This window comes from Agrobacterium sp. LEGMi-208b, assembly GCF_059511785.1.
The window spans coordinates 1,091,016-1,148,686 of record NZ_CM183446.1; the positions used below are offsets into that span (position 1 = coordinate 1,091,016).

The window sequence follows — 57,671 nt, forward strand, 5'->3', positions numbered from 1 at the left end:
AATCAATGCTTTGATCTTTTCCATGCGCGGGACCAAGCGAGTGGCCCCGCGCATGGTTTGAAAGCCGGACCGGACCCTTTTATTTCAGGGTCTCCGCCAGTTGCAGCAATATCTCCTTCACGGCAAGCGCAGGCTCGGAGAGCGGCGTATTGTCCGATACGCAGAAGGACAGCGTTTCCTCGATCATCGGACTGGCGATCTGCCGGACGACGATTTCCTCATTGGATTCCGCCACGATACGGTCGGCGATGGCCTTGGGCGTTATGGTCGCGCCGAGCCCGGCATCCACGCCGCGTGCGATGGTCCTGACCGATTCCAGCTCCGCCATGACGATCAGATCCTTGCGGCTGCGGGTGAAGGCGAGATTGATGGCGCGGCGCACGAAATTATAGGTCGGCGGCAGAAGGAAGGGCAAAAACGCCAGATCGGCGACCGTGATCGGCGCATCGCCTGGTTCCACACCGAAGCTGCGATGCACGACCAGCACGAATTCCTCCCGCAATAGTGGCGTGAACTTGACGCCCCGGATCGGCCCGGTGCCGTGGATCAAACCCATTTCCAGACGACCGTTCATGATCATCTGGCTATAGGGCTGGCTGACGCTTTCCGTGATGTGCAGCAGAATGCCGGGATGAAGCCGCTTTGTTTCCTCCATCAGACGCAACGAAAGCGTGGCGGCGCTGCTGAAAGGCGCAAGGCCCACCGATACCTTGCCGGAAAGCACGGCGCCCGCTTCCAGCGCCTCCGCCTGCGCCTGCTCCATCTGCCGCAAAATGACCTGCGCGTGCCGGTACACGACCTTGCCGGCATCGGTCATGACGACACCCTGCTGGCTTCGGGTCAGCAGTTTCTGGCGGAAATGCTCCTCGATGCTCGCCAGCTGCTGGCTGAGCGCCGGCTGGGCAATATGCAGCACATCGGCCGCTCTTGTGATGCTACCCATGTCGACAATCGTGATAAACGATTTCAGGCGCCTGATATCCATCTGCTGTTGATCATCCCATTACTGCTTGCAGGAATAAGATGCTCAATTTGCAGACAAAGTCCATCTTCCATTTCCCTGCCGTCCCCGTCAGCGCGCCGACCGAGAGAACCCCACAAGGCGGCCAATCAGGCCGCCCTCAGAGAACCCCGATGGGCACCCATTCGCTGGCCGAGCTCGAACTGGCCGAGCAACCGGTTCAGCGCGTCAACCTCCGTCGCCAGCGTGTGGCTTGCGGCGGTCATCTCCTCGACCATCGCGGCATTTTTCTGCGTGTCCTGATCCATCTGGTTGACGGCGACGTTGATCTGCTGAAGGCCGGACGACTGTTCCTGCGCGGATTCCACGATCGCGGCGACATGCTGGTTGATCTCCTGCACTTCCGCGACAATGACGTCGAGCGCCTTGCCGGTATCTCCGACGAGATGCACGCCCTCTTCGACCTGCTGGTTCGACTTGGTGATCAGCGACTTGATTTCCTTCGCCGCAGCGGCGGAGCGTTGGGCAAGTTCACGCACCTCCTGCGCCACCACGGCAAAACCCTTGCCCGCCTCGCCGGCACGCGCTGCTTCCACACCGGCATTGAGCGCCAGCAAATTCGTCTGGAAGGCGATCTCGTCGATCACGCCGATGATGCTGGAAATCTCGTTCGACGATTTCTCGATCCGCTCCATCGCCAGCACGGCCTGACGCACGACCTCGCCCGACCGTTCCGCCCCGATGCGTGTGCGGGAAACGAGCCGGCCCGCCTCATGTGCGCGGTTCGCAGCGTCCTTTACCGTTGTCGTAATCTCCTCGAGGGCCGCGGCGGTTTCTTCAACGGCCGCCGCCTGCTGCTCGGTTCGCCGCGCCAGATCATCGGACGCCGCCTTGATTTCATTGGCGCCAGCGTCGATGCCGGAGGCATTTTCCGATACCCGCAGAAGCGCATCCTGCAATTTTCAGGCCGAGCCGTTAAAATCGCTCCGCACCGCGTCGAGCTGCTCGACGAAGGGATCGTCGATCCGACAGGACACATCGCCGTCGGCAAGCTTCGCCAGAGCATAAGCCAGGCTGTCGACGGCGAAGCGGATGTTGCCCGCCTCATCGGCAGCCTTGCGTTCCCGGGCCGCACGTTCTTCTTCACCAAGCGTGCGGTTGGTTTCGGCCTGCTGCTCCAGCGAGGCCTTTTGCCGATTGTTTTCGCGCAGAACATCAAGCGAGCGCGCAAGATCGCCGATTTCGTCCCTTGTCCCGATATCCTTCAGTGTCAGCTGAAGATTTCCCTGTGCAATCTGTGCGGTCTCATCGATGATATTGGCGATGCGCCCGATGAACCGCCGCGCAATGAACCATCCCGCCAGCGCCAGCAGCACGGTGGCCGTGACGATCGTGACCGCAGCGTCACGCATCATGGCATGCAGCTGCGCAAACACCGTTTCTTCCGGCACCGAGATGATTGCGTACCATTTCATGTCCTGGGTAAGCATGACGGGCAAGGCGATGGCAAAGGACGCCGTTCCGTCCGGTGCAGCGATCTCGCGCTCCGCACCGGGATTGGCAATCAGCTGGTCCCAGCCAGCGGTCTGCGCACCGCCATCCGCAAGGCTTTTCCCCATGATCGCCGCATCCGGATGGCTGATGATCTTGCCGCCGCCGCTGACCAGACTGACGAAACCCGTTCCCATGGGCCGCACGGTCGAAAGCGCCTTGCTCGTTTCATCGAGCGACAGGTCGAGGCCGGCAACCCCCACAGGCTTGCCATCGACCATAACCGGCTTGGCAATCGAGGTAATCAGAACCTCCTTGCCGTCGATTGCGTAAGGATAGGGTTCCACGACCACCGTTTTCTTCAGGGTGAAGGGCAATTGATAATAATCGCCCGGGCCTGCAGTGGCATAGTCGGTCAATGCGGTATTGCCTATTTTACCTCCGCTGCGCACCCAATAGGGTATATACCGACCGGTCGCATCATGCCCTTCCCTGTTGGCGAAATCCGCATCCTTGCCGTCAAACGCATTTGGCTCCCATCCCGTCCAGAGACCCAGGATATCGGGGTTATTTGCCAGCATGTGGTGAATGATCCGATCCGCCTTACCCCGGTCGGCATCACCTGACTGTTTCATCGATTCCAGAACCGATGCAAGGCTGTTGACGATATGAATGGTGCCGCCGATATTCTTTTCGGTCACCAGAGCTTCAGTATGGGCGATCTGCCGCATACGCTCGAGACTGTTGGCCCTCGTATCCTCAAGCGACCGATAAAACAGCACGGCCGAGGCCGCGATCGTAGCAAAGACACCGCATGCGGCGACCGCAAAAATATTCCGCCCTGTTGTCGATTTAAAAAGCATGCCCCATCCCCCAAAAACTGTGCCGCGACGGTAGCGAGAGTTACGGGTGCGTGCGCAACTGTTGGCGACCTGGCTGGAGGATAAGATTATGAAGCTATGTTTAAAAATTACTTTCTATTTTATCTTTTAATCGGCATAGAAAACATCAATACTTTATAAGGTTGTAATATTAGAGTATATACAAACTATTGCGCGATTTTTTCTTTTCCTGCGCAGATATTTGCTCTCCGCGCAGGGCTCTGCTTGATGCGGGCGCACGCGATTGCGCCCTACCGAAGCCGGGAACTATTGCGGTAACCGCAAAGCGCTCCAGAAGCCACGCAACTGTCCGGTCAATTCCTGATAGAGACCGTAGCGTCGCCGATAGTGCGAGACTTGCGCAGCATCCGGCCGGTAAGCATTTGCGACCCTTGTCATCGCCGCAACCGCCTCCTCATAATCAGGATAAAGCCCAATCGCCACAGCCGCACCAATGGCTGCCCCGAGCGCGCCCGTCTCGCGGGCCTCTGCGACGCGCAGCGGAATTTCCAGAACGTCCGCCATGATCTGCGGCCAATGCTGGCTGCGGGAACCGCCGCCGGACATCACGGCGCTTTCAACCGGCAGTCCGGCTTCGCGCAGGACACCGATATGGCGGCGATGTTCGAAACACACGCCTTCAAACAGGGCGCGCAACATATGGCCTTCGCCATGCCACCCTGCCAAACCGTAAAAGCCGCCACGGAATTCCGCACCCAGTCGCGAGCCGAAAATGAACGGATGAAAGAACGGATCGTCAGCGCGCGGCGTGACGGAGCCGACCAATTCATTGCAGCGCTCGAAGGCGTGGTCGCCATGGTCACCGCGAACACGGTGCACGTACCATTCCAGATTGGCGGCGGAAGTGGCGCTGGATTCGATATTGACATAGCGATCACGGCCAAAGGTCGTGACCATGAAGACATCGGGACTGATGACCGGCTTATCCGCGAAAACCTGATTGATGCTCCAGGTGCCGGCGATGATGGAGGCTTCCCCGGCATTGATGACGCCCGACCCCATGGCGCTGGAGACCACATCGAAGAAACCACCAATGACGGGCGTGCCTTCGGGCAGCCCCGTCATAGCAGCAGCCTCGCCCGTGACATGGCCGACAATGTCAGCCGATTCCACGCGACGAGGAAAAAACGCGAACGCGTCCTCAAGATCGTAAAGCGACAGAAGCGCACGGTCGAGCCGCGCTTCCGGCAAGGCAAGCAGCCCCGCGCCGCTGAGATCGGAAATATCATTGGCAAGGCACCCCGTCAGGCGGAAATTGACGAAATCCTTGCAGAACAGAACCGTACCCGTCTGGGCATAGAGATCGGGTGCATGTCGCTTCACCCAAGCCAGAAGGCTGGGTGTTTGCGCAGGCCATGGCCGCTGCAGGCAACGGGCCTGCAATTGTGCTCCGCTTTTCCGGTCAAGCTCGGCCGACACATCGGCAGCGCGGCTGTCGAGCGACTGGATGCCGATCAGGGGCTGCCGGTCCCTGTCCAGAAGGTAAAGGCCATTGCCGTGGCCGGCACAGCCCACCGCCAGGATGCTGCGGGGATCGACGGACGATTTCACCAGAAGCTGGCGGATCGCCTCGCAGCCGTTCCGCCACAATTCCTCGAGATCGCGCTCGACATAGCCGGGCTGCGGAAATGTCGACTGTCCGTCGATGGCGTGTTGCGCAACCTGCCGGCCTGCCGTGTCGAACAACACCGCCTTGATGACCGTGTTGCCGACATCGAGACCCAATATGTGATTTTTATCAGCCACGATTATAGATATCCCATGCTTCCTCACCACCCGCACCCTGATGGATGATGGCCATCAACGCCGCAACGACGGCCCTGGGATTGTCGTGCTGGTAGATATTGCGCCCGTAAACCATTCCGTCCGCACCCTCGGCCACCAGAGCCGCCGATTTCGCCAGCACATTGCGCAAGTCCTCACGTCCCCCGCCCCGCACCAGCACCGGGCACCGCGCCGCTTCGATCACCCTGTGAAAATCACGCGGATCGCTGGTCGGATCAGCCTTGATGATATCGGCTCCCATTTCCGAGGCAAGGCGTACCAGCGTGACGATCTTTTCGGCATCGCCATCCACCTGATAACCGCCGCGCACATCGTTGGGCAGCATCACCAGCGGCTCGATCATCAGCGGCATGCCGAAACGATGGCAATCTGCCCGCACACGGCTGATGTTTTCGACGCATTGACGAAACAGGTCCGGCTCGTCCGGCAGCATGAACAGGTTCACGACGACGCAGGCGGCATCCATTTCCAACGCACCGATGATCGGATCATGATGGTTCTGGAGCTGCGACCACATGGTTCTGTGGCGCGTGGAATTATAGGGATTGCCCATATCGATACGCATGACGAGAGCCGGCTTGTCGCGCTCCGGCCTCTGCTGCAGCAGATCCGCCTGCCCATAGGCCATCTGGATGGCATCGGGACCAGCCTCGACCAGCCTGTCCACGGTCTGCGCCATATCCTCCAGCCCGACGAGGAAGCTCGGCTCGTTGCAAACCCCGTGATCAATGGCCACATCCAGGCAGCCGCCATTACGGAACAGCCGGTTCATGCGCGCCTTTTTCGAAATTCGCATCATCATGCATTCTCCTTGCATCTGTGTTGAAGCATTGCCGGCGTGACCCCGTAAAAAGTCGCCAGCTCATGGATAAGCCGCTGCCGTTCCGCCGCCGCCTGGGCGGGCGGCCAGCCCAGTTCGCGGGCCGCAACGGCGAGGATCGCGTCGATCAGATCGGCATCGATGAAGCCGGTGATGGCGAGCGTCGTGCGCCGCAGGACGAGATCGGTCAGGTGTCGCACGTGTTCGAAGCGGATCAGCCAGATCACCTCCGCGGCCGTTATCAGCGATTTTTCTGAAAGCGGCGCATCATCCGCACGGTCCCGGCAAAAGCCCATCAGATCGAAGGCGCGGGAACCGTAAGCCAGAGCCAGATGCTCCGCCCGGTCTCCGGCAATCGAAAACTCTTCCATCAGCAAGGCGGGCAGGCTACCAGCGCCAATGGGAAAATTCCTGCCGCCGCCAATTGCGCGGTCCATGGTGCCGGTCAGCCGTTTGCGTCCGAGAAAGGCCAAAACCTCGTCGGTCACCTGTTCGCCAAAAGCTCTGAAGGTGGTCCACTTGCCGCCGATCATACAGAGTTGCGGCGGATCACCCGCAACGCGGTGGATGAAATGGCTGCGGGATATTCTTCCGGTGAAGGCGGCATCGCTGCGCGGCAACGGGCGGATGCCGCTGAAACTGAAGACGATGTCGGAATGGGCGATGGCAATCTGCGGAAAGACCTGGCGGATCGCGTCCAGAATATAATCCCGTTCCTCGGGCTCGCAGCGCACCCGCTCGGGGCGATCCACCTTGATATCGGTGGAGCCCGCGAGAACCCGGCCGAGATAGGGAAAGAGGATACAGACGCGATTATCGTCATTCTCGAAGAAGATCATATGGCCGTTCAGGGCCTTCAAAAGTGCCTCGTTGGCGATGATCAGATGTGAACCCTTGGTTCCGGAGACAGTTGGTTTTACTGTCTCCGCCACCGGGGCAACGGTCAGCGCGCCAATCGTCTCGTCGATCCAGGCGCCGGTCGCATTGACAATGATCCTTGGGCGCACGGCGAAGGTTTCATCCTTGTCCTCCAGCCGAAGACGATATTCATCGTCAAAACGGACAAGCTCCGCATAATTGAGCGCAATGCTTTGCGGCGCATCGGCGCGGGTGTCGATCAGAAGCTCCAGCGCAAGCCGTTCGGGCTGGCTGATCCACGCATCGTAGTAGGTGGCGGAATATCTGATGTCCGGCGTCAGATCCGGCCAATGCTGCAGGGTCGCCGGTGCGCCGCGAAATGTATGACGGGGCAGGATGCGGTTTTTGCGGGTGACGAAATCATAGAGCATCAGACCCGCCTTGATGGCGAGAGCGCCCCGGCTTGCGGGTTTTCCGCCGGAGCCGGCAAAGGTTGCCGCCGCATTGAACAGGCCACTGAAAGTCGAAAAGATCGGGATCGTGGTCGGCAGCGGATGAACCATATGCGGCGCGAGCCTCAAAAGTGCATCCCGCTCCCGCAAAGACTCTGCCACGAGGCCGAATTCACCATTTTCGAGATAACGCAGGCCGCCATGGATCATGCGCGAAGGTGCGGCGCTGCAACCGGAGGAGAAATCGTTGCGCTCGACCAGCAGCACCCGCAGCCCCTGCAAGGCGAGATCGCGATAGGCGGCAATTCCGTTGATGCCGCCGCCGATAACGACGGCATCAAAATCACCATCGAGCCGGATGCGGCGCAGAGCGTCCTCGCGAAAACTGGGCATAGAAATACCGTTCGCTGGCGGATGACCAGCGTCCCAATGTTGTTGACCGTTTAAAGCGACGTGAGAGACGGGACGAAAATTATGCGCTGTTCGCCTGAAATCCCGTCCCAGCTACATAATCAGGTATCGAGCCCCACAAGATGCTCCGCGACACCGGCACTGATGAGCGCCAGCTCACTCTCCGTGAGGCGAAGACGCGCCGCTGCGGCGTTTTCAACCGCCTGAGCGGGATCGCGTGCGCCGCACAGCGAAAATGTTATGCCCGGCTGGGCAATCGTCCAGGCAATCACCACCTGCGCGACCGAGGCCCCGTGGGCGGCCGCCACCGGTTCCAGCACGCCCATCAACCGCGCGATTTTCTGACGGTTCGCCTGGCTGAAGCGCGGGTTGCCGTGGCGCTGGTCGTCTTCTGCAAAGACCCGCTCAGGCCCGACCTTGCCCGACAGGAGACCGAGCGCCAACGATGAATAGCTGAGAACCGAGACGGCATTCTCCCGGCAAAGCGGCAGCAGCGTCGTCTCGATATCCCGCTTCACCATGGAATATTCTTCCTGAATGGCATCCAGCGCACCGGTGGCGATATAGGCCTCGAGATCGCCGGGCGAGACGTTGCTTGCTCCGATGGAACGGATCTTCCCCTCCTCCTTCAACCGCACCAAGGCCCCGACCGTTTCGGCAATCGGCGTCGTGGCATCCTGCCAATGGGTCACGTAGTGATCGATATAGTCGGTTCCGAGCCGCTTCAGGCTTTCTTCGACCTCGTAACGAATGGAAGCGGCGCCGAGATAACGATGAACCGGTTTGCCATCCTGATGGAAGAAATAGGCACCCTCATTCACATGCCAGACGAGCCCGCACTTGCTGACCAGCACCACCTTATCGCGCCTGCCGGCTATCGACTTGCCGACGATGGTTTCCGCAAGCCCCATGCCATAGGCGGGCGCGGTGTCGATGAGGGAAATACCCGCATCGATGGAGGCCTGAATGGCGGCGATGGATTGCCGTTCGTCTGTGCCGCCCCACATCCAGCCGCCAATGGCCCAGGTGCCAAGCCCCACCACTGAAGCGTTGATGTCGCTGCCGCCGATTGTCCGGGTCAATATTGCATTATCCGTCACGAGGTTTCCCCTCCTTCATGATCCAGTAAATAGCCGGCTATCGCCTCATCCACGACGAGCGAGGTCAGATAGCGACCGGCAAGCGTGGCCGCTACAGGTCCGGCCTTGATGGCGCCTGCCGCCACACCGATGATATTCGGGCACCGGGCAAGTTGCCCGGGGTCCAGCGCCACCACGCGCGAGTTGAGATCGATGCGTGCCAGCTGCCCGTCCGCCATGGTGAGATGGGCGAGAAACTCGCCGGCAATGCCCGCATCCACCAGCGCCTGCCCGCCACGGGCCGCATCCGGCAGAAGATCGTAGTAGCCGGAACCGGGTGCCTCCACGGAGCCGATGCCGACCAGCGCCACCTGCGCCTGCCGCGCCAGATCGAACACCTCGCGGATCGATGCGACATTCATCAGGAGGTCACGCTGTTCCTCATCCTCGGCAAACAGCGGCGCATGCACGAGCGACGCGCTGCCGCCGAGTTTCTCCGCCAGTTGCGTGGCGAGATGATTGACATCCGTGTAGTGCTTGCCCTGCACGCCGCCGGTCAGCGGCACCACCCGCACATCGAAACGGCGCTCCGTCTCCAGGTTATCGACAACAGCACTCACCGCCTTGCCGCCGGTAATCGCAATCACATCGCCGTCACGGATCGTCTCCAGCAAATGGTTGGCGGCCACCCGACCCACCATCTGCAAGGCGGTTTCCGGATTATCGGAGACCGTTGGCGTCACCACCGACTGCCTGAGGCCGAAACGGCGGGTGATCTCGTTTTCGAGGTCCACGAGCCGCTGATAGGGGCTGGCGATGGTGATCTTCACCATGCCCGCCTTGCGGCCGGCCGCAATCATGCGGTTCACCTTGGTATGGGAAAGATTGAGCCGTTCGGCGATTTCCGACTGCTTCACACCCTCGATGAAATGCAGCACCAGGACGGAATACATCTGCCTCTGTTGATCGAAATCGTCCTTGATATCCAGCATAGTCGTCTTTCTCCAATTACCCTCGGGCGAGCGAAGGGCGCTCAACGGCGGCGCCTGACCAGATAGTGGTCGAACAGGACCGCGGTCAGCAATATGCTGCCCCTGATGATGTCCTGCCAGTAGACAGACACATTGAGCAAGGCAAGCGAACTGGAAACCACCGACAAAAGGATCGCCCCAAGGATCGCACCCAGAATGGTGCCCGAGCCGCCCGAAAGGCTCGCGCCGCCGATGACCGCCGCTGCAATCACGTTGAGTTCCATGCCGACACCAAAACTTGGCTGGGCGGAACCGAAACGGGCCATATAGATAACGCCTGCAACACCGCACAGCATCGAGCAGAGCGTGGTGGTGGCAAACACCACCCGGCCGACGCGGATGCCGGAATAAGCCGCGGCCTTCGGATTGCTGCCGGTATAGAACACCTTGCGGAAGGCTGTCGTGCGTCGCAGCAGCAGATCGAAAGCGACAACCACCACCGCGAAGATGATCAGCACCAGCGGAATGCCGCCAAGCGCGCCCTGACCGATGAACTTGAATTCCGGCGGCAGGGAATAGAGCCCAAGCGGCCGCCCGCCCGTTGCCAGCAGGCATACGCCGCGCGCAATCACCATGACGCCGAGCGATACGATGAAATGATGCAGGCCTATGACGGTGGTCAGGAATCCCATGGCCATGCCGATCAACGTCGTGAGGCAGATTGCGAGGCCCGCCGCCACCCAGGGGTCGACGCCGTTGAGGAAGAGCCAGCCGGCCGCCACCATCGCAAGCGCCGTGACGGAGCCGACCGAAAGATCGATGCCGCCGGAGATCAGCAGGATCGTCATGCCCACCACGACGATGCTTTCGATGGCGAAGACCATGGCCATGGCCCGCAGATTGTCCACGGTCAGGAAATACGGCGATATGAACGACATCACCGCAAAAAGCGCGAGGATGATAACGATCAGCCCGGTTTCCCGCGCCTTGAGCGCCGGCTCCCACCAGGCCGCGCGGCGAACCGCCGTCTCGGCAAGGCTTGAAGGTGTTTCCGATGTTGCCATTTTCCCGCTCCCTCAGGCCCTTTCCGGGCTATGCACAATATTGATCGATGCGAGCTGCATGATCTTTTCCTCCGTCATGTCGTCGCCCTCGACCTCACCCGTGATCCGCCCCTCGCGCACGACCAGCACGCGGTCGCTGACGCCGATGAGTTCCGGCAATTCCGAGGAGATGACGACCACGCCGACCCCTTCACGCGCCAGTTCCCGTATCTGGCGGTGGATTTCCGCTTTGGCGCCCACATCCACCCCGCGAGTCGGCTCATCCAGAAAGATGACCTCCGGCTCCACCGACAGCATCTTGGCCAGCGCCACCTTCTGCTGGTTGCCGCCGCTCAAGGTCGAGACGGCATCACCAACGCTGTTTGCCCGCAATTTCAGCCGGTGCCCGAGTTCGTCGGCGCGCTTCATCTCCTTGCGCCGCTCGATGAAGCCCATGCCGTTCGATATCCTGCCGATATCGAGTGCGGAAACATTGGAAGCGATGGACATGTTGAGGAACAATCCCTCGCCCTTGCGATCCTCGGAGAGATAGACCAGCCCCTCGCGGATGCTATCCCGATAGTCTTTGAGCTTCAGCGGCCGGCCACGCAGCGTAACCTCGCCTCTCGGTTTTCCCTCCAGCCGGCAGACGGCCCGCGCAATCTCGCTGCGGCCCGCGCCGATCAGCCCGGCGAGCCCAAGAATTTCGCCTCGGCGCAGGTCGAAATCGACATCGAAAACGCGCCTTCCTTCATTCAGGCCTCGAACCGAGAGAATGACGTCGTCCGATTTTTCATCGTCCGAAAGCTTTGGCGGATAGAGCTTGTCGAGAACCCGTCCGACCATGCTGTTGACGACTTCCTCCGGGGAAATATCGGCAATATTCTCCGTCCTGATATGGCAGCCGTCGCGCATGACGGTGATGCGGTCGCAATGCTCGAAAATCTCCGCCATACGGTGAGAAATATAGATGATGGCGATGCCGCGCGCCGCCAGCCGGTGCATGATCTTGAAAAGCGTCTGCGCCTCGGTCTCGGTAAGTGCCGCCGTCGGCTCGTCGAGGATCAGGATACGGCAATCGAGCGTCAGTGCCTTGGCGATCTCGACGATCTGCTGCTGCGAAATCGACAGGTCGCCGGCCCTTCGGGCGGGATCTATATCGCCGATCTCCCGCAGCACCTTTGCCGCCCGCTTTTCCAGATCGCGATAATTCATGAACCAGGAACGGCTTTGGCCGGTCTGCGACATGAACATGTTTTCGGCGACCGAAATCTCCGGGCAGAGCGCGATCTCCTGATGCACGAAACCGATGCCGAGCCGGTTCGCCGCATTGGGCGAGGATATCTTGACCGCTTTGCCGTCCAGCACGATTTCCCCGCCATCCGGCTGCAGGATGCCGTCGATGATATGCATCAGCGTCGACTTGCCGGCACCGTTTTCACCCGCCAGCGCGTGGATTTCGCCGCGTCGCAGCTCCAGCGCCGCATTGCGCAGCGCCCGCACGGGGCCGAACGCCTTGTGAATATTCGTCATGCTGAGGATGACCTCACCCATCACGCCCTCCCGAACCTGCTTCCCCTTGTGGCCGGCGAGGCGCAAACCTCGCCGGGTCCAGAGCGACGCGTCAGCGCCCCTTCATATAGTCGTTGAGATCGAAGGAAGCGGCGTTCGCCTTGGTGATGACAGCAAAACCATTGTCCATCGAAGGAACCTGCATCGGGTTGAAGCCGGAAACCTTGTAGTCGTTGAACGGGTCGATCAGATCCGAATGGGCGCCGAGAAACGTGTTCATGAAGCCCATGAAGCCCTGAACCCCCTGATTGGGATTGATGGACATGTAGATATTGCCCTGCTTGATATGCTCCAGCGTGGCCGGGGTGATATCCGCATGCAGGATCAGGACCTTCTTCTTCGCCTCAAGGACCGCAGCCGTCGCGCCTTCGGCCGAACCGGCTTCGGGAATCCACAGGGCACCCAGATTGGGATTGGCCTGCAACAATGCGCCGACCGCCTGGTAGGCAAGGTTCGAATCCTGATTGGTCGCCTGACGGCCGACCAGCTTCATCTGCGGATAGGTGCGCCCCATATAGTCGATGAGGGCCGTGACGCGCAGATCGTGGTTGCTCTGTCCCGGATTTTCCAGAACGGCATATTCACCTTTTTCGCCGAGTTTCTTGACGATTTCGTCAGCCGCGAATTTCGCCTCGGCAACATTGTCAGAGGTGATATAGGCGGTGCGCTTCGACTTCGGAGAATCCGCCGCAAAAGTCGTCACCGAAACGCCGGAGCCGATCGCCTTGTTGATCGGCTCGATAAAGGGATCGGCCTGCATCGGGTGCAGCAGAATGCCTTTCGGCTTCTTCACCAGTTCCTGCTCGAAAGATGCGATCTGCTTGGTGATGTCATATTCCGGGGTGCCGGTGAAAACGGCCTCGCAGCCGAGCGCCTTTGCGGCCTGCTTGAACCCCTCGAAGACCGGCACCCAATAGGGGTGGCTGGAAACCATGACGTTCATCACATAGGTCTCACCCGGCTCGCAGGCAAACTTGCCCGCAGCAACGGCCTGTGAACCGGCACCAGCGGAAATCGCCACGGCTAAAACACCCGCGGCAACGGTCGATTTCAGAAAAGCCAACATATTCCCCTCCCAAGGACAATGACTTAGTCCGCAATAAATTTTATTGGATGTAATTTATTGCATGACAACTGGGATAGCCGGAAACCGAACAGCCGTCAATGCCTTTGAATTTTATTTTATAACGTGAAATTTATTGCGATCTATTCGGAGAAGAAGGGATCTCAGGTGGGACCTGGCCGAGAAGCGGCGGGGTGAACAGCGCCTAATCGGCATCCAGCAAATAAAGGATGAATTTGTGGAGGACATAAGCGCCGGCAATGGCGGGGACGAAATAGATGAAGGGATGGACTATCGCCATATCGAACGCACCTTTTCGAGATCGGGCTAAGTCGTTGCCAGCTGAATGAAGCGAATGGCATCACCGACAGTGGAAAGACTGTCTGCGGCGGCATCGGGAATTTCGATGCCAAATTCCTCTTCGATCTCCATGACGATCTGAACGACCTCAAGCGAATCCGCATTCAGATCTTCGGAAAAATTCGCCGTATCGATTATTTTATCATCCGCTATTCCGAGTTGCTCGCCGATGATTTTTGTCACCCGGTTTCTTATCTCGGATATTGCGGTATCTGTCGTGACCGAAAAACTCACCATCTCGACTCCGAGTTCCTGTCTTCCCTGCTGACGTCATCCGACATCCACCGATAAAAGACGAAAATTCCCATTGCGAGGACAACAAGGGATATGAGGCTACCCAGGTTCGACATTGCTCTCTCATTTCTACCCCCCGATAAAATCTAAGCTTCGAAAGGCATGACAGGCAATGAGGATTTTGTAATTTATTGTTGCATAACCGGCATTTAGATCGCCCTTTATCTCAGAACTTTTCCGGTTTTTGGGGAATTGTATCCGGCTCGCAGGCCGCACCGCAGTGGCATGGATAGCCATGCTTCATCCGGCCATAAGCGAAATATTGGGGACGGCTTGATGGTGGCAAGTCACGCAGGCGCTGGATCGCATGTTCGGGAAAACATTTTCGGCAGACCCGCCAAATCCAAAAGCCAAAATGTAAAAAGGCCCTGCGATATCTCGCAAGGCCTTGATACTAAAAATTCGGATGGTGGGCGTGACAGGGATTGAACCTGTGACCCCTACGATGTCAACGTAGTGCTCTCCCGCTGAGCTACACGCCCTCCGTGGCGGCGGATAGACCACAAAACCGGTTCATGCGTCAACTGCTTTTTTTCGGTTTTGTGAAGGTTTTTTGAGAGGCCTTACGCCACAAGGAGTTTGTTGACCTCATCCACCAGATCGCGCAGATGGAACGGCTTGGAAAGCACCTTGGCGTCCTTCGGAGCCTTCGAATCGGCGTTCAATGCAACGGCGGCAAAGCCGGTGATGAACATCACCTTGAGGTCGGGATCGAGTTCGGTCGCGCGCCGCGCAAGTTCGATGCCATCCATTTCGGGCATAACAATATCGGTCAGCAGCAGCGAAAATGGTTCTTCGCGAAGCCGGTCATAGGCGCTTGCGCCATTATCGAAGGAAGAAACCTTGTAACCGGCTTTTTCCAGCGCCTTAACGAGGAAGCGGCGCATATCGTTGTCGTCTTCAGCGAGAAGAATTTTCTGATTCATCATAAGTGACCGTAACTGCTCAATGTTTGGAATACCCTAGCCCGATTATAGGATTTTCACGGTAAATATCCTGTGAACGTGTGAATCGGTATAGCGCTGCTTGGGCGATAGTATGGACTTGCCGCACCGTAACTGGCAACATGAACATCCCGATTGTTTGCGACATGGTAAATGGCACTGAATGGACTGGGTAACGGGTGAATATGAGCTGTTTGAAGTAACGGAACCTGCCGTTCAAACCCTGCCATTCGTCTATAATTCCCCCCATAGCGGCCGCTGCTACCCCATTTCCTTCCTGGAATCGGCGCGACTCGATTCGCATGAGATTCGCCGCTCGGAAGATCACTTCGTCGACGAGCTGTTCGCGGCAGCACCGGAGATCGGCGCGCCGCTTCTGAAAGCGAATTTTCCGCGCGCCTATCTGGACGTCAATCGCGAGCCCTACGAACTCGATCCCCGCATGTTCGAAGGCACGCTTCCGCCTTATGCCAATATCGGCTCCATGCGGGTCGCCGGCGGTCTCGGAACCGTGCCGCGCATCGTCGCCGAGAATATGGATATCTACGCCCACCGCCTGCCGGTCGACGAGGCGCTTTCGCGGATTGAGACGATCTACAAGCCCTATCATGCCTGCCTGCGCCGCCTTTTATCCCGCACCCACGCCAATTTCGGAATGGCGGTGCTGATCGATTGCCATTCCATGCCGGGCAATATCCGCGTTGCCGGCTCGAATCTGCGGCCGGATGTGATTATCGGTGATCGCTATGGCACCAGCGCATCCCAGGAAGTCTCCCGCGCCGCCCTGCATTTTCTTGAGGAACTGGGTTTCATCGCGGTCTGCAACAAACCCTATGCCGGCGGCTTCATCACCGAACATTATGGCCGGCCCATCCGCTCTCTCCATGCGCTGCAGATCGAAGTCAACCGGGCGCTTTACGTGGATGAAAAGACGCTTTTGAAAAAAGCCGATTTTCCCGCCATTCAGGCATCGCTTGAAATCTTCATGCGCCAGCTCGGCGCCTTCGTTTCCGAATACGCGATAGAAACGTCGCTCGCTGCCGAATAACGGCTCGAATTACCCGCTCTTTCAACCTTTACCCAAGATCATCTGGCGGCCCGCCGGACAAAAAAAACCGCGCCTTGGCGCGGTCAAGTCTAGGGAGGAAACACCCAAGGAGGGTATTTACAGTCAAAGACTGTAGGATCACGCTACGCAGTAACTGCACAATTGTCAATCATTTTATTTTATGCATATTTTTTAGGCTTATGCCGAAAATATGGAAACGCCGACCCCCTTATCCGTATGAGTGGACGGCGGATGTGATTCCGGTCTATGCATTGCGCCACAGAATTCAGACCCAATATTCAGGCAATGAGGTTTCGCATGCTGCCCGACCGGGATTTCTTCTTCAAACTTGCCGATGCCGCCAGCGCAGAAACGCTTCCCCGCTTCCGCACGGGCATTGCCGTCACCAACAAACAGGATGGTGGCTACGATCCGGTGACGGAAGGCGATCAGGCAGCGGAAACCGCCATTCGCGCGCTTATCGAAGAACGTTTTCCAGAGCATGGCATTCTGGGCGAAGAACACGGCAATATCGGCCTCGACCGTGACCATATCTGGGTCATAGACCCGATTGACGGCACCCGCGCCTTCATTTCCGGCGTGCCGGTCTGGGGCACGCTGATCGGCTTCCAGTCGGCCGGCCGGGCCACTATGGGCATCATGGACCAGCCCTTCACCAAGGAGCGCTATTTCGCCGATGGCGAAGCAGCCTGGTATTTCGGGCCGGATGGCGAGCGGAAAATACGCACGCGCGACTGTGCTTCGTTATCAGATGCCTTGATGTTCACCACCAGCCCCCACATCTTCACTGCGGAAGAAAAGCCCTGTTACGAAAAAGTGCAGGATCAGGTCCGCCTTTTCCGCTACGGCGTGGATTGTTACGCCTATTGCCTGCTTGCCGCCGGCCATGTCGATCTGGTGATTGAATCCGGCCTGAAGCCCTATGATGTCGGCGCGTTGATCCCCGTGATCGAACAGGCCGGCGGCATCATGACCACCTGGGATGGCGGACGTCCGGAAAATGGCGGCCGCATCCTCGCGGCCGGCTCAAAGGCGGTACACGAACAGGCACTCGCCATTCTCTCGAAGCTCTAAGGCAGCCCGCTTGAGCGGCCATCACTCCGGCGCGAAAAAAGCGTCGATGGCCGCCAGCGCCTGTTTGCGGAAAACATCACGCTCATGCAACAATTCATGGCGCGCACCGGTGATCGGAAGAAGCTGTGCCGCCCGGAAATTGCGTGAGAGTTCTTCCTGCGCCTTATAGGGCGTGATGGTATCCAGCATCGGCGCCAGAATGAGGGTCGGAATGGTGATATCAGTCAGATGGTCCTGACGGACTACCCGCCCCATGGTCTTCAGCGCCTCATAGACCCAGCGCGCCGTCGGCGCACCGATGAAAAGTTCAGGAAATTGCCTGTGCAGCGAGAGATTTCTTGCAAAACGCTTGGCATCCGAGGTGAGCGGATTGCCGTCGAAATCCCGCTCCCGCTGATCCTTGCCGAGCTGAACCCGTCCAAGGCCAATGAGGCTTAGCGCCGTGGCCACCAGCCGGATGACGGATGAGGGGACGGATTGCTGGCTGTCCAGCTCGATGAAGGGCGAACAAAGCGCCAGACGGTCGATCCGGTTCGACAGGCCGGGGGCGGCGGCAAGGGCTGCAAGCGCGCCGGTGGAATGCGCGATCATGAAGAATGGCAGCCGCGTATCCGGCAATACCACCTGCTCGAGAAAAAGGCTGATATCACGCTGATAATCGGAAAACCGCCGCACATGCCCGGCACCCGGTTTTTTCAGCAGTCTTTCGGAACCGCCCTGCCCGCGCGTATCGAAGGTCGCAACCCAGAAACCCATGGCGGTAAGGTCACCGACCGTTTCGAAATATTTCTCGATACATTCGTTCCTGCCATGCAGCAGAACCACCGTTCCGCGGGCCACCTGGCGGCTGGAACGGAAGATAGCGTATCGAAGCTGTTTGCCGCGATCGCCGGTAAAATATCCGACGGTATGGTTGCCGGGAACCGGGTTGTCTTCGCTGGCGCGCAATGTGGCTTCGATCATCGGTCTTTTCCGGCTTTTCTGCCTTTTCGGGATAGGTCGGCGGCGCGGGAAGGTCAAAGAAAAAATTGCCGGAACCGTCGGTTAAAGCAGTCGCGGTTCCGGCGAATAAGACAGAAGAAGAAGGGACGTTATTGCTTCTGCCCACGGAGAATGTCTCCGATGACCGATGTTTTATGGCTCGCAAACTGAACGATGCCGGAACCTGACGTTCAGCCATGGTTCATGTTGCTTTCGCCTTTTCGCGCCCCTTGACGCGGCGGCAAGCCATTCCCATCTCATTCATGCGGTCGCCAGAACGGGACCGCGCAATATGTCCGGCCGTCGCCAGAACGGGATGCCGGGCTTAACCGCAAACAGTCGCTTCTTAAGGAGGACACCATGCGTCACGTTGATTTTTCCCCCCTCTATCGTTCCACCGTCGGCTTCGACCGTCTTTTTTCGATGCTCGACGGCCTCGGCCAGCCCGAACAGGCCCAGTCCTATCCGCCCTACAATATCGAACGAACAGGTGAAAACACCTATCGGATCACCATGGCCGTTGCCGGTTTCGATGAAACCGAACTCAGCATCGAATCCCGCGCCAATGCGCTGACGGTGAAGGCCGAGAAGGCCACGGACGAAAAAACGACCGAAGGCGAATTCCTGTATCGCGGTATCGCCACGCGCGCCTTTGAACGCCGCTTCCAGCTTGCCGACCACGTCGAAGTCCAGACCGCTTCGCTGAAGAACGGCCTGCTTCACATCGATCTCGTCCGCAATATTCCGGAAGCCATGAAGCCGCGCCGCATTGCGATCTCGTCCGACAGTGCCGAAGCGCCGAAGACCATCGAAGCCCAGATTGCGCCGGCACAGGTCAACTAAACTTTTCTCACATGCAAAACGAACGGCCCCCTTTAGGGGCCGTTTTTATTTGAGGACGTGCGTGCGTCAGCGTGTCGAAACCGCCGCGCCTTCTGCGGCGGCCGTTTCCGCTGTTGCTGCCTTTTCATGGGCCTTGCGGGCGTAACGCTGGGCCAGAACCGCACAGACCATCAGCTGAATCTGATGGAAAAGCATGATCGGCAGGACGATTGCGCCGATGCTCTGGCCGGCGAAGATGGCGCCCGCCATGGGCACGCCGCTCGCGAGGCTTTTTTTCGAGCCGCAGAAAGTGATGGTGATTTCATCGGCCTTGTCGAAACCCAGCAAGCGGCTGCCGAACATCGTCACGCACAGAACGAGCGCCAGCAGCAGGATATTGATGACGATGACCACGCCGATATCCCTGAGCGAAAACGTGTGCCAGATGCCTTCGATGACCGCATCGGAAAAAGCGAGATAGACGACCATCAGGATGGAACCGCGATCGACCGGGGCCAGCAATTTCTTGCGCGCCCTGATCCAGTCGCCGATCCACGGCTGCAGCACCTGACCGACGATGAAGGGCAGAAGCAGCTGCAGGAAGATCTGCAGGAAAGCATCCAGCGAAAATCCACCGCCATGGCCGCCCACCGTAAACAGCAGGCCAACCAGCAGCGGGGTCAGGAACATGCCGAAAATATTCGATGCGGAGGCCGAACAGATCGCAGCCGGCACATTTCCGCCCGCCATCGAGGTGAAGGCTATGGAGGACTGCACGGTGGATGGCAACACGCAGAGAAACAACACACCCATATAAAGCGGGGCAGGCAGAATATTCTCGGGAATGAAACCAATCGCCACGCCGAGCACAGGGAACAGGCCGAAGGTGACGAGAAGAATCGCCAGATGCAGGCGCCAGTGCAGAATACCGGCAATCACCACATCCCGCGAAAGCCGCGCGCCGTGCAGGAAGAACAGCAAAGCGATCGCGAGCTTCGTCGCAAGCCCGAAATACTCCGCCGGCTCACCGCTGATCGGCAAAATGGAGGCCAAAATCACGGTGGCCACCAGCATCATGGTGAAGCGATCAGGTAGGAAACGGGTCATGGGAGGTCTTTCCGGCATCGGTTTTGCTTGAAACGCGCGCTACTATCGCTCATCATGATTTCGGATGCAAAGATTAACAGTTATCATGATTTGAGATAATGCTGAACCTTCAACATCTTGCCAGCTTCGTGATGCTTCAGCAGACCGGCAGCTTCACGCTGGCCGCCGAACGGCTGGGCATTGGCCAATCCACTGTCAGCCAGCATATTCAAAGGCTTGAGGCAGCCCTTGGCCGTCGGCTGATCGCACGCAGCACCCATCAGGTAAAACTGACCGGTGAGGGCGAGGCGCTTTTGGGCTACGCCCGCAACATGCTGGACATCGACAGCAAGGTTTCATCGCTCTTCAGCGAAAACCGTCTGCGTGGCCGACTGCGGCTCGGCGTGTCGGAAGATTTCGTCGCCAGCCGGCTGACGGCCATTCTGGAGGAATTCATTCGCCTCTATCCCCTGGTGGACCTGGAACTGACCGTTTCGCTGAGCGGCGTGCTTTACCAGATGCAGGATAATGGCGAGCTGGACGTGGTGCTGGCCAAACGCCGTCTTGGCGACAAGCTCGGCCATTTCCTCTACCGCGAACCGCTCGTCTGGCTGGCGCGCGACCCCGAACGCATGCTCAATCAGCCAGATGCCCTGCCGCTGATTGCCTTTCCGCCGCCGAGCATTACCAGAAAGGCGGCGCAGGAAGCACTGGATCGGGCCAGTCTCGCATGGCGGATCGTCTGCACCTGCGGCAGCCTGAGTGGACTTACCGCTGCGGCAAGGGCGGGCATGGGCATTCTGGTGCAACCCCGCAGCATGGCACCGGCCGGCCTGAAGGAGATTGCCGCCGGCGTGCTGCCGGCGCTCGAGGATGTGGAATTCGTGCTTCAGCCAAGCAAAGGTACGGATACGAAGCTGGTGCGCGCGCTTTCCGATCTCGTATCGAGCAAGAGCATCGCACCCGGCAGCTTCGTATAGATTTCCCTGCGCATTGTCCGGACGTAAAACCGCTACGCAGTTTTACTGGCAATGCTCCAGTTTTCCCGCTTCGAGAGGCAGCGTCCGACACTGTCGCGCCAGCCGGCGATGGCGCTCTTCCGCTCGCCCTCTTCCATCTCCGGGCTGAAGCGGCGGTCGCGCCGCCAATGGTCGGCAAAGGCCTTGCGGTCCGGCCAGATGCCGGCGCGGGAAGCCGCAAGCCAGGCCGCACCGAGAATGGTCGTTTCCAGAAAGACCGGCCGGTCGACCGGTGCCGCGAGAATGTCCGCCAGTCGCTGCATGGTCCAATCGGAAGCGACCATGCCGCCATCCACCCTCAGCACCGTCTTGCCATTGTCACCCGCCCAGTCCTTGCGCATGGCATCCAGAAGATCGAAGGTCTGGTAGGCGACGCTTTCCAGCGCCGCGCGCGCGAATTCCGCAGGGCCGGTGCCGCGCGTCAGGCCGAAGATCGCGCCGCGCGCCTCGGCATCCCAATAGGGGGCGCCAAGACCGGTAAAGGCCGGCACGAGATAAACACGCTGCCTTGGATCGGCCTTTTCGGCAAGCGCGCTGACTTCGGACGCAACCGAGATGAAACCAAGCTCGTCACGCAGCCATTGCACGGCGGCGCCGGCAATGAAGATCGAGCCTTCGAGCGCATAGGTCGTCACGCCATCGAGACGATAAGCAATTGTCGTCAGCAGCCGGTTGGTGGAGGCCACCCGGTCGGTGCCGGTGTTGAGCAGGGCAAAACAACCGGTGCCATAAGTGGATTTCATCATGCCCGGCTCGAAGCAGGCATTGCCGATCACCGCCGCCTGCTGGTCGCCGGCCACGCCAAGGATCGGAATTTCCGCGCCCAGCAGCGATTTGTCCGTCACGCCGAAATCGGCGGCGCAATCCAGCACTTCCGGCAACATGGCGCGGGGAATGTCGAGGATCGACAGGAGTTCGTCATCCCAGGCGTTGTCTTCGATATTGTAGATCAGCGTTCGCGAGGCATTGGTGGCATCGGTCACATGGCGACGGCCGCCGGTGAGGCGGTAGATCAGGAAACTGTCGACGGTGCCGAAGCAGATGTCTCCCTTCACGGCTTTTTCGCGAAGGCCGCTGACGCTATCGAGAAGCCATTTCAGCTTCGTGCCGGAAAAATAGGGATCGAGCAGCAGTCCGGTCTTTTTCGAAAAAAGCGGCTCGAGCCCCCTTCTTTTCAAATCCTCGCAAACCGGCGCGGCGCGGCGATCCTGCCAGACAACGGCGCGGTGCACCGCCTCGCCCGTGTTGCGGTCCCACAACACAGTCGTTTCGCGCTGGTTGGTAATGCCGATGGCCTCGATATCGGAAGCGGCGATGCCGGCATCGGCAAGTGCCAGCCGGATGGTTTCGAGCACGCTTTTCCAGATATCCTCGGCATCATGTTCGACCCAGCCGGAGGCCGGGAAATGTTGCGGAAATTCTCGCTGACCGACACCGATAACCCGCATGTCGCGATCAAAGACCATCGACCGTGTCGACGTCGTTCCCTGATCGATCGCCAGAATATAACCGCCCATCATGCCACTCCCTTTCAGACGCAATGACGGGGCGGCAAAGCCGCCCCGATTTATGATTTCACGCAGACATCACTTCTGCCAGCTTTTGACCAGTTCGTCGTAATTGACGGTGACCGGCTTTTCCTTTTCGTTGGCAATCTTCAGCTGCGGCGCCAGATTGCCCTTCGAAACGGCATCCTTGTTCCAGTAGTCGATATCGTGCTCTTCCGCCAGTTTCGGGCCGATATCGCCCTGAACGCCGGCGCGTTCCAGACGGCTCATGACCTTTTCCTGCTCGGCGCAAAGGGAGTCCATCGCGGCTTGCGCGGTTTTTGCACCCGATGAAGCATCGCCGATCGCCTGCCACCACAGCTGCGCCAGCTTCGGATAATCAGGAACGTTGGTGCCGGTCGGCGACCATTGCACGCGGGCCGGTGAACGATAGAACTCGATGAGACCGCCGAGTTTGGACGCCCGATCCGTGAAGCTCTTGTGATGGATGGTGGTGTCACGAATGAAGGTCAGGCCCACATGGCTCTTCTTCACATCCACGGTCTTGGAGGTCACGAACTGTGCGTAGAGCCAGGCGGCCTTGGCACGGTCGTCGGGGGTGGATTTCATCAACGTCCACGAACCCACATCCTGATAACCGAGCTTCATGCCGTCCTTCCAGTAGACGCCGTGTGGCGAAGGTGCGACGCGCCATTTCGGCGAACCGTCCTCGTTCACGACCGGCAGGCCGGGCTTGGCCATATCGGCGGTAAATGCCGTGTACCAGAAGATCTGTTGGGCGATATTGCCCTGCGCCGGCACTGGACCGGATTCGGAGAAGGTCATGCCCTGCGCTTCCGGCGGCGCATATTTCTTCAGCCATTCGAGATATTTCTCGATGGAATAGACCGAAGCCGGGCCGTTGGTATCGCCGCCGCGCGCCACGCAGGAGCCGACCGGCTGCGACTTGTCGTTGACCTTGATGCCCCATTCATCGACCGGCAGACCGTTCGGCAGGCCCTTGTCGCCGTTGCCGGCCATGGAGAGCCAGGCATCGGTGAAGCGCCAGCCGAGCGACGGATCCTTCTTGCCGTAGTCCATATGGCCGAAGACCTTCTTGCCGTCGACATCGCGACCGGTGAAGAACTCGGCAATATCCTCATAGGCCGACCAGTTGACCGGCACGCCGAGGTCATAACCGTATTTCGCCTTGAAATCGGCCTTGTTCTTTTCGTTGTTGAACCAGTCGTAACGGAACCAGTAGAGGTTCGCGAACTGCTGGTCGGGAAGCTGGTAGAGCTTCTTGTCCGGCGCGGTTGTAAAGGCGCTGCCGATGAAGTCCTTGAGATCGAGGCCGGGATTGGTGACGTCCTTGCCCTCATTGGCCATGAAGTCGGTCAGATTGCGCACCTGCTGGTAGCGCCAATGCGTGCCGATAAGGTCGCTGTCGTTGACCCAGCCGTCATAAAGGTTCTGGCCGGTCTGCATCTGGGTCTGGATTTTTTCGACGACGTCACCTTCCTGGATCAGGTCGTGCGTGACCTTGATGCCGGTAATGGCGGTGAAGGCCGGAGCCAGAACCTTGGATTCATACTCATGGGTCGTCAGAGATTCGGAAACGACCTTGATTTCCATGCCCGCGAAGGGTTTCGCGGCATCGACAAACCATTGCAGCTCCTTTTCCTGATCGCCACGCGAAAGCGACGAGAGATCGCCGATTTCCTTGTCCAGAAACTGCTTTGCTTCCTCCATTCCGGCGAAAGCGGAACCCGTCATTGCCAGCAGCATGGCCGCCGTCGTCGTCATCAGATGCCGTCGCATATCAGTCCTCCCAGGGGTTTGCGATTGCATGAAGTCTGCGGGTGCGGTTTTCCTCCGCCGCACCATTTTCCTGCTCTAGACAAAACGGAAAACGCCGATGGCGTAGACCAAGGATAGAGCGAGAGCCCACCACAGGTTCGGGCCAACCAGCCCGAGCCATGCGAGATGAATGAAGGCGCTGCCGAGCAGCGAGATGAACAGTCGGTCACCCCGCGTGGTCTCGAAGCGCAGAAGGCCGAGGCGGGGATTGCCGCCGGGCGACAGATATTCCCAGAACCACATGCCGATAAGCAGCAGCGCGATGGCGCCGAAAAAGGCCGCCGTCTGCCAGGTCCACGCCATCCATGAAAAATCGGGCATGTGCATCATGGTCAAACCCTCCCCAGCGCGAAGCCCTTGGCGATGTAATTGCGTACGAACCAGATCACCAGCGCACCGGGGATCAAGGTCAGCACGCCGGCGGCGGCAAGCAGGCCCCAGTCCATGCCGGCGGCCGAAACGGTGCGCGTCATCGTCGCGGCAATCGGCTTGGCGTCCGTGGTCGTCAGCGTGCGGGCGATCAGAAGTTCGACCCATGAGAACATGAAGCTGAAGAAGCAGGCGACTCCGATGCCGGAAGCGATGAGCGGCATGAAGATCTTCACGAAGAATTTCGGGAAGGAATAGCCGTCAATATAGGCGGTTTCGTCGATTTCCTTCGGTACGCCGGACATGAAGCCCTCGAGAATCCACACCGCCAGCGGCACGTTGAACAGGCAATGCGCCAGCGCCACCGCGATATGCGTGTCAATCAGCCCGAAAGCCGAATAAAGCTGGAAGAAGGGCAGCGCGAAGACGGCGGGCGGGGCCATGCGGTTGGTCAGCAGCCAGAAGAACAGGTGCTTGTCGCCCAGAAAGCGATAACGGGAGAAGGCATAGGCCGCCGGCAGCGCTGCCGCCACCGAGATCACCATGTTCATGACGACATAGATGATCGAATTGATATAACCGGAATACCAGGATGAATCGGTGAAGATGGTCCGGTAATTCTGCAACGTCGGCTGATGCGGATAAAGCGTCATGGATGACACGATTTCCGTGTTCGTCTTGAAGCTCATATTGACGAGCCAGTAGATCGGCACCAGCAGCAGCAGGATATAGATCGTCGGCACCAGCCAGGAAAAACGCGACGGCCCGTGATGGCGGCGCCGCGCATTGACGGCAAGGCCGGATCGTCCCGCCGCCCCGGCTCTCACCGGCGAATTGCGGATACCGTTGCGTTCCACGCTTGTGGTGACATCAGAGGCGCTCATGTCTCAAGTCTCCGCGTCGTGGCTGGTCATGACGGTGTAGAACACCCAGGACAGCAGCAGGATGATAAGGAAGTAGATCAGCGACATGGCCGCCGCCGGCCCGAGGTCGAACTGGCCGAGCGCCATCTTCACGAGATCGATGGACAGGAAGGTGGTGGAATTGCCCGGGCCGCCGCCGGTGACGACGAAAGGCTCGGTGTAGATCATGAAACTATCCATGAAGCGCAGCAGGAAAGCGATCAGCAGCACCCGCTTCATTTTCGGCAGCTGGATGTAACGGAACACCGCAAACCGCGACGCGCCATCGATCCTGGCTGCCTGATAATAGGCATCCGGAATGGAGACGAGGCTGGCATAGCACAGGAGCACCACGAGGCTCGTCCAGTGCCAGACATCCATGATGACGACGGTGATCCACGCATCGACCGGATCATTGACATAGTTGTAGTCGAGCCCGAGCTGATTGGCGTAATAACCGAGCAGGCCGATATCGCTGCGGCCGAAAACCTGCCAGATGGTGCCGACGACGTTCCACGGCACCAGCAGCGGCAACGCCATGGTGACGAGGCAGATCGGCACGCCAATGCCGGATTTCGGCATCTTGAGCGCGATGAAGATGCCGAGCGGAATTTCAATCGCCAGAATGATACCGGAAAACAGCAGGTTGCGCCCCAGCGCATCCCAGAAACGGTCCGAGGCGAGAATTTCCTCGAACCATTGTGTTCCCGCCCAGAAGAACTGGTTATTGCCGAACGTATCCTGCACCGAATAATTCACGACGGTCATCAGCGGAATGACGGCGGAAAAGGCGACCAGCACCAGCACCGGCAGCACCATGAACCATGCCTTGTTGTTCCAGCTCTTTTCCATGGTCAGGCCCCCATCTTTACACGCCATGAATCCGCGAAAACGCCGATGGCGGCCGGATCGAAGCGAACACCCGCTTCCGCCGGGATTTCCTCGTCTTCGGCAACGACGATCGCGAGTTTCTGGCCGGCGAACCGGGCACGCACGATCTTCTGCCGGCCGATATCCTCGACCTTGTCGACCGTGATGGGCATGCCGCCCCGTTCCAGCCGCACAAATTCCGGGCGGATGCCGATCTCGATGCGTTGCGCTCCGTCAACCTTTGGCGCACCGGCCAGCGGCACGCCAAGGCCGCCGACCATTGCGGTCGCGCCATCGATACTGGCGGGCAAAACATTCATGCCCGGCGAGCCAATGAAATAACCGACGAATGTATGCCCCGGTCGCTCGAAAAGCTCGGCAGGCGTGCCGATCTGGACGATCTGCCCGTCATACATGACCACAACCTTGTCAGCGAAGGTCAGCGCTTCCGTTTGGTCATGGGTGACATAAACCATGGTGAAACCGGACTGGCGGTGCAGGCGCTTCAGCTGCGAGCGCAGCACCCATTTCATATGCGGATCGATCACCGTCAGCGGCTCGTCGAAGAGGATGGCGTTGACATCGGACCGCACCAGCCCGCGCGCCAGCGAGATCTTCTGCTTCTGATCCGCCGTCAGACCCCGCGCATGGCGTTTGGCCATGCCGGAAAGATCGGTCATTTCGAGGATTTCCCGCACCCGACGGTCCACCTCGGCTTCCGGCACATGCCGGTTGCGCAGCGGAAAGGCCAGATTGTCGTAAACCGTCATCGTGTCGTAGACGACCGGGAACTGGAATACCTGCGCGATATTGCGGTCTTCCGTGGCGAAATCGGTCACGTCGGTTCCGTCGAAGGCAATGCGACCTTCGGACGGCCGCAGCAGCCCGGAAATGATGTTGAGCAATGTGGTCTTGCCACAGCCGGAAGGGCCGAGCAGCGCATAGGCGCCGCCATCTTCCCATTCATGATGGACTTCCTTCAGCGCATAGTCGCCGGCGGCCTGCGCCTTTGCGTTATAGGCGTGTCGGATGTGATCGAGCGTGATGCGTGCCATGACCGATCTCCCTCAAGCCGCTTCGCCGATGGCGCGGCCATTCGCGTCAAAGGCCATCAGGTGTTTTGTATCGAGAAACAGCTCTATGTCCCTGTCCGGCTCGATGTCATGAATGCCATGCGCCAGCATGACCCAGCGCCGGCCGGAAAATTCCACATGCACGAAGCTTTCCGATCCGGCGATTTCCGAAATCAGCGTCCGCGCCCGGATCGACTGCCGGGCCTCACCCTTCGCATGCGGGAAAAGATGATGCGGCTGGAAGGCGATGGTCACAGGTCCATCCGGCACGGCGGCAAGATGCGCCGGCACCGCAATCACCGCCTGGTCGGCACGGGTGAATGCGCCGCCCGCCTTGATGACCTCGATGGTGTTGAGCGGCGGGTCTGCAAAAATTTCCGCGGTGACGATATCCACCGGACGCCGGTAAACCTCGATGGTGCGGCTGAACTGCGTTACCCTGCCCTCGTTGAGCGTTGCGGTATTGCCGCCTAAAAGCAGCGCCTCTGATGGTTCGGTGGTGGCATAAACGAAGATCGCACCTGACTCGGCGAAGATGCGCGGCAGTTCCTCGCGCAATTCCTCGCGCAGCTTGTAATCGAGATTGGCGAGCGGCTCATCGAGCAGCACCAGATTGGCGTTCTTGACGATGGCGCGGGCAAGCGCCGTGCGCTGCTGCTGGCCGCCCGAAAGATTGAGCGGCGTACGGTCGAGATAGGGCGTCAGCTTCAAAAGCTCGGCGGCCTTCCTCACTTCCCGGTCGATGGTCGACTGATCCTTGCCGGCAACCCGCATGGGCGAAGCGATGTTTTCGTAAACGCTCAGCGCCGGATAGTTGATGAACTGCTGATAGACCATGGCGACGTTACGCTTCTGCACCGGAAAACCCGTCACATCTTCGCCATTGAAAAAGATCGAGCCGGCGCTCGGCTTGTCCAGCCCGGCCATCAGCCGCATCAGCGTCGTCTTGCCCGAAAGTGTCGGTCCAAGCAGGACGTTCAGGCTTCCGCGCTGCAACGTCAGATCGGTCGGGTGAATATGATATTCGCCGCCAACCATCTTCGACACGTTTCGCAATTCAAGCATGGTGATCCAAAGCCTCCTCCGCTTTTATCCGGATCGTCAGATTGCCCTTAAGCGTCCACCTGCAATGTCTCCGATATAGTCCTCCAACGCACGCACCTCTTCCGGGGTTAAAAAAAGCCCCTGCTTGGTGCGGCGCCACAGAATATCCTCCGCCGTCAGCGCCCATTCCCGCGCCATCAGCCAGCGAACCTCCGCCTCGTAGAGCGTACCGCCGAAATACCGCCCCAGCGCCGCCGCATCCGTCGCATTGCCGATCAGCGCCGCCGCATCCGTTCCGTAGCAGCGCACAAGCCGCTTCGCATGACGCTCTTCGAGAAAGGGGTAACGCGACCGCAGCGCCGAAACTTCCGCGGTGTAGGCCTCGGCACCGAAATTTCCACCCGGCAAATGTGAGCCCGCCGTCCATGGCGCACCCTTTTCACCCAGCGCATCGCCGATTTTTTCAAGAGCATGTTCGGCAAGCCGCCGATAGGTGGTGAGCTTGCCGCCGAAAATATTGAGAAGCGGCGCTTCGCCTTCCGCCCCCTCGGTTTTCAGCACATAATCGCGGGTCGCTTCCTGCGCTTTTGACGCCCCGTCATCGAACAGCGGGCGCACGCCGGAATAGGTCCAGACGATATCGGCCGGCTCCACCGGTTCAGCGAAATATTCGCTCGCCGCATTGCAAAGATAGCTGATCTCCTCGTCGCTGATCTTAACAGCCCGGGGGTCGGCGGTATAGTCGCGATCCGTCGTGCCGATCAGCGTAAAGTCCTGTTCATAGGGAATGGCGAAGATGATCCGGCCGTCGGGATTCTGGAAAAAATAGGCACGCGGATCGGAAAATTTCTTCCGCACGATGATGTGGCTGCCCTGCACGAGGCGGACATTGTGGACATTGTTTTTGCCGAATGCCGAAGACAGCACCTTGTCCACCCAGGGACCTGCAGCATTCACCAGCATGCGCGCCCGGTAGGTCTTGGCGTCTCCGTCCGCATTTCTCGTTTCGACCCGCCAGAAAGCGCCTTCGCGCCGGGCCGAAACCACCTGCGTGCGGTTGAGGATAAGCGCGCCGCGATCAGCGGCATCGCGGGCATTCAGCACCACAAGGCGGGCATCGTCCACCCAGCCATCCGAATATTCGAAAGCGCGGGCAAAAATCGGCTTCAGCGGTTTCCCGGCGGGATCGCGGCGCAGATCGAGCGAACGGGTCGCGGGCAGAAGCTTGCGGCCGCCGAGATGGTCATAGAGAAATAGTCCGAGGCGCACGAGCCAGGCCGGGCGCACGCCACCCTTCTGGAACGGCAGTACGAAGCGCATGGGCCAGATGATGTGCGGCGCCATGGCCCACAGCACCTCACGTTCCATCAGCGCTTCGCGCACCAGACGAAATTCATAATGTTCGAGATAACGCAAACCGCCATGGATGAGCTTGGTGGCGGCAGACGAGGTGCCGGAGGCGAAATCGTTCATTTCCGCAAGCGCGACGGAATAGCCTCTGCCGACGGCGTCGCGCGCAATGCCGCAACCATTGATCCCGCCGCCGATCACGAAAATATCGTGAATTGCCTCGTCAGACATACATCCTCCCGCGCTTTCATCGATGCTCTCCTCATCGATATATTGAAAGCACGATCATCTAATTCGAAGATAAAACGAATGTCAAACGAAATTCCGGCTTCCCCTGATCAGGCGTCGCGGGCCTCGGTTTCGATCAACCGGACATCATGATCGGCACAGATGCTGCGGATAGAATCAACCGGACAATGATCGGTAATGAAAGTGTGCACCTGCGAAAGATGGCCGATGCGCACCGGAGCCGTGCGTTCGAATTTGAGCGAATCCGAAACCAGAATGACGTGACGGGCATTGGAGATAATCGCCTGCGCGACCTTGACCTCACGAAAGTCGAAATCCAGCAAAGCGCCATCCTCATCGATGGCCGAAACGCCGATGACGGCAAAATCCACCTTGAACTGACGGATGAAATCCACCGCCGCCTCACCAACGATACCGCCATCGGAACCGCGCACGACACCACCGGCAATCACCACCTCGATACCGGGGAAAACCCTCAACCTGTTGGCAACATTGATGTTGTTGGTGATGACCATCAACTCGTGATGGTCCGCCAGCGCTTCACCCACCGCCTCGGTGGTCGTGCCGATATTGATGAAAAGTGACGAGTTGTTGGGGATGAGCGCGGCAGCGGCCGCACCGATCGCCTGTTTTTCGGAGGAAGCAATGGCGCGGCGAGCCTCGTATTTGACGTTTTCATTACCGCTTGGAAAAAGCGCGCCGCCGTGGATGCGGGTCAGGACCCGCGTGTCGCAGAGGTCGTTCAAATCCTTGCGGATCGTCTGGGGAGTGACCGAGAACCGTGCCGCCAGCTCATCGACCAGCACCCGGCCGTTCGCTTTCGCCAGCGCAACGATTTCATCCTGACGCGGTGTGAGCAGCATTTCACCCTCCCTCCTCTTTCAATTTTTTCGTTTTATTGAAGAGCGAACGAAAAACCAATGTCAAGGGACGGTTTTGCCGTAGCGATAGCGGCGGGATGAAAACAGGCAAATGCAATTCCTCCGGCCGGGTGGGAACCGCGTGAAGCCTTTGGCAATATTATTTAGCCGGCTTTCTGAATCATCAGGCCGGTGGCTGACATCGCCGAGGATGCGGCACCAAATGCGTCGCCGATGCCGATGAGCACGGGTTCATTGACACCCAGCCTCTCTATTGCCGCGGCCAGTTGCATGAGCGAACCGCACCAGCGCTGTTCGCTTGAGCGACTGACAGAAATCATGATGGCAACCGGCGTCAAGGCGGGCATGCCATGGGCAAGCAGGGACGATTCGATCTCGGCTGCGGTGCGTCCACCCATGTAGAAAACCGTGGTCACGGAAGGGTCGGACAGCGATTTCCAGTCTATATTCTCCGGCAACTTTCCCTGTCGGGAGTGGCCGGTGACAAAACGAACCGACTGGGCATGGTCGCGATGGGTCAAGGAAACACCCAAACGCGAGGCCATGGCGCTTGCGGCAGTGATGCCGGGCACGATTTCGACCGGGATATTTTCGGCCTCCAGCGCCGCTAGCTCCTCACCGGCGCGCCCGAAAATCATCGGATCGCCGGATTTCAGCCGCACCACCCGTTTGCCGGCCTTGGCGAGGCGGATCATCATCTCGTTGATGTCTTCCTGCCTGCAGCTTTCCCGGCCGCCGCGCTTGCCAACCAGCATGCGCTTCGCCTCACGCCGCGCCAGTTCCAGTACCTCGGCTGAAACGAGATCGTCGAACAGGATGACATCGGCGGCCTGCAAAGCGCGCACTGCCTTCAGCGTCAGAAGCTCGGCATCGCCCGGCCCGGCACCCACAAGCGTCACGAGTCCACGTCCCAACCCTGCCCGCGCAGCCTGTGTTCCGATATCCGCAAGCAGCCGTTTTTCGCTGTCTTCATCCAGCCTTTCGGTAAACGCCCGATCGACGAATTTTTCCCAGAATGAGCGTCGCGCCGCGCCGGGGGCAAGCCGCAGATTGACGCGCTCACGGATCGTCTGGGCAAGCGCGCCCCAGTCCTTCAGCGAAAGCGGCAGCAAGGTCTCGATGCGGCGGCGGATGGCCTGCGCCAGAATGGGCGCTGCGCCATCGGTGGAAATCGACACGACCACCGGCGAGCGATTGACGATGGAGCCGAACTGGAACTGGCAGAATTCCGGCTTGTCGATGACATTGACGGGAACACCTGCTGTCCGCGCCGCATGGTAAAATCTTTCGGCTTCCTCATCGGTTTCGCAATCGGCCAGCGCCAACTCCGCGCCTTCGAAAATATCCGGGGCCCACGAACGGTCATGCCATGTCAACATCGGGTTTCTTGCAACAAGCGCCGTAAAGCTTTCCGAAAGCTCGCTTCTTTCGGAATAAAGATGAAGTTCCGCCCCGCAGGCCAGCAGCAGTTCAGCCTTCCAGGCGGCGCCATCCGATCCGCCTGCCAGCACCACGCGCTTGCCCTCAAGCCCCCAGAAGACCGGCAATTTGGCGAGCTTCTCCATGCGGGCCGGTTCATTCCGCTGCGGTTTTAAGGCATCCATCGATGATCCCCCTGATTTCGGCGCGGCAGGAGCCGCAATTGGTTCCGGCATTCAACGCCTTGCCGATAGCTTCGACGCTGTGGCAGCCATCGCGGATGGCCGCCGTGATCTGGTTCACCCCGACATTAAAGCAAGAGCAGACGGTGGCGCCGGGATCGGCCCGGCCGGCACCGGGACGCCCCGCGACCAGCGCAAAACGCATGCGCAAATCCTCGTGACGTTCCGAAAGCTGCGATATCGCCCAGCTGCGGGCGACAGCCACGGGCTGATTGGCGACGAACAGCGCTGCGAGCAGGGTTTCACCGTCGAAAAAGGCCAGGCGCAGGTCACCCGTCTGCCGGTCGCTGTAACCCAGCGGCTCGATCCTGACATCGATACCGAAGACCTGCCGCGCCCAGAGTGTCCAGTCCTCCGGCTCCTCGTCGAAGGCGAGCTCCATGCGATAACCGCCATCCGCTTTGGCCGTGGCCCAATAGGCACAATCCGGCGCATTTGGCCGGGTGCGGCAGATGGCGAAACCATAGGTCTTCGCTTCGAAACGCCTTGCCCTTACGCCCATGTTTTTCGAAGCGGGCTGGCCGGAATGCGGATCCGTGACCGGCGCAATCACGACATCGATACGCGCCCGCGCGGCGAAGTGGTCGTTCCAGTGCATCGGCGCGAAGACCGAACCGCGCGCCTGCCTTTCGCTGACCAGTGCCCGCAGCAGAACCTTGCCATGGGGACTTTCCAGCTCCACCAGATCGGCGCTGCCGATTCCCAGCGCCTGCGCATCACGCGGGTGAAGCTCGGCGAAGGGTTCAGCGATATGGGCGGTGAGACGCGCACTTTTACCGGTGCGGGTCATGGTGTGCCATTGATCGCGGATGCGGCCGGTATTCAGCGTCAGCGGATAGTCCGCCGATGTCCTACCGGTCTCCGGCAAGGCAGTGGCGATGAAGCGCGCCTTGCCATCGGCATGGTAAAACCGCCCATCCGCGAAAAAGCGGGTAACGGCGGCATCGCCGGGGCTGGTTTTTGGCCATTGAAAGGGTGCCATCGCATCATAGGAATTCCGTTCGATGCCGCTGATATCGAAATCGCGGCTGCCCGCATTCTCAAAGCCGGACAGGGCCGCATGTTCGGCAAAAATCTCCGATGCCTGGCCAAAAGCGAAGGCCGCATCGAAGCCCATGCGCCGGCCCACTTCCGCCATTTGCCACCAGTCGGCCTTCGCGTCACCCGGAGCATCGAGAAAACCGCGCTGGCGCGAAATCCGCCGTTCGGAATTGGTGACCGTGCCATCCTTTTCCCCCCAGCCGAGCGACGGCAGGAGAACATGGGCATGGCGGGCCGTATCGGTAGAAGCCATGACATCGGACACCACCACGAAAGGACAGGCCTTGATGGCCGCCTCGACGGCACCGGCATCCGGCATGGAAACCACCGGGTTGGTCGCCATGATCCACAGCGCCTTGATGCGACCGTCAGCCACCGCCCGGAACATATCCACTGCCTTCAGGCCGGGCTTTTCCGCAATGGCGGGTGAGGCCCAAAAGCGCTGCACGCGGTCGCGGTCCCCGGCATTTTCGATAGCCATATGGGCGGCCAGCATGTTGGCAAGACCGCCAACCTCGCGCCCGCCCATGGCGTTCGGCTGGCCGGTCAGCGAAAACGGCCCCATGCCCGACCGGCCGATGCGGCCAGTTGCAAGGTGGCAATTGATGATCGCGTTGACCTTGTCCGTACCGCTTTGCGACTGGTTGACACCCTGGCTGTAGCAGGTGACGGTTTTTTCGGTGCGTTCGAACAATTCGTAAAAGGAAACCAGTTCGGCGATGGTCAGGCCGCTGGCCTCGGCGATTTCCTGCAGGCTGTATTCAGTTGCTGCCTGCATCGCAGCATCAAAACCGACCGTATGGTTTTCCACATAACCCTTATCGATTGCAGGACTATCGGAAAGATGCGCCAGCAAGCCGGCAAACAACGCCACATCTCCATCCGGCCGGATGGCGAGGTGCATATCGGCAATATCGGCGCTCATCGTCCGGCGCGGATCGATGACGACGACTTTCATGTCCGGCCGTGCGGCCTTTGCCGCCGCAAGCCTTTGGTAGAGAACCGGATGGCACCAGGCGAGATTGGAACCGGTGAGGATCACCAGATCGGCAAGCTCCATATCCTCATAGGTGCCCGGCACCGTATCGGCCCCGAAGGCGCGGCGATGGCCGGCGACGGATGACGACATGCAGAGCCTTGAATTGGTATCGATATTGGCCGAGCCGATGAAACCCTTCATCAGCTTGTTGGCGAGGTAATAATCCTCCGTCAGCAATTGGCCGGAGACGTAAAAGGCGACCGAATCCGGGCCGTGTTCGGCAATAGCTTGAGAGAAACGGGAAGCGACAAGATCGAGCGCTTCGTCCCATGCCGCCCGTCTGCCGCCAATTTCGGGGTGGAGCAGGCGGCCGTCGAGGTCGATGGTTTCGGCCAGCGCCGAGCCCTTGGAACACAGCCGGCCGAAATTGGCGGGGTGATCCTGATCGCCCCTGACGGAAACGACACCATTGTCATTGACGGTGGCGATGACGCCGCAGCCGACGCCACAATAGGGACAGGTGGTTTTTGTTTCAACGGGCATGGGTTTGCCCTCTCAGTGGGTGGGGGTTACCCTGCCTCGGCGCGTGGCGCTTACCCCCCTCTGTCCTGCCGGACATCTCCCCCTCAAGGGGGGAGATCAATTGCGGCACAGACACCAATTCACGGCTTGCAACGCGGCCCGCGGCTATAAGGCGGGGAGCCATCCGCTGGTCGATCTCCCCCCTTGAGGGGGAGATGTCCGGCAGGACAGAGGGGGGTACCATCGCCGCCATCGCAATTCACTCCGCCGCAATCATCAGCGTTTCAAGCGCTATCGAAAGCCGCCCATCCAGATTCCGCACCGGAATGGTCCGCACCTCCCCTTCATCCGCCCCCAGCGCCTTGCCGGTTTCCAGCGAAATCACCCAATTGTGCAAGGGACATGTCACCGACGTCCCATGCACGATGCCTTGGCTCAACGGCCCACCCTTGTGCGGGCAATGGTCCTCAATCGCGAAGACACTATTTTCCGCCGTGCGGAACACGGCGATCTTGCCCATCGGCGTTTTGACGCAACGTGCGCCCCGCAGCGGAATGTCGGCGATATCGCCAATATCGATCCAGTTGCTGTCCATCGTTCTCACTCCGCTGCCTCGCTGAAACCGATTGCCGCCATGGGCCTGAATTCGTGCTTGTCGTGACCGGACACACGTTCCGACCAGGGATCGACCTGCGCGAATTTCTGGCTGAAGACGAAGCGGCCGAAATAGGCCCTGCGCTTTTCGGCATCGTCCATGATCTGGCGGCGGATTTCGTCGTAGCCGATGCGCTTGGCCCATTTGTAAATGCGCTCGAGGTAACGCGCCTGTTCGCGATACATCTGCGTCAGTGCCACGATATGCTCCAGCGCCTCGTCTTCGGTCTTGACGAGACCCAGCACTTCCGTGCCCTTGATATCGAGACCGGCGGCGCCGGCAAAATGGATCTCAAAACCGGAATCGACACAGATGACGCCGATATCCTTACAGGTTGCCTCCGCGCAGTTGCGCGGACAGCCGGAAACGGCAAGCTTCAGCTTGGCCGGCGTCCATGAGCCCCACATGAATTTTTCGATGCGGATGCCAAGCCCGGTGGAATCCTGCGTGCCGAAGCGGCACCATTGCTGGCCCACGCAGGTTTTCACCGTGCGCAAGCCCTTGGCATAGGCCTGACCCGAGATGAAGCCCGCCTTGCCGAGATCGGCCCAGACGGCCGGCAAATCCTCCTTCTCGATGCCGAGAAGGTCGATGCGCTGGCCGCCTGTCACCTTGACCATCGGGATTTCGAACTTGTCGACCACATCGGCAATCGCCCTCAGTTCGGACGAGGAGGTGACGCCGCCCCACATGCGCGGCACGACGGAATAGGTGCCATCCTTCTGGATATTGGCGTGGACACGCTCGTTGATATAACGCGACTGATAATCATCGGCATATTCATCCGGCCAGTCGCAGACGAGATAATAATTGAGCGCCGGCCGGCATTTGGCGCAGCCGCAGGAGGTCTTCCATTCCAGCTCCTGCATCACGGCGGGGATGGTTTTCAGACCCTTGGCCTTGATCAGACGGCGCACATCGTCATGGCCGAGATCGGTGCATTTGCACATGGGCTGCACCGCGGCGGGATTATAGCTGTCGCCAAGAGTTATTGTCATCAGCTGTTCGACAAGGCCGGTGCAATTGCCGCAGGAGGCGGAAGCCTTGGTGTGGGCACGCACATCGTCGAGCGAGGTCAGCCCCTTGGTGGTGATGGCCGTGGTGATCTTGCCCTTGCAAACGCCGTTGCAGCCGCAGATTTCCGCATCATCCGGCAAGGCTGCAACGGCCGCCATAGGGTCCAGCGGAGACCCTCCCTGATAGGCCTGGCCGAAGATCAGGGTTTCGCGCATGGCGGAAATATCGGTCGATTTCTTCATCAGGTCGAAGAACCACGATCCATCCGCCGTCTCGCCGTACAGCACCGCGCCGATGATGCGGTTTTCCTTGAGGATCAGGCGCTTGTAGACACCGGCCGTGGCATCGCGCAGCACGATTTCCTCGCGGTCGTCACCTTCGGCAAAATCGCCGGCGGAAAACAGATTGATGCCGGTGACCTTCAATTTCGTATTGGTGACGGAGCCGTGATATTCGGCCGAACCGCCACACAACCGGTCGGCCAGAACCCGTGCCGATTCATAAAGCGGCGCAACGAGGCCGTAGCACATGCCGCGATGTTCGGCGCATTCGCCGAGCGCGTAGATCGACGCGTCCGACGTCATCATGCCGTCATCCACGACGATACCGCGATTGACGGCAATGCCGGCTTGCCTGGCAAGGCCCGAGGCGGGTCGAATACCGACCGCCATCACCACCATATCGCCCTTGATGACCCGGCCGTCTTCCAGCTCGATGCCTTCGACCTTGTCTTCACCCATAATGCATTTGGTGTTGGCCTTGGTGATGATGTCGATGCCGCGCTCGTTGAGCGCTTTTTCGAGAAGATAGGCCGCTGCCGGATCGAGCTGGCGCTCCATGATCGTCGGCATCAGGTGGATGACGGTGACATCCATGCCCTGACGCTTGAGACCATAGGCCGCTTCCAGCCCGAGAAGACCGGCGCCGATGACGATGGCGCGGCCCTTGCCCTCGGCGATCTCGAGCATCTTGGTCACGTCGTCGAGATCGCGATAGGCGAGCACACCCGGCAATTGATGGCCGGGAACCGGGATGATGAAGGGCGAGGAACCGGTAGCGATCACCAGCTTGTCGTAGGAAACCGTGATGCCGTTTTCGCTGGTGACGGTCTTTTTGTCCCGGTCGATGCCGGTGACCTTCGCGCCCTTGTGCAAGGTGACATTGTTGGCAGCGTACCATTCGTCATTATGGATGACGATATCCTCATAGCTCTTTTCGCCTGAGAGCACCGGCGAAAGCATGATGCGGTCGTAATTGACACGCGGTTCGGCGTTGAAAATGGTGACGTCGTAAAGGCCGGGGGCGGTTTCGAACAGGTTTTCCAGCATGCGCCCCGGCGCCATGCCATTGCCGATGATGACGAGTTTTTGCGTCATGATGATTACTCCGCGGCTTCGACGAAGCGGTGACGTTCGTAAAGGAACTTCAGCACGGCCTCGCGGCATTTGAGGTAGGTCTTGTCGGATGCAAGCTCGATGCGGTTGCGCGGGCGGGCCAGCGGCACATCGAGCACCTCGCCGATATGGGCGGCGGGACCGTTGGTCATCATCACGATACGGTCGGAAAGCAACACCGCTTCATCGACATCATGGGTGATCATCACCATGGTGTTGCCGAGCCGGGCGTGGATTTCCATCACGGCGTCCTGGAGGTGAGCGCGGGTCAGCGCGTCGAGCGCCCCGAAAGGCTCGTCCAGCAGCAGGATTTTCGGCTCCATGGCGAGCGCCCGGGCAATGCCGACGCGCTGTTTCATGCCACCGGAAATTTCGGACGGCTTCTTGTCCTTCGCATGGGCCATCTGCACGAGATCGAGATTGCGCATCACCCAGTCGTGCCGTTCAGCCCGGGTCTTGGTGTTGCGAAACACCTTGTCGACGGCAAGATTGACGTTTTCATAGACCGAAAGCCACGGCAGCAGGCTGTGGTTCTGGAACACGACGGCGCGCTCCGGGCCCGGCTCGTTGACCTCGCGGTTTTCCAGCAGCACGGCACCGGCCGAAACCTTCGTCAACCCGGCGATGAGGTTGAGCATGGTGGATTTGCCACAGCCGGAATGGCCGATGACGGAGACGAATTCGCCTTTTTCGATGGTGAGGTTGATACCCTTCAGCACCTCGGCGCGGGAGCCGCCCTTGTCGAAATATTTGTCGATATGATCGAGCTTCAGATAAGCGTTCATAATTTGGGCCCTCTCAGTTCGCCGCAGCGCCGCGGGTGATGACCTTGCCGAGCGCCGCCACCAGCTTGTCGAGCATGAAGCCGACAACGCCGATGTAGGCGAGTGCCACGATGATGTCGGGCAGACGCGAGGAGTTCCACGCATCCCAGATGAAGAAACCGATGCCGACGCCGCCGGTCAGCATTTCCGCTGCAACAATCGCAAGCCACGAAAGGCCGACACCGATACGCAGGCCGGTGAAGATGTAGGGTGCCGCTGATGGCAGCATGATCTTGAAGAAAAATTCGAGCTGGTTGAGCCGCAGCACTTTCGCCACGTTGCGGTAATCCTGCGGGATATTGCGCACGCCGACCGCCGTGTTGATGATGACCGGCCAGATGGAGGTGATGAAGATCACGAAAATGGCCGACGGATTGCTATCCTGAAAGGCGGCCAGCGAAAGCGGCAGCCAGGCGAGCGGCGGCACGGTGCGCAGCACCTGGAAGATCGGATCGAGGCCGCGCATGGCCCAGACCGACTGGCCGATCACCGCACCGAGGATGATGCCGGCGATGGCAGCGAGGCCGAAACCGTAAGCCACCCGTTCGAGCGAGACCAGAACACGCAGGCCGAGCCCGATATCCTGAGAACCGTTATGGAAGAACGGCGATACGATGAGATCATAGCTCTCCTCGAAAACCTGGCTCGGCGGCGGAAGGGATGCGCCGGGGGCGGAACAGAGCAATTGCCAAACGCCAAGCAGAATGGCGAGAACGACAAAAGGCGGTATGATGTTGCGGGCTGCCGCCGCACCCCATTTGCGCAGGTCGATCCGCGGCGACTGTTTCGTCGCAAGGGACACGACGTTTGCCTTCTGCGCCACCGGCTGCTGCGGCTCTTCGTTGAATTTTCGGGCCAATGCGGACATGGGCATTTCCTCTTGATTTCGGTTGCAGTCTGGGGCTCGCCCCTCATCCGGTCTTCAATCGCGCCGGTTGGGCGGCGCGACCGGCGGATGAAGGGCGACACCCCGGGTCTCCTCCTCAGGAGGCCGCCTTGATGGACAGGCTTTCGAGATAGGCGGACGGGTTTTCAGGGTCGAAGACCTTGCCGTCGAAGAAGGTTTCCTTGCCGCGTGATGTAGAGGCGGGAAGATCGGCAACGCCGAGATCCTTGGCGGCTGCGCGCCAGATATCCTCGCGGTTCACCTTTTCCACCAGCGCCTTCACATCCGTATCGGGCGCGAATTTGCCCCAGCGGATATTTTCCGCGATGAACCAGCTGTCATGGCTGTGGAAGGGGTAGGAAGCGTGATCCTGCCAGAACTTCATCTGCAGGCCGGTATTTTCGAGCACGCGGCCGTTGCCGTAATTGATATTGCCCTTCAGGCGGCCAAGCACATCTTTCGGCGGCACGTTGAACCATTGGCGTTTGCCGAGGATGGCAGACATCTCCTCCTTGTTCGCCATCTCGTCGCACCACATCTGCGCCTCCATGACAGCCATCAGCAGCGCCTTGGTGGCGTTGGGGTTCTTCTCCACCCAGTCGGCGCGCATGCCGAGCGCCTTTTCCGGATGGCCCTTCCAGAGTTCGCCGGTGGTACAGGCGGTGAAACCGATGCCCTGATTGACGAGCTGTTCGTTCCACGGTTCGCCCACACAGAAGACGTCCATATTGCCGACCTTCATGTTGGCGACCATCTGCGGCGGCGGAACGACGATGGTGGAGACATCCTTGTCCGGATCGATACCGCCGGCGGCCAGCCAATAGCGGATCCAGAGATCATGCGTGCCACCGGGGAAGGTCATGGCGGCCTTGATTTCCTTGCCTTCGGCCTTCTTCTTTTCGAAAGCCGCCTTCAGCCTGGAAGCATCGAGCTGAACGCCGGTTTCGGCATATTCCTTGGCGACGGAAATACCCTGGCTGTCGAGATTGAGGCGGGCGAGGATTGTCATCGGCACCGGCACATTGTTCTGGGTCACCTTGCCGGTATGCATGAGATAGGGCATCGGCGTCAGAATATGCGCGCCATCGATGCCGTTCGATGCGCCGCCGAGCACGAGATTGTCGCGCGTCGCGCCCCAGGAGGCCTGCTTCAGAACCTCGACATCAGGCATGCCATGCTTGGCAAACAGCCCCTTTTCAGCGGCAATGATGAGTGGTGCGGCGTCGGTGAGTGCGATGAAGCCCAGTTTCGCGCCTTTTACTTCCGGTTCCGCAGTGGCCGCGAAAGCGCCGGACGGAAAGGCCACGCGCACAGCGCTGACAAGGGCTGCGGTGGCTGTCGTCTTCAATATCGTGCGGCGGCTGACAGCGCCGGAGAATATCTTTTTCATTCGCATGTTCCCCTTATTGGGCCACCTCTGCGGGTGACATTTTCGCTTGCGAAAAACCTGAAAATAAAAAAACGCCGCTCGGTGTTTGCGCCGGCGGAACGGGAGGAGTTCCGGGCAGCAAAACCTTGCGACGTCTGTGTCTTCTGAAAGCGCCTATGCCGCGCCCTGCTTGCCCCGATCGCCGTTGACCGGTGCAAACAGGAAGAAGCAAGAGGCGTGCCAATTTATGGAGACTGGATTATAATATTGAAAATAAAAGAGTATTTTTGAAAATCAAACTTATGATTAAATTTTAATCAGGCCGTTTCTTGTCTTCCATTTGTGCAAAGGAAAGAATTCCGCGCTTGAAATTTGCGCAGCCTGCGAGGCACGACGCCGCTCATGCCTCTCCTGAAGCTGGAGGAAAGGGCGCAGCGGTGCGCACGGAAAAACCGTTCACATAGCCTGCAATATCGGCGGGATCGAATACGAGACCGTCTACAAAACGGTCTTGCTCTTGCTGTCCTTCGATACGGATATCGGCATCATCAGGTGCATTGGCCTCGCCCAGCGCCGCCCGATAAATATCCGGCCGGTAGGCAGATAGGGCAGCCTCCACACCGGCCTCAGAAAATTCCGCCTGCCCCCAGCGGATCATCTGGCTGTAGATCCACAATGCCTGGCTCTGGCGCGGATAATTGGCGTGGCCGCCGTGGAAGATGAAATAATTGTCGATCACCCGGCGATTGCCTTGGCTGTCGATGCTGAATTCACCGGCAAGCACACGGCGAATGATGCCTTGCGGCGCGCCGATATAACGGGGATCGGCAAGTGCTGTGCTGAGATCATCGTGATTTTCGGCAAGGTCGCACCAGCGCGCGGCGGCATCGAGCGCCGTCAGCAGCCGTCCGACCGTTTCCTGCTGGTTTTCCGCCCATTCGGGTCGCATGCCGATGACCTTTTCCGGCGCGGAAGGCCACAAATCCTGCTTGGCCGCAACGATCCGGCCGACACCGCGCTCCGCGGCGACGATGTTCCACGGTGCTCCGACGCAGAAACCGTCAATGGCCCCTGCGGCAAGCGCATCGGACGTCAATGGCGGCGGTACCACCACAAGCTTGACGTCGTGATCGGGGTGAATGCCGCCGGCGGCGAGCCAATAGCGAAATTCGTAATTATGCGACGAAAAGGGATAGGTCATGCCAAGCGTCGGCGGCGGCTCGCCGCGGGCGCGCATATCATCGAGCACGCGCTTCAACGCCTCGGCGTTTTCCAGCGCTCCCGCCGTTTCGGAAAGCCCGGTCAAAGCCTTCATGCGCGCAAACAGCCGGGTCGAAAGCGTGATCGCATTGCCGCCGCGCCCAAGCGAAAAGGGCGTGATCGTCGGCGACGGGTTGGAGCCGAGCCCGAGCATCGATGCGACGGGCATCGGCGACAGCATATGAGCGATATCGAATTGTCGAAACGCCAGCCGGTCACGCACATTCGCCCAAGAGACATCCTTGACGAGATCGAGCGACAGGCCCTCGCGTTCGGCGAAACCGAATTCAGCCGCGGCAATCAGGACGGATGCGTCGACAAGGGGTATAAAGCCGGCACGCAGGATTTTTTGCCGGTCACTGCCGACGATTGCCGGTGCGCCCGGGGTTTGCGTTACTCCGCCGTCTGATCCGGCCGTTTTTTCCGGTGCCATATTCATACACTCCACACTGTCCGACTGGCCTTTGTCACATCAACAGGCCGGCCGCGGTGACCACGCTTTGCGCGATCTCGGAAATCTTCTTTTTCTCGTTCATTGCCGTTTGCCGCAGAAGCGCAAAGGCTTCCTCTTCGGAAAGACCGCGCATCTTCATCAGAATGCCCTTGGCGCGCTCGATGACCTTGCGCTCCTCAAGCGCCGATTTGGCTTCTGCGAGCTCCCGCTGCAAACGGCTGAAGGCATTGAAGCGGCTGACCGCCATATCGAGAATGGGCTTGACCCGCTCTTTCTTCAGCCCGTCCACCACATAGGCGGAAACGCCCGCCTCGACGGCTGCCTCGATGGAAGCCGTGTCGGAACGATCGACAAACATGGCGATAGGCCGGCCGACCGTTCGGGTGAGCTGGAAGAGATGCTCCATCATGTCGCGGTTGGGATTTTCAAGATCGATGAAGATGACATCAGGCTGCAGCGTATCGATGGTGCGCGCTACCCCGTTTACCTCATGGATGACCGTGACACGCTGATAACCAGCCTCGCGCAGCCCCTCCTCGATGATGGAGGCGCGGATCGCGTTTTCGTCTATTACGAGAATGGTCAGGTCGCGAAGCGTCATGTCAACATTGATGACGCAGCGCAGCAAACTTGGCAATCGGCTGCGTCAGCAAAAAATGAAGCGAGCCGCAAGGGCCGCTTTCTCCCTTGCTGCCCGTCATATCAGGAGGCGTGTTCAACGGCGCGTTCAAGCGCCTTCAGAACCGTCCGCTCGGACAGATTGAGATAGATTTCCATCTCTTCGCCTGCCTCTTGCGCCTTCCCCTCCTCCATCAGCGACAGGATCTTGCTGTTCATGTCGACAAAGGGGGAATGAAGCTGTTCGGGATCTTTCAGCAGCCCGAAACAAAGCCTGAGTTCAGCGGCGATGCGCTCATAAAAATCGCTGAGGCGAGCGCTGTCGAGAAGATCGACGACGGCAGCATGAAATTTCATGTTGGCGCTGCCCACACCCAGCCAGTCGGCATCTTCACGCTTGATCTTGGCATCCTCGACCGCCGCCCGCATCGTCTTGATCGCGGGATGCTTGTGCCAGGCCTGTCGTAACGCACCGCATTCCACCATGCGTCGCACCCGATAAATATCGATGACCGAGGACATGGTGGGAACGGCGACGAACACGCCGCGATTGGCCTCATGGCGCAGAAGCCCGTCCTTGGTCAGCAGCCGGAAGGCTTCGCGCAGCGAATTGCGGGAAACGTCGAAACGTTCGCTGAAGGCTGCCTCCGAAAGGCGCTGCCCCGGCATCAACTCGCCTGATATCAGCAGGGTGCGGATACCCTTGGCCAATCGATCCGCAAGCGGCAGACCCTCTATCGTTTCGGTCATGGCGCTCCTTTCCTTAAGAGCAATGCAGCATCGGGAATTCCGTGACAGGCATGTTCGGACACGGCATGATTGCCCATAGCACAAAGCATTAGCAAAGCACGAAAAAAACGTGATGAATTCATGCGCATAACGTCCAACAAATAGACATAATAGGAGAACGATTATTATTTATTGTTGAACAATGTTGACAATTTCGCAGAACAGGACAAGATCGACCGCATAAAGCATCCGCGAGGGGCGGATTGCGACAGGAGCGGAGAAAATCCATGGAGCAACAGAAGCTCTCGCCCGCCGACCCGAATGAGGTTGCGCGCAAGGCGAAAAATCAACGTTATGCCTTGCTTTCGGCAATGTTCCTGATGTCGATGTCGGCCGTCGGGCCGGGCTTCATCACGCAGACTGCGAATTTCACGGTGAAACTGGGTGCCGCCTTCGCATTCGCCATCATTATTTCCATCCTGATCGACTTCGTCGTTCAGGCCAATATCTGGCGCATCGTCACCATCACCCGCATGCGGGCGCCGGCGATTGCCAATGCCGCCATTCCGGGCTCGGGTTATCTGCTCGCCATTCTCGTCATCATCGGCGGCCTGTTCTTCAACATCGGCAATATCGGCGGCGCCGGCCTCGGCTTCAACGCCATGATCGATCTCGATCCGAAGATCGGCGGCGCGATCGGCGCACTGGCAGCCATCGGTATCTTCCTGTCCCGTCGCGCAGGCATCGCCATGGACCGCGTGGTTTTCGTCGCGGCCTTCGTGAAACTGGCGCTGATCCTTTATGCGGCATATGTTTCCGGCCCGCCGGTAGCGGAAGCCTTCCGCCAGACCTTCCTGCCCGACACCATCGATTTCGTCACCATCACCACCATCGTCGGCGGCACGGTCGGCGGCTACATCACCTATGCCGGCGCGCATCGCCTGCTGGACAAGGGCATGGTGGGCGTTGAAAATATCAGCGCGGTCAATCGCGCGGCGTTGAGCGGTATCGCCATCACCGGCGTATTGCGCTACATCCTGTTCCTTGCCATCCTCGGTGTTGTCGCCAGCGGCGTGGTCATCGATCTCTCGGGTAAGGCGGCAAACCCCGCGGGCCAGGCTTTTCATGCCGCCGCCGGCGATATCGGCTTCCGCCTCTTCGGCGCGGTTTTCCTCGCCTCGGCCATGACAAGCATCATCGGTGCGGCCTATACCTCCGTGTCGTTCCTGACGGCTTTCAAGCCTGACATAACGGAGCGCCAGCGCAATCTGGCAACGGTTGGTTTCATCGCCATCTCGCTTATCGCCTATATCATCATCACCACACCGCCTGCAGCCATGCTCGTCTTCGTCGGCGGCCTCAACGGTCTCGTTCTGCCAATCGGCCTTTCGATCTTCATGTACGCGGCCTGGAAACGCGCTGATCTGATGCACGGATATCACTACCCACGCTGGCTGCTGGTGCTTGGCGTGCTGACCTGCGCACTCACCTGGTATATGGCCTATAAGTCGGCGGGCGCGATCTTTGCCCTGCTCGGCTACTGATAAAATTAGAGGGAGGCAAACATGGCCGCTATCGATCTCAACAGCGATCTTGGCGAAAGCTACGGCGCGTGGCGCATGGGCGATGACGAAGCGATGCTCGCCATCGTTTCCAGCGCCAACATCGCCTGCGGATTTCACGCCGGCGACCCGGCCGGCATCTACCGCACCGTCAAGGCCGCTGCCGAAAAAGGCGTGGTCGTCGGCGCCCATGTCTCCTATCCGGACCGCGTCGGCTTTGGCCGCCGCGATCTGGACGCGACCTCGGAAGAACTGATCGCCGATGTCATCTATCAGATCGGCGCGCTGAAAGGTGTCGCCGCCGCGGCCGGAACCACGGTGCGTTATGTCAAGCCGCACGGCGCCCTTTACAATCGCATCGCCAATGATGCCAAACAGGGGCAGGCCGTGATCGACGGCATCAAGGCCGTCGACCCTTCGCTGGTATTGATGGGCCTTGCCAATGCCCCCATCCTCGATCTCGCCCGCAAGTCGGATCTCGCCGTCGTTGCCGAAGCCTTTGCCGATCGCGCCTATACGCCTGAAGGCCAGCTCGTTTCCCGCCGGGAAGCCGGTGCCGTGCTGCATGACGCTGCAAAAATCGCCGACCGCATGGTGCAGCTTGCCCGCGAAGGCACGCTGGAGGCCATCGATGGCAGCATCATAAAAATCGAGGCGCAATCCATCTGCGTGCATGGCGACAGCCCCGGTGCGGTCGCCATCGCCCAGGAAATCCGCCGCCGTTTCGAGGCCGATGGTATCGCAATCCGTTCCTTTGCATCCGATCGCTGAAAGGGTAGCCGATGACGATACCGCCATCCTATCTCAACCACACGGACCCGGAGGCTGCGCGACAGGCCCGCGCGACCTATCGTAACGGCCTCGTCGCCCCAACTTCCGGCATAGCGCCCGGCTTCACGCAGGCGAACATGATCGTGCTGCCGCGTGACTGGGCCTTTGATTTCCTGCTTTATGCGCAGCGCAACCCCAAACCCTGCCCGGTGCTGGATGTGTCCGATCCCGGTTCGCCGACAACGCTTCTGGCGCCCGGCGCTGATCTGAGAACCGATCTGCCGCTTTACCGCATCTGGCGCGACGGTAAGCTCGTCGAAGAAACCGCGGATGCAACGGCCGCCTGGGCAGAGCGTGACGATCTCGTCGCCTTCCTGATCGGCTGCAGCTTCACCTTCGAAACGCCGATGGTGGAAGCGGGCATCGAAATCCGCCACATGACGGATAAAAGCAATGTGCCGATGTATCTCACCAACCGGCCCTGCCGCCCGGCCGGGCGGCTGAAGGGCAACATGGTCGTTTCCATGCGGCCGATCCCGGCGTCGCGGGTGGCCGACGCGGCCACGATTTCCGGGCGTTTTCCGGCCGTGCACGGTGCCCCCGTGCACGTCGGTGCGCCGGAGGAAATCGGTATTTCCGACCTTGCCAAACCTGATTTCGGCGATGCGGTGCGGATCGAGCCGGGTGAAGTTCCGGTGTTCTGGGCCTGCGGTGTGACCCCGCAGGCCGCGGTCATGGCATCCGCCGTACCCTTTGCCATCACCCATGCGCCAGGCCATATGTTCATCACCGATATTCCCGATTCCGCCTATCACGCGTGAGGATATGATGCGTTTTCTCCCCGTCAGCCTCACGACCATTCTTGTCGAACTCGCCGATCTCGACGAGACGCTGGCACTTTTCGCCTCGCTTCAGAGTGATCCCATCGAGGGCATCGAAGAAACGGTGCCGGCTGCCCGCACCCTGATGATCCGTTTCCGCCCGGAAAAGATCGGCGCGGAGATGCTGGCCGCGCAGCTTGCAAGCCGCGATCTCTCGGCAAAGATCGCACCTTCCGACAATCTCGTGGAAATCCCCGTCCATTATGATGGCGAAGATCTCGCCGACGTCGCCGAGCTGACCGGCATGAGTGTCGAAGAGGTCATCCGCCGCCATACCGAAAGCGAGTTTACTGTCGCCTTCTGCGGTTTCGCACCCGGTTTCGGTTATCTGGTCGGCGGTGACCCCGCCCTGCATGTGCCGCGCCGGCAAAGCCCGCGCACCCGCATTCCCGCAGGTTCGGTGGCGCTGGCCGGCGCCTTCAGCGGCGTCTATCCGCAAAACAGCCCCGGCGGCTGGCAGATCATCGGCACCACGCCGGTGAAGATGTGGGATATAGATCGCGATCCCGGGGCGCTGTTCCAGCCGGGCTACCGGGTGCGTTTCTTCGACATGGACAAGGCCGGCAGAACGGTCGATATCCCTGCCCCGGCACCGCGCCGGAAAGAACCGACAAAAGAAGGCCCGCATTTCGAGGTGCTCGCCGCGCCGATGCCCGCCATCTTCCAGGATCTCGGCCGTTTCGGCCAGACCGGGCAGGGCGTCTCCGCCTCGGGCGCGCTGGATCGCGGCGCGTTTAATGCCGCAAACCGCATCGTCGGCAATCCGGCCAACACGCCGTGCCTCGAACTGACGCTCGGCGGCTTTTCTTTCAAAAGCGCAAGCCGCGCCGTCATCGGCATAACCGGCGCCCGCTGCCCTGTCACGATCAGGACGGCGGATCGCAGTTTCACCGCCCAAATCCATGGCCCGGTCTCCCTTGAAGCCGGTGACGTGGTCACTTTTGGCCAGCCGCCGAAGGGCATGCGCTGTTATCTTGCCGTCCGTGGCGGGTTCGATATCGAGCCGGTGCTCGGCAGTTTTGCGACGGATACGCTGGCTGTCGTCGGCCCCGATCCGGTGGGTGCAGGCGCCATCCTGCCGCTTAAGGGCGAAAAATCTGGTCTTTCCAGCGTATCGATTGGCGAGATTCCGGCGTTTGAGCCACCGGCAACCGGCGAGGTCGTGACACTGGACGTCGTTCTCGGCCCCCGCACCGACTGGTTCACGCAAAAGGGTATCGAAACGCTGACCGGCCAGCTCTGGCAGGTCACCCCGCAATCGAACCGTGTCGGCATCCGCCTTGCCGGCGACGTGCCGGTGGAGCGCAGGGACAGCGCCGAATTGCCGAGCGAAGGCACCGCGACAGGGGCGATCCAGATTCCCCATAGCGGCCAGCCGGTTCTTTTCCTTGCCGATCACCCCCTGACCGGCGGTTATCCCGTCATCGGCGCGGTGGCGGAATATCATCTCGATCTTGCCGGGCAAATCCCCGTCAACGCCAAAATCAAATTCCGCCCGATCGGCCCCTTTGCCGAAATCGCGGCCAAAAACACAGAATTCGGAGGAGAAAAGCGATGAAAAAAGTGCTGATTGCCAATCGCGGCGAGATCGCGGTGCGCATCATCCGCGCCTGTCGCGATTACGGCCTGCAATCGGTCGCCGTTTATGCCGACCCCGATCAGGACGCGCTTTTCGTCCGGCTAGCGGATGAGGCCTATGCGCTGGAGGGCGTGCGTCCTGCCGAAACCTATCTCGACATTACCAAGCTGATCGCGATTGCCAAACGCGCCAGCGCGGATGCCGTGCATCCCGGTTATGGCTTCCTGTCCGAACGCGCCGAATTTGCCCAGGCTGTTCTTGATGCCGGACTGATCTGGATCGGCCCCGATCCTCAAGTCATCGAGGCACTTGGCGACAAGGTCGAGGCACGGCGCATCGCCACCGGTGTCGGCGCGCCACTGGTCGCCGGCAGCGATGGCCCCGTCTCTTCCGCCGCCGAAGTCACCGCCTTTGCCGAACAACACGGCTTGCCCGTCGCCATCAAGGCGGCCCATGGCGGCGGTGGCCGCGGCCTGAAAGTCGCATGGAAGATGGAGGAGATCGCCGATCTCTATGAATCCGCCGTGCGCGAGGCAACGGCTGCCTTCGGACGCGGCGAGTGTTTTCTGGAACGCTTCCTCGACCGGCCGCGCCATATCGAGGCGCAGGTTATCGCTGACAAGCACGGCAATGTGCTGGTGCTCGGCACCCGTGACTGCTCGCTGCAGCGCCGGAACCAGAAGCTGATCGAAGAGGCACCCGCCCCGTTCCTGTCGGATGAACAGCGCCAGAAAATCCATGCGGCTGCCAAGGCGATCTGCGCCGCAGCCGGTTATTCCGGCGCCGGCACCGTCGAATTCCTGCTCGGCGTCGATGGCACGATTTCCTTCCTCGAGGTCAATACCCGCCTGCAGGTGGAACATCCCGTTACCGAAGAAACCACCGGCATCGATCTCGTCATCGAGCAGTTCCGCATTGCCGAAGGCCACAAGCTTCGTGTGCTTGAAACGCCGCAACCGCGTGGCCATTCGATGGAATTCCGTATCAATGCCGAAGATCCGGGCCGCGGCTTTCTGCCGACCCCCGGTTCGATCTCGGTTTTCGATGCGCCTTCCGGCCCCGGCATTCGCATGGATAGCGGCGTCGTCAGCGGCTCCAGCGTGCCTGGCGTCTTCGATTCACTGATGGCGAAGCTCATCGTCACCGGTGTTGACCGCGATCAGGTTCTGCGCCGTGCCCGCCGTGCGCTCAAGGAATTCCGCATCGAGGGCATCGCAACTGTTCTGCCATTCCACCGCGCCGCGATCGAGACGGATGATTTCATCGGCACTGATGGGTTCAAGGTTCACACCCGTTGGATCGAGACCGATTTCGCCGCCATGCCCGACGCCATGGAACGCCCGGCACCGGCCGATGATCCGTCGATTACCCGGACCTATCTCGAGATCGACGGCAAGCGTGTTTCGGTCGGCCTGCCCAGCATTCTGCTCTCCAGCCTCGGCTCCGTCAGCGGTGGCAATGCATCCGCGCCTGGTGCCGCGGTCGAGAAAAAGGAGGGCGAAATCACCGCCCCCGTTTCCGGCACACTGCAATCTTTCAAGGTGAAGGACGGTGATACGGTTTCCGAAGGCGATCTTCTGGCGGTCATGGAAGCCATGAAGATGGAGACGCAAATTGTCGCCACCCGGGCCGGCAAGGTTCGCCTGATCGTCAAGGAAGGCGATTACCTGCAGGCGGGAGCAGCCCTTATCGATATAGCCGGCTAATATACAGCCGGCATACCGGCCTCACAATCGCAGATCGCGCGGCACCGGCGGCGGAACCCTTTCGCCGCCGAGCCGTTTATGGCGCGACCTGCTAACCATCGTGAGGGAAATATGGCCGGACGCACCTTGCTTCAATTCTTCCATTGGTATTATCCGGACGGAGGGAAATTATGGAGCGAGGTGGCCGAAAAGGCCGAAAGCCTTGCCAAAATGGGCATCACCGACGTCTGGCTGCCGCCCGCCTACAAGGGCGCCGCCGGCGGTTATTCGGTGGGGTACGATACCTACGATCTCTTCGACCTCGGCGAATTCGACCAGAAAGGCACGGTCGCGACCAAATACGGTGATCGCGGCGCCCTCGAACATGCGGGCAAGACGCTGAAAGAGAATGGCATCCGTGTCATTCACGACGTGGTTCTCAATCACAAGATGGGTGCCGATGAGAAGGAAAAGGTGCGGGTCCGCCGCGTCAATCCCGAAGACCGCACCGATATCGATGATGAGGATTTCGCAGCACTCGCCTATACGCGCTTCACCTTTCCCGGCCGCAACGGCAAACATTCCAAATTCATCTGGGACCTCAAGTGCTTCAGCGGTGTCGACCACATCGAGGAGCCGACCGAAGACGGCATATTCCGCCTCGTCAACGAATATGGTGATGGGGAATGGAATGAGGAAGTCGATCAGGAAAACGGCAATTTCGATTATCTGATGGGTGCGGACGTCGAGTTCAGAAACCGCGCGGTTTATGAGGAGCTCAAATATTGGGGCCGGTGGCTGTCCGAACAGGTGCAGGTGGACGGCTTCCGTCTCGACGCCGCCAAACATATTCCGGCGTGGTTCTTCCGAGATTGGGTGGGCCATATGCGCGAGACGGTCGATCCCGATCTGTTCGTCGTGGCGGAATATTGGCACCCCGATCTGGAGGCGCTGAAAAGTTATCTGGAGCTGGTCGACAAGCAGCTGATGCTTTTCGACGTCGCCCTTCACCACAGTTTTCATGATGCTTCGAAACAGGGCGGCGATTTCGATATGCGCAGCATCTTCGACGGATCGCTGGTATCGGCCGTTCCCGACCATGCCGTCACGCTGGTCGACAATCACGACACGCAGCCGCTGCAATCGCTGGAAGCGCCGGTGGAACCCTGGTTCAAACCTCTCGCCTACGCGATCATCCTGCTGCGCGAAGAGGGCGTTCCCTGCGTCTTTTATCCCGATCTGTTCGGCACTGGTTACACCGACACTGGTAATGACGGCAACGAATACAAGATCGATATGCCCGCCATCGAATGCCTGCCGAAGCTCATCGAGGCCCGCAGCCGCTTTGCCAACGGTCCCCAGACGGATATTTTCGACGATGCCAGCTGCGTCGCCTTTGTCCGCCACGGCACTGCCGATGCGCCGGGCTGCGTGGTGGTGATGTCGAATGGCGAACCGGGCGAAAAGCAGGCCGACCTCGGCCCGGAGCGTGCGGGATCGGTCTGGCGCGATTTTCTCGGTCACCGGGAAGAACAGATAACGCTTGATGAAAGCGGCAAAGGCACCTTCCCGACAAATGGCGGCAGCGTCAGCGTCTGGGTTCCCGCCGATTCCGAATAGAGGTGTCCGTCTCAGCACGGATAGACGCTTATTCAGCGGAGACGAGGCGGCGCGGTCCGGCGCCGTCATCGGCCAGAACATCGTTCGGATTGCGCAGCGGACAATCATCCAGCGACAGGCAACCGCAACCGATGCAGCCAGTCAGCTGGTCCCGCAGCATGACGAGATTGTTGATGCGAGTCTGGAGCATTTCCCGCCAGGACTGTGAAAACCTGCGCCAGTCCGCCGTCGTCGCCACCCGGTCCTGCGGCAGATCCGCCATCGCGTCCCTGATGATGCTGAGCTGAATGCCGGCCCGCTGCGCGATGCGGATGATGGCGATGCGCCGCAGGACGGCGCGGTGATAACGACGCTGGTTGCCGGCGGTGCGCCAGCCTTCGATCAGCCCCTTCGCCTCATAAAAATGGATGGTGGAAACGGCAATACCGCTGCGGCGCGCGACATCCCCCACCGACAGGCTGTGTTTGAAGATGGTATTTTCCATTCTGGCTCCTGCTTCCGGAACGATTTCCGCGCGGGAAAAGCGAAAACGCGTTGAAGAGCAGCCGGTATAATTCCTCAACTATAGTTGAGGTCAATAGCGAATGGTCAAAAAAAGAGGCGCCCGGCGGGCGCCCCTGAAATTCTGCGAGGATGGCGCAGTCAGAACTTCGCCGTCATGCTGATCCAGAAACGGCGGCCTTCCATGACGGTGTTGAAGTCGTCGGTGCCGACATCCTTGTCGAAGACATTATAGACGGCTGCATTGAGGTCGACATTTTCAGCGACCGCATATTTCGCGCCGATATCCAGCGTGGTGTAGGCGTCATATTTCCGTCCGGCCTTGCCGTTGATCGTCACCGGCGTACCGTTGGTGCCGATGCGCGGGCCGGCATTGATTTCCGATCCGTGGTAATTCAGCGAAGCCCAGGCTTCCAGCCCATCGATCGGAGTTACCCAATCGCCGCGCAGATTGGCCATATGTTCAGGTGTCCGCGCCAGCGGGAAACCTTCATAATCGCCGGTCTTCTGTTCGGAATGCGTATAGGTGTAGTTACCGCGCAGCGTCAGTTCCGGCGTCGCATACCAGGTCGCCGTCAGTTCCACGCCCTGAATGACCGCATCGTCGATGTTGTAATTATACCAGAGACGATAGTTGCGGTCCTCGCTCCAGCGGGCCGGCGTCCCATCCGGGTTGAGCACCAGCGCGTTGGAAATCTTGTCCTTGAAATCGGTGTAGAAATAGGTGGCGCCGAGGGCGACATCGCCATTGTCCCAAAGGGCGGCCACTTCATAGCTCGTGCTCTTTTCCGCTTCAAGATTGGGATCGCCGATGATCACGCCGCAGGTGCCGCTCGGCCCATAGCTGCAGCCGCCGCCACCCGTGGTATAGGCGTAACCCGGCGCGATCTGGCGGATTTCAGGAGCGCGGAAACCGGTGGAAACACCACCTTTGATCGTCAGCTCATCTGTGGCGCTCCAGACACCATAAAGCCGCGGGCTGAAATGATTGCCGTATTTCTCGTGATTATCGAGACGGAGACCACCCGTCAGCGCAAAATTATCAACGATGCGCCATTCATCCTCGACGAAAAGCGCCCATTGCGTTGCGGAGAAGGTTTCGTCGAGGCCGGTGCGGCGGCCCGGATTCTGGTCCGTCAGCCGCGCCTCGAAATATTGCCCGCCGGTCACCAGCGTATGGTTGCCGAATAGTTCGAACGGCGTGGTGAACTTGCCGTCGAGGACGGTGTTGCGGACCTCCGGCGAACGCGGATTTTCCGTCACCCTGCCGGTTCGGATGTTTCTGGTGAAGTTGGTGCGCTCCGCCCATTCCTGCTGGAACGAGAATTCAGACGTGGTCGGTCCCCAGCGGCCCGTATGCGACAGCGACCAGTGATCACGCGTATTGGTGTTGTAGGTGCCATTGGCATCCGTCGCCGCCAGCGTATCGCCGGGCTCGGCGTCGCGGCGCAGGCGGGTCTTGCCGCCTTCCAGATAGATGTCGTGGTCTTCATTCGGCGTAAACGTCAGGCGGCCGTTGAAATCATATTCCTTGGCGCCCGTGGTGCCGTTCAGAATACGGTCTTCGCCCCGCGTGAAACCCCTGCCCCAGAGCTGCAGACCGAGCTGATCCTTCAGGATCGGCCCGTTCGCATACCAGGAAACCTGGCCGCTATTGCCGAACTTGGAATGCTGCTGGACCGTGCCCTCGGTGGTGACGGAGCCGGACCAGACGTCGCCGACCTTGCGGGTGATGATGTTGATGACGCCGCCCATGGCATCCGAACCGTAAAGCGACGACATCGGGCCACGCACAACCTCGATGCGCTCGATTGCCGAGACCGGCGGCACGAAGCTCTGTTCGAAGCCGGAATTTCCATTGGTGCGGGCGTCGCGCGTGCTCTGCCGCTTCCCATCAACCAGAACCAGCGTGTAAGCGCCGGGCAGGCCGCGAATGAAAATATCCTTTTCATTGGCGATGCCGGTGACGGACACACCCTGCACTTCCCGCAGGGCATCGGTCAGATCGCGGTAAGAGCCTTTTTCCAGATCCTCCCGCGTCACCACCGTGATGCTGGCCGGTGCGTCCTTCACATTCTGCTCGAAGCCGGATGCGGTGACGACGATCTGCTGAAGAACAGTGTTATCTCCAGATGCCTGCTGCGCGAAAGCCGGCAGAGCAAGACCAAGAGCGGTGCCCGCCATTGCTGCCGAAACACCGGCCTTTATTATTGTCACGGTCCTGTTCTGGCCGCGGTACTTCAATTCCATGTTATGCCCCCGCATTTAACTTGAGAATTTAACCCCACTTATTTAGGAGGGAGGGCAGGTGCAACGCGTTTGTTTTCGAACAGTTCTAAATTCCAGAAATTGCAAAAAGGGCTCCCCGAACGAGCGGCGGAGTAAAAAAATCGCAAGATGACAACCGGCAAGAGAAAAGATGAACCAGTCTCCACGGCAAAACCCGACAGGCTTGGACAGCTGAAATTACTTGTCGCTTTCGATGCCTTGTTGCGGGAAGGCAGTGTCAGCCGCGCTGCGGCGGGCATGGGACTGCCGACATCTTCCATGAGCCGGATATTGCAGCAGCTCCGCGAAAAATACGGTGACCAGCTTTTTCTGCGCACCGGTCAGGGCCTGCGCCCCACCCCCTTTGCTGAAAACATGCGGCTGCGCATCCGTTCGCTGGCAGCGGAGGCCGAAAACCTGATCGACTATTCGCAGGAAAAACCCGCAGCCCCGGCCCCCACCAGTGTAAGCGGCTGGGAGCGGCCGGTCCTGATGAAAGCACCACCGCTCTCGCTTCGCCCCAGCGTTCTTCTCGAAGGTCAACCGACACCGGAAAACATCGCCGACCGTCTCGCGCGCATCGGTCACAATGCCGACCCGCAGCAGAGGCTTGCCAAATATATCGCAACCTCGGCGATGGGCATCGGCAACAGCCGCCCACTCAGCCAAGTGGAAGCCATGGATGCGCTCTCGATCATTCTCGATGGCGATGCCGACCCGATACAGATCGGGGCACTGCTCGCCACCATGCATTATCGCGGCGTGACCGCGGCGGAGCTTGCCGGTTTCATTAAGGCCATGTGGCAACATATAGAAAGAAACCAGCAGGCGCCTGCATCGGCGGATCTCGACTGGCCGGCTTATATGTCGCCGAAACATCGCGACGCCCCATGGTTCCTCCATTCCGCACGTCTTGTTGCCATGGCGGGATACAGCGTGCTGCTGCACGGCCATGTGGGACAGGGCGAAAACGGCGGCAAGCTTGAACTTGCCGCGCAGGCCTGCGGCATTCCCCTTTGCCACTCGCTTTCGCAGGCGGCGAAAGCCACAGCCTCGGAACGTATCGCCTATCTGCCGATCGGTGGCCTGTCCTTGCAATTTCAGAGCCTGCTCGGCCTATACGACATTCTGGAGATGCGCCTGCCGCTGAATACGGTCGTGCATCTTCTCAATCCGCTTCGTGCCAGAAGCACCATCATTGGTGTCGCTCGCCCGTCCTATCAGGAACTTCACCGCGATACGGCACGGCTGCTTTCGGTGGAAAATCTCGCCATTCTCGGCAATACACGCGATTTCGCGCAATACACGCCATTTCGCAGTACCCGGATTTTCGGTCTTTCAGAGGGCAGAGACGTAGAGTTCATCATTCCCGCACGCGAAACACCGCCCGCCGAAATGCCGACCATGTTCACTACCTTCGAATATTGGCGGGCGGTCTGGACGGGTGCCGCAAGGGACGAAAGGGCCGAGACCATTATCATTTCCACGACGGCCATCGCGCTGATGCTAGTCAACGATATGACCCTTCCCTTTGAGGAAGCCTATGCGCGCAGCCTCAGGCTCTGGAACGACAGGGCGCGCAATCTGGCCAATGCCTGATTAACCGTCAGGCATTGGTGACGGCTTTTTTCAGCGCCCAATATTCCCAAAAGGCGACGAGCAGAAGAATTCCCGTGCTTGCCAGTTGCAGCACGAAAAGCGGGATACCCGGCACCGGCAAAAGCAGGCAGAGGGCCGCGACACCGGCGAAATGCGAAATCGGTCGCTGATAGGCGGTGGCAATCTTGACGCCGATATTACCGGCCAGAAACAGGACCGGACCGCCGAGAATGGCGATCGCTTCCCGCATCGTTATGCCATCACGCGCATGGGAGAGGCTGAAATCCTCACCCACCGCCGTCAGGATGATACCGGCCACGATGGGCAAATGCCCGTAATTAAAAAGATTATGGGCGATCTTCGCCTTCTCTTCGGCATTCTCGGCCTTTCTCGAAGCTCCCTCCTGGCCGTGATGGAAATAAATCCACCACATGGCGACGGTGCTGACGAAAGCCGAACAGAAGACGACGAATGTCAGACCCGAATTCATATATTCCGTGGCCGTGCGCCCCGTGGTCAGGATCGTTTCCCCGAGGCAGATGATCACGAAGAGCGCACATCGCTCCGCCAGATGTTCACCGGAAAGATGCAGCCTGTCCTCGTCGCTCGAAGCCACGCCCGGCACGACATAACGGCAGGCGGGGCCGGCATATT

At 59.7% G+C, this 57,671-nt stretch carries 47 protein-coding genes, 1 tRNA gene and 1 pseudogene (2 of these 49 cut by a window edge); 12 read left to right on the forward strand and 37 right to left on the reverse strand.

The annotated features are described in order from the left end of the window. Nucleotides 1–14, forward strand: the 3' portion of a protein-coding gene (locus tag AC5YUO_RS19630; RefSeq protein ID WP_496156450.1) for an SDR family NAD(P)-dependent oxidoreductase. Its footprint begins 679 nt before the window's first position; only the last 14 of its 693 coding nucleotides appear in the window; its start codon lies off the left edge, out of view; its stop codon occupies nucleotides 12–14. Nucleotides 15–79: 65 nt separating this feature from the next. Here the strand turns inward: AC5YUO_RS19630 and AC5YUO_RS19635 are convergent, their stop codons facing one another. From AC5YUO_RS19635 to cpdR, 13 genes and pseudogenes are all read right to left on the reverse strand, one after another. After that, nucleotides 80–985 carry a LysR substrate-binding domain-containing protein gene (locus tag AC5YUO_RS19635; protein ID WP_003505935.1) on the reverse strand — a complete coding sequence of 302 codons (906 nt, stop codon included), beginning with the start codon at nucleotides 983–985 and terminating at the stop codon, nucleotides 80–82. A gap of 125 nt (nucleotides 986–1,110) precedes the next feature. Next, nucleotides 1,111–3,315, reverse strand: a pseudogene (locus AC5YUO_RS19640) (methyl-accepting chemotaxis protein). A gap of 285 nt (nucleotides 3,316–3,600) precedes the next feature. Next, nucleotides 3,601–5,100 carry an FGGY-family carbohydrate kinase gene (locus tag AC5YUO_RS19645; RefSeq protein ID WP_496156451.1) on the reverse strand — a complete coding sequence of 500 codons (1,500 nt, stop codon included), beginning with the start codon at nucleotides 5,098–5,100 and terminating at the stop codon, nucleotides 3,601–3,603. Next, nucleotides 5,093–5,935 (reverse strand): class I fructose-bisphosphate aldolase, encoded by an 843-nt coding sequence (locus AC5YUO_RS19650; RefSeq protein ID WP_496156524.1) that lies wholly within the window; start codon nucleotides 5,933–5,935, stop codon nucleotides 5,093–5,095. Before AC5YUO_RS19650 ends, AC5YUO_RS19645 begins: the two co-directional genes overlap by 8 nt. A gap of 2 nt (nucleotides 5,936–5,937) precedes the next feature. Next, nucleotides 5,938–7,662, reverse strand: coding sequence for a glycerol-3-phosphate dehydrogenase/oxidase (locus tag AC5YUO_RS19655; protein ID WP_496156452.1), 1,725 nt, complete (start codon nucleotides 7,660–7,662; stop codon nucleotides 5,938–5,940). A 119-nt stretch (nucleotides 7,663–7,781) separates the two neighbouring features. Then, nucleotides 7,782–8,780: an aldo/keto reductase gene (locus AC5YUO_RS19660; RefSeq protein WP_496156453.1), complete on the reverse strand. Its 999-nt coding sequence runs from the start codon at nucleotides 8,778–8,780 to the stop codon at nucleotides 7,782–7,784. Continuing rightward, entirely contained in the window at nucleotides 8,777–9,751 is a 975-nt protein-coding gene (locus AC5YUO_RS19665) for a sugar-binding transcriptional regulator (RefSeq protein WP_496156454.1), read from the reverse strand. The genes AC5YUO_RS19660 and AC5YUO_RS19665 overlap by 4 nt, the downstream gene beginning before the upstream one ends. A gap of 41 nt (nucleotides 9,752–9,792) precedes the next feature. Continuing rightward, on the reverse strand, nucleotides 9,793–10,794 hold the full coding sequence (locus AC5YUO_RS19670; protein ID WP_496156455.1) for an ABC transporter permease: 1,002 nt from the start codon (nucleotides 10,792–10,794) through the stop codon (nucleotides 9,793–9,795). A 12-nt stretch (nucleotides 10,795–10,806) separates the two neighbouring features. Then, entirely contained in the window at nucleotides 10,807–12,327 is a 1,521-nt protein-coding gene (locus AC5YUO_RS19675; protein ID WP_496156456.1) for a sugar ABC transporter ATP-binding protein, read from the reverse strand. 70 nt (nucleotides 12,328–12,397) lie between these two features. Beyond that, complete coding sequence (locus AC5YUO_RS19680; protein WP_496156457.1) at nucleotides 12,398–13,411, reverse strand: substrate-binding domain-containing protein; 1,014 nt, start codon at nucleotides 13,409–13,411, stop codon at nucleotides 12,398–12,400. A gap of 324 nt (nucleotides 13,412–13,735) precedes the next feature. Further along, a complete protein-coding gene (locus tag AC5YUO_RS19685) occupies nucleotides 13,736–13,972 on the reverse strand; it encodes an acyl carrier protein (protein ID WP_400816590.1) in 237 nt (78 codons plus the stop codon). Between the two features lie 497 nt (nucleotides 13,973–14,469). Beyond that, a tRNA-Val gene (locus AC5YUO_RS19690) sits at nucleotides 14,470–14,544 on the reverse strand. 81 nt (nucleotides 14,545–14,625) lie between these two features. Further along, nucleotides 14,626–14,988, reverse strand: coding sequence for a cell cycle two-component system response regulator CpdR (cpdR, locus tag AC5YUO_RS19695; protein WP_003497910.1), 363 nt, complete (start codon nucleotides 14,986–14,988; stop codon nucleotides 14,626–14,628). 181 nt (nucleotides 14,989–15,169) lie between these two features. Between cpdR and AC5YUO_RS19700 the strand changes: the two genes are divergently transcribed. Both AC5YUO_RS19700 and hisN read left to right on the forward strand, forming a co-directional pair. Then, nucleotides 15,170–16,054, forward strand: coding sequence for an N-formylglutamate amidohydrolase (locus tag AC5YUO_RS19700; protein WP_400816479.1), 885 nt, complete (start codon nucleotides 15,170–15,172; stop codon nucleotides 16,052–16,054). A 318-nt stretch (nucleotides 16,055–16,372) separates the two neighbouring features. Next, on the forward strand, nucleotides 16,373–17,149 hold the full coding sequence (gene hisN / locus AC5YUO_RS19705; protein WP_496156458.1) for a histidinol-phosphatase: 777 nt from the start codon (nucleotides 16,373–16,375) through the stop codon (nucleotides 17,147–17,149). A gap of 21 nt (nucleotides 17,150–17,170) precedes the next feature. Here hisN and AC5YUO_RS19710 read toward each other — a convergent pair whose 3' ends face one another. Further along, entirely contained in the window at nucleotides 17,171–18,112 is a 942-nt protein-coding gene (locus AC5YUO_RS19710) for an alpha/beta fold hydrolase (protein WP_496156459.1), read from the reverse strand. Between the two features lie 378 nt (nucleotides 18,113–18,490). Between AC5YUO_RS19710 and hspL the strand changes: the two genes are divergently transcribed. Further along, nucleotides 18,491–18,973 carry a heat shock protein HspL gene (gene hspL, locus AC5YUO_RS19715; RefSeq protein ID WP_400816485.1) on the forward strand — a complete coding sequence of 161 codons (483 nt, stop codon included), beginning with the start codon at nucleotides 18,491–18,493 and terminating at the stop codon, nucleotides 18,971–18,973. Nucleotides 18,974–19,039: 66 nt separating this feature from the next. Here the strand turns inward: hspL and AC5YUO_RS19720 are convergent, their stop codons facing one another. Continuing rightward, nucleotides 19,040–20,059, reverse strand: a complete 1,020-nt coding sequence (locus AC5YUO_RS19720) for a bile acid:sodium symporter family protein (RefSeq protein ID WP_496156460.1) — start codon at nucleotides 20,057–20,059, stop codon at nucleotides 19,040–19,042. A gap of 98 nt (nucleotides 20,060–20,157) precedes the next feature. On the opposite strand from AC5YUO_RS19720, the gene AC5YUO_RS19725 reads away from it, so the two are divergent. Beyond that, complete coding sequence (locus tag AC5YUO_RS19725; RefSeq protein ID WP_496156461.1) at nucleotides 20,158–21,018, forward strand: LysR family transcriptional regulator; 861 nt, start codon at nucleotides 20,158–20,160, stop codon at nucleotides 21,016–21,018. Nucleotides 21,019–21,050: 32 nt separating this feature from the next. Here AC5YUO_RS19725 and glpK read toward each other — a convergent pair whose 3' ends face one another. The 19 genes from glpK to AC5YUO_RS19820 all read right to left on the reverse strand — a co-directional run bounded on the left by glpK (nucleotide 21,051) and on the right by AC5YUO_RS19820 (nucleotide 44,572). Beyond that, complete coding sequence (gene glpK, locus AC5YUO_RS19730; RefSeq protein ID WP_496156525.1) at nucleotides 21,051–22,574, reverse strand: glycerol kinase GlpK; 1,524 nt, start codon at nucleotides 22,572–22,574, stop codon at nucleotides 21,051–21,053. 69 nt (nucleotides 22,575–22,643) lie between these two features. Further along, on the reverse strand, nucleotides 22,644–24,365 hold the full coding sequence (locus AC5YUO_RS19735) for an ABC transporter substrate-binding protein (protein ID WP_496156462.1): 1,722 nt from the start codon (nucleotides 24,363–24,365) through the stop codon (nucleotides 22,644–22,646). Nucleotides 24,366–24,440: 75 nt separating this feature from the next. Next, on the reverse strand, nucleotides 24,441–24,734 hold the full coding sequence (locus AC5YUO_RS19740; RefSeq protein WP_496156463.1) for a DUF2160 domain-containing protein: 294 nt from the start codon (nucleotides 24,732–24,734) through the stop codon (nucleotides 24,441–24,443). 2 nt (nucleotides 24,735–24,736) lie between these two features. After that, nucleotides 24,737–25,657 carry a carbohydrate ABC transporter permease gene (locus AC5YUO_RS19745; RefSeq protein WP_496156464.1) on the reverse strand — a complete coding sequence of 307 codons (921 nt, stop codon included), beginning with the start codon at nucleotides 25,655–25,657 and terminating at the stop codon, nucleotides 24,737–24,739. A 3-nt stretch (nucleotides 25,658–25,660) separates the two neighbouring features. Further along, nucleotides 25,661–26,527, reverse strand: a complete 867-nt coding sequence (locus AC5YUO_RS19750) for a carbohydrate ABC transporter permease (protein WP_003519739.1) — start codon at nucleotides 26,525–26,527, stop codon at nucleotides 25,661–25,663. A gap of 2 nt (nucleotides 26,528–26,529) precedes the next feature. Further along, nucleotides 26,530–27,600, reverse strand: coding sequence for an ABC transporter ATP-binding protein (locus tag AC5YUO_RS19755; protein ID WP_059758107.1), 1,071 nt, complete (start codon nucleotides 27,598–27,600; stop codon nucleotides 26,530–26,532). A 12-nt stretch (nucleotides 27,601–27,612) separates the two neighbouring features. Next, a complete protein-coding gene (locus AC5YUO_RS19760) occupies nucleotides 27,613–28,683 on the reverse strand; it encodes an ABC transporter ATP-binding protein (RefSeq protein WP_496156465.1) in 1,071 nt (356 codons plus the stop codon). Nucleotides 28,684–28,719: 36 nt separating this feature from the next. After that, nucleotides 28,720–30,243 (reverse strand): glycerol-3-phosphate dehydrogenase, encoded by a 1,524-nt coding sequence (locus tag AC5YUO_RS19765; RefSeq protein WP_496156466.1) that lies wholly within the window; start codon nucleotides 30,241–30,243, stop codon nucleotides 28,720–28,722. 107 nt (nucleotides 30,244–30,350) lie between these two features. Continuing rightward, complete coding sequence (locus AC5YUO_RS19770) at nucleotides 30,351–31,124, reverse strand: DeoR/GlpR family DNA-binding transcription regulator (protein ID WP_400816505.1); 774 nt, start codon at nucleotides 31,122–31,124, stop codon at nucleotides 30,351–30,353. 161 nt (nucleotides 31,125–31,285) lie between these two features. After that, nucleotides 31,286–32,746: a siroheme synthase CysG gene (gene cysG / locus AC5YUO_RS19775; protein WP_496156467.1), complete on the reverse strand. Its 1,461-nt coding sequence runs from the start codon at nucleotides 32,744–32,746 to the stop codon at nucleotides 31,286–31,288. Then, entirely contained in the window at nucleotides 32,718–35,366 is a 2,649-nt protein-coding gene (locus AC5YUO_RS19780) for a nitrate reductase (RefSeq protein ID WP_496156468.1), read from the reverse strand. Before AC5YUO_RS19780 ends, cysG begins: the two co-directional genes overlap by 29 nt. 238 nt (nucleotides 35,367–35,604) lie before the next feature. After that, the gene (gene nirD / locus AC5YUO_RS19785; protein ID WP_496156469.1) at nucleotides 35,605–35,940 is read right to left on the reverse strand and encodes a nitrite reductase small subunit NirD; all 336 of its coding nucleotides are present in this window, start codon (nucleotides 35,938–35,940) and stop codon (nucleotides 35,605–35,607) included. A gap of 5 nt (nucleotides 35,941–35,945) precedes the next feature. Then, nucleotides 35,946–38,393, reverse strand: a complete 2,448-nt coding sequence (gene nirB / locus AC5YUO_RS19790; RefSeq protein ID WP_496156470.1) for a nitrite reductase large subunit NirB — start codon at nucleotides 38,391–38,393, stop codon at nucleotides 35,946–35,948. Nucleotides 38,394–38,398: 5 nt separating this feature from the next. Then, complete coding sequence (locus tag AC5YUO_RS19795; RefSeq protein WP_496156471.1) at nucleotides 38,399–39,196, reverse strand: ABC transporter ATP-binding protein; 798 nt, start codon at nucleotides 39,194–39,196, stop codon at nucleotides 38,399–38,401. Nucleotides 39,197–39,209: 13 nt separating this feature from the next. Continuing rightward, nucleotides 39,210–40,103, reverse strand: coding sequence for a nitrate ABC transporter permease (gene ntrB, locus AC5YUO_RS19800; protein ID WP_496156472.1), 894 nt, complete (start codon nucleotides 40,101–40,103; stop codon nucleotides 39,210–39,212). Nucleotides 40,104–40,218: 115 nt separating this feature from the next. Then, complete coding sequence (locus AC5YUO_RS19805) at nucleotides 40,219–41,511, reverse strand: CmpA/NrtA family ABC transporter substrate-binding protein (RefSeq protein ID WP_496156473.1); 1,293 nt, start codon at nucleotides 41,509–41,511, stop codon at nucleotides 40,219–40,221. 379 nt (nucleotides 41,512–41,890) lie between these two features. Continuing rightward, nucleotides 41,891–43,183 (reverse strand): CmpA/NrtA family ABC transporter substrate-binding protein, encoded by a 1,293-nt coding sequence (locus AC5YUO_RS19810; RefSeq protein ID WP_496156474.1) that lies wholly within the window; start codon nucleotides 43,181–43,183, stop codon nucleotides 41,891–41,893. Between the two features lie 34 nt (nucleotides 43,184–43,217). After that, nucleotides 43,218–43,805, reverse strand: coding sequence for an ANTAR domain-containing response regulator (locus AC5YUO_RS19815; RefSeq protein ID WP_400816523.1), 588 nt, complete (start codon nucleotides 43,803–43,805; stop codon nucleotides 43,218–43,220). Nucleotides 43,806–43,906: 101 nt separating this feature from the next. Beyond that, a complete protein-coding gene (locus AC5YUO_RS19820; RefSeq protein WP_496156475.1) occupies nucleotides 43,907–44,572 on the reverse strand; it encodes a GntR family transcriptional regulator in 666 nt (221 codons plus the stop codon). Between the two features lie 266 nt (nucleotides 44,573–44,838). Between AC5YUO_RS19820 and AC5YUO_RS19825 the strand changes: the two genes are divergently transcribed. The 6 genes from AC5YUO_RS19825 to amyA all read left to right on the forward strand — a co-directional run bounded on the left by AC5YUO_RS19825 (nucleotide 44,839) and on the right by amyA (nucleotide 52,649). Continuing rightward, the gene (locus tag AC5YUO_RS19825; RefSeq protein ID WP_496156476.1) at nucleotides 44,839–46,095 is read left to right on the forward strand and encodes an NRAMP family divalent metal transporter; all 1,257 of its coding nucleotides are present in this window, start codon (nucleotides 44,839–44,841) and stop codon (nucleotides 46,093–46,095) included. 21 nt (nucleotides 46,096–46,116) lie between these two features. Beyond that, nucleotides 46,117–46,884: a LamB/YcsF family protein gene (locus AC5YUO_RS19830; RefSeq protein WP_496156477.1), complete on the forward strand. Its 768-nt coding sequence runs from the start codon at nucleotides 46,117–46,119 to the stop codon at nucleotides 46,882–46,884. A gap of 11 nt (nucleotides 46,885–46,895) precedes the next feature. Continuing rightward, nucleotides 46,896–47,705, forward strand: coding sequence for a putative hydro-lyase (locus AC5YUO_RS19835; RefSeq protein WP_496156478.1), 810 nt, complete (start codon nucleotides 46,896–46,898; stop codon nucleotides 47,703–47,705). Between the two features lie 7 nt (nucleotides 47,706–47,712). Further along, nucleotides 47,713–49,323 (forward strand): 5-oxoprolinase subunit B/C family protein, encoded by a 1,611-nt coding sequence (locus AC5YUO_RS19840; RefSeq protein ID WP_496156526.1) that lies wholly within the window; start codon nucleotides 47,713–47,715, stop codon nucleotides 49,321–49,323. Next, nucleotides 49,320–51,050, forward strand: a complete 1,731-nt coding sequence (locus tag AC5YUO_RS19845) for an acetyl/propionyl/methylcrotonyl-CoA carboxylase subunit alpha (protein ID WP_496156479.1) — start codon at nucleotides 49,320–49,322, stop codon at nucleotides 51,048–51,050. Before AC5YUO_RS19840 ends, AC5YUO_RS19845 begins: the two co-directional genes overlap by 4 nt. Before the next feature lie 111 nt (nucleotides 51,051–51,161). Further along, entirely contained in the window at nucleotides 51,162–52,649 is a 1,488-nt protein-coding gene (gene amyA / locus AC5YUO_RS19850) for an alpha-amylase (protein WP_496156480.1), read from the forward strand. A 28-nt stretch (nucleotides 52,650–52,677) separates the two neighbouring features. On the opposite strand, the gene soxR is transcribed toward amyA, so the two are convergent. Both soxR and AC5YUO_RS19860 read right to left on the reverse strand, forming a co-directional pair. Further along, nucleotides 52,678–53,133: a redox-sensitive transcriptional activator SoxR gene (soxR, locus tag AC5YUO_RS19855; RefSeq protein WP_080828920.1), complete on the reverse strand. Its 456-nt coding sequence runs from the start codon at nucleotides 53,131–53,133 to the stop codon at nucleotides 52,678–52,680. Between the two features lie 158 nt (nucleotides 53,134–53,291). Continuing rightward, the gene (locus AC5YUO_RS19860; RefSeq protein ID WP_400816540.1) at nucleotides 53,292–55,400 is read right to left on the reverse strand and encodes a TonB-dependent receptor domain-containing protein; all 2,109 of its coding nucleotides are present in this window, start codon (nucleotides 55,398–55,400) and stop codon (nucleotides 53,292–53,294) included. Between the two features lie 147 nt (nucleotides 55,401–55,547). On the opposite strand from AC5YUO_RS19860, the gene AC5YUO_RS19865 reads away from it, so the two are divergent. Further along, the gene (locus tag AC5YUO_RS19865; RefSeq protein ID WP_496156481.1) at nucleotides 55,548–57,017 is read left to right on the forward strand and encodes a glycosyl transferase family protein; all 1,470 of its coding nucleotides are present in this window, start codon (nucleotides 55,548–55,550) and stop codon (nucleotides 57,015–57,017) included. Nucleotides 57,018–57,024: 7 nt separating this feature from the next. Here AC5YUO_RS19865 and AC5YUO_RS19870 read toward each other — a convergent pair whose 3' ends face one another. Then, nucleotides 57,025–57,671, reverse strand: the 3' portion of a protein-coding gene (locus tag AC5YUO_RS19870) for a low temperature requirement protein A (protein WP_496156482.1). 553 nt of this gene lie beyond the right edge of the window; the window shows 647 of its 1,200 coding nt (coding positions 554–1,200); its start codon lies beyond the right edge, outside the window — the gene reads right to left on this strand; its stop codon occupies nucleotides 57,025–57,027.

What these genes read in the sequence shown, in the direction of transcription:
- AC5YUO_RS19635 (WP_003505935.1), bottom strand. Translation starts at nt 985, where the DNA reads ATGGATATCAGGCGCCTGAAATCGTTTATCACGATTGTCGACATGGGT.
- AC5YUO_RS19650 (WP_496156524.1), bottom strand. Translation starts at nt 5,935, where the DNA reads ATGCGAATTTCGAAAAAGGCGCGCATGAACCGGCTGTTCCGTAATGGC.
- AC5YUO_RS19655 (WP_496156452.1), bottom strand. Translation starts at nt 7,662, where the DNA reads ATGCCCAGTTTTCGCGAGGACGCTCTGCGCCGCATCCGGCTCGATGGT.
- AC5YUO_RS19665 (WP_496156454.1), bottom strand. Translation starts at nt 9,751, where the DNA reads ATGCTGGATATCAAGGACGATTTCGATCAACAGAGGCAGATGTATTCC.
- AC5YUO_RS19670 (WP_496156455.1), bottom strand. Translation starts at nt 10,794, where the DNA reads ATGGCAACATCGGAAACACCTTCAAGCCTTGCCGAGACGGCGGTTCGC.
- AC5YUO_RS19675 (WP_496156456.1), bottom strand. Translation starts at nt 12,327, where the DNA reads ATGGGTGAGGTCATCCTCAGCATGACGAATATTCACAAGGCGTTCGGC.
- AC5YUO_RS19680 (WP_496156457.1), bottom strand. Translation starts at nt 13,411, where the DNA reads ATGTTGGCTTTTCTGAAATCGACCGTTGCCGCGGGTGTTTTAGCCGTG.
- cpdR (WP_003497910.1), bottom strand. Translation starts at nt 14,988, where the DNA reads ATGAATCAGAAAATTCTTCTCGCTGAAGACGACAACGATATGCGCCGC.
- AC5YUO_RS19700 (WP_400816479.1), top strand. Translation starts at nt 15,170, where the DNA reads ATGGACTGGGTAACGGGTGAATATGAGCTGTTTGAAGTAACGGAACCT.
- hisN (WP_496156458.1), top strand. Translation starts at nt 16,373, where the DNA reads ATGCTGCCCGACCGGGATTTCTTCTTCAAACTTGCCGATGCCGCCAGC.
- AC5YUO_RS19710 (WP_496156459.1), bottom strand. Translation starts at nt 18,112, where the DNA reads ATGATCGAAGCCACATTGCGCGCCAGCGAAGACAACCCGGTTCCCGGC.
- hspL (WP_400816485.1), top strand. Translation starts at nt 18,491, where the DNA reads ATGCGTCACGTTGATTTTTCCCCCCTCTATCGTTCCACCGTCGGCTTC.
- AC5YUO_RS19720 (WP_496156460.1), bottom strand. Translation starts at nt 20,059, where the DNA reads ATGACCCGTTTCCTACCTGATCGCTTCACCATGATGCTGGTGGCCACC.
- AC5YUO_RS19725 (WP_496156461.1), top strand. Translation starts at nt 20,158, where the DNA reads ATGCTGAACCTTCAACATCTTGCCAGCTTCGTGATGCTTCAGCAGACC.
- glpK (WP_496156525.1), bottom strand. Translation starts at nt 22,574, where the DNA reads ATGGGCGGTTATATTCTGGCGATCGATCAGGGAACGACGTCGACACGG.
- AC5YUO_RS19735 (WP_496156462.1), bottom strand. Translation starts at nt 24,365, where the DNA reads ATGCGACGGCATCTGATGACGACGACGGCGGCCATGCTGCTGGCAATG.
- AC5YUO_RS19740 (WP_496156463.1), bottom strand. Translation starts at nt 24,734, where the DNA reads ATGATGCACATGCCCGATTTTTCATGGATGGCGTGGACCTGGCAGACG.
- AC5YUO_RS19745 (WP_496156464.1), bottom strand. Translation starts at nt 25,657, where the DNA reads ATGAGCGCCTCTGATGTCACCACAAGCGTGGAACGCAACGGTATCCGC.
- AC5YUO_RS19750 (WP_003519739.1), bottom strand. Translation starts at nt 26,527, where the DNA reads ATGGAAAAGAGCTGGAACAACAAGGCATGGTTCATGGTGCTGCCGGTG.
- AC5YUO_RS19755 (WP_059758107.1), bottom strand. Translation starts at nt 27,600, where the DNA reads ATGGCACGCATCACGCTCGATCACATCCGACACGCCTATAACGCAAAG.
- AC5YUO_RS19760 (WP_496156465.1), bottom strand. Translation starts at nt 28,683, where the DNA reads ATGCTTGAATTGCGAAACGTGTCGAAGATGGTTGGCGGCGAATATCAT.
- AC5YUO_RS19765 (WP_496156466.1), bottom strand. Translation starts at nt 30,243, where the DNA reads ATGTCTGACGAGGCAATTCACGATATTTTCGTGATCGGCGGCGGGATC.
- AC5YUO_RS19770 (WP_400816505.1), bottom strand. Translation starts at nt 31,124, where the DNA reads ATGCTGCTCACACCGCGTCAGGATGAAATCGTTGCGCTGGCGAAAGCG.
- cysG (WP_496156467.1), bottom strand. Translation starts at nt 32,746, where the DNA reads ATGGATGCCTTAAAACCGCAGCGGAATGAACCGGCCCGCATGGAGAAG.
- AC5YUO_RS19780 (WP_496156468.1), bottom strand. Translation starts at nt 35,366, where the DNA reads ATGCCCGTTGAAACAAAAACCACCTGTCCCTATTGTGGCGTCGGCTGC.
- nirD (WP_496156469.1), bottom strand. Translation starts at nt 35,940, where the DNA reads ATGGACAGCAACTGGATCGATATTGGCGATATCGCCGACATTCCGCTG.
- nirB (WP_496156470.1), bottom strand. Translation starts at nt 38,393, where the DNA reads ATGACGCAAAAACTCGTCATCATCGGCAATGGCATGGCGCCGGGGCGC.
- AC5YUO_RS19795 (WP_496156471.1), bottom strand. Translation starts at nt 39,196, where the DNA reads ATGAACGCTTATCTGAAGCTCGATCATATCGACAAATATTTCGACAAG.
- ntrB (WP_496156472.1), bottom strand. Translation starts at nt 40,103, where the DNA reads ATGTCCGCATTGGCCCGAAAATTCAACGAAGAGCCGCAGCAGCCGGTG.
- AC5YUO_RS19805 (WP_496156473.1), bottom strand. Translation starts at nt 41,511, where the DNA reads ATGAAAAAGATATTCTCCGGCGCTGTCAGCCGCCGCACGATATTGAAG.
- AC5YUO_RS19810 (WP_496156474.1), bottom strand. Translation starts at nt 43,183, where the DNA reads ATGGCACCGGAAAAAACGGCCGGATCAGACGGCGGAGTAACGCAAACC.
- AC5YUO_RS19815 (WP_400816523.1), bottom strand. Translation starts at nt 43,805, where the DNA reads ATGACGCTTCGCGACCTGACCATTCTCGTAATAGACGAAAACGCGATC.
- AC5YUO_RS19820 (WP_496156475.1), bottom strand. Translation starts at nt 44,572, where the DNA reads ATGACCGAAACGATAGAGGGTCTGCCGCTTGCGGATCGATTGGCCAAG.
- AC5YUO_RS19825 (WP_496156476.1), top strand. Translation starts at nt 44,839, where the DNA reads ATGGAGCAACAGAAGCTCTCGCCCGCCGACCCGAATGAGGTTGCGCGC.
- AC5YUO_RS19830 (WP_496156477.1), top strand. Translation starts at nt 46,117, where the DNA reads ATGGCCGCTATCGATCTCAACAGCGATCTTGGCGAAAGCTACGGCGCG.
- AC5YUO_RS19835 (WP_496156478.1), top strand. Translation starts at nt 46,896, where the DNA reads ATGACGATACCGCCATCCTATCTCAACCACACGGACCCGGAGGCTGCG.
- AC5YUO_RS19840 (WP_496156526.1), top strand. Translation starts at nt 47,713, where the DNA reads ATGCGTTTTCTCCCCGTCAGCCTCACGACCATTCTTGTCGAACTCGCC.
- AC5YUO_RS19845 (WP_496156479.1), top strand. Translation starts at nt 49,320, where the DNA reads ATGAAAAAAGTGCTGATTGCCAATCGCGGCGAGATCGCGGTGCGCATC.
- amyA (WP_496156480.1), top strand. Translation starts at nt 51,162, where the DNA reads ATGGCCGGACGCACCTTGCTTCAATTCTTCCATTGGTATTATCCGGAC.
- soxR (WP_080828920.1), bottom strand. Translation starts at nt 53,133, where the DNA reads ATGGAAAATACCATCTTCAAACACAGCCTGTCGGTGGGGGATGTCGCG.
- AC5YUO_RS19860 (WP_400816540.1), bottom strand. Translation starts at nt 55,400, where the DNA reads ATGGAATTGAAGTACCGCGGCCAGAACAGGACCGTGACAATAATAAAG.
- AC5YUO_RS19865 (WP_496156481.1), top strand. Translation starts at nt 55,548, where the DNA reads ATGACAACCGGCAAGAGAAAAGATGAACCAGTCTCCACGGCAAAACCC.